A 57671-nucleotide genomic window follows, 5' to 3' on the forward strand; every position below is an offset into this window, starting at 1 on the left:
AGAATAGCCCCCGAGCCCCCCCTGTCTCCTCCTCCCTGTGCGCCCCCCCCCCCCCCCCCCCCCCCGGCCCGCCCCCCCCCCCCCCCCCCCCCCCCCGGCTCGGCCGCGTCCCGGCCCGCCCGCGCTCACACCCGGCGCAGCGACAGCCACCGCAACGACGCCCGCCCCAGCGCCGTCATCATCGCTTCCAGCCGCGGATCCGTGCCCGCGTCCGCCGGGTCCATCGAGCACGCCGCCGCCAGCAGGAACCCCGCCTGCGCCGAGATGACCACGTCCACCGCCTCCGGATCGACACCGCGCAGCAGCGGATGACGCTCGGCGTACGGCTCCGGGTCGACCCCGCCGAGCGCCACGCTCCCGAGCAGCATCACCAGATCCGCGTACGCGGGCCCGGTCCACGCGTGCGGCCAGTCCACGACCACCACGCGCTCCTCGGTGAGCAGGACGTTGAACGGATACAGGTCCCCGTGCGTCAGCGTGTCCCCGGCGATGACGTCGGGCAGCCGCGATTCGAGCGTCAGGTGATCGTCCAGCTCACGCGCGGCGTCCGGAGCGATCACCGCCAGCTTGGCGAGCGACCGGGAGCCCTCCGCCAGCCGCGACCAGCCGCCCAACCGGGGAGACACGTCGCCCGAGTTGAGCGCCGGCGCGGGCGTCAGCCCCTCCGCCAGACCGGTCAGGGCGTCGAGCACCCGCTCCAACTCGTCCTCGCGCCACGGCTGTACGGGCAGCTTCCCTTCCACGTCCTCGAAGACGAGCGCCACCCACCCCTGCTCGTCGTGCGACCCCAGAAGCCTCGGCACCGGAACCCCGGGCGGCAGCCCGCCGTTCACCGCGACCTCCCGCCGGTGGAACTCCGCCACCCCCGGCGCCGCCTCCGCGTCCACGGCCTTGGCGAACGCCTTCCGCCCGTCGGCCAGCCGGAGCCGCGCCGCGAGCCCGTCGGAGAACCCGCCCCGCTGACTCGTGGCCGCGGCCACCGTCCCCCCGAGCACGTCCTCGATGCCCGCCCGGACGGAACGGGGGAGTTCGTGCCATGGCCTGCGACGGCCACCGGTGGACGCGTCGTTGTCGGTCGTCATCCCTGTCTCCGGAGATAGCGAGGCGGGCCGGTGCGGGAGTTCTGTTCATCGGCCCCGGACGAGAGACGCGTCGGGCCCGATGACCGAGCGGCGACCGCCCCGGGCGGGCCCCCGGGTTCGCAGTCGTCACGGCGGCCGATTCGACCGCGTGGACTGGTACGGGAAGCCCGGCGGGCGCTAAAGCGCGGGTCACGGGCGGCTGCGCCGACGTGTAGCGGGCGGGGCACGGCGCACTTCGGCAGGGCCGGTGCGCACGTCGCGTCCGTCACACAATTCTACTCGAATGGCCGCGACGCCCATTCCCGGTGTCTCCGGGACCGGGACTCGTTCCGCGGATCGGACAGGGGCGCGGACACGGCCGAGGACGGCACGGCGGCGGCCGGTTCTCTCCGCGGCGGCCCACCCCGTCGACGCGCGCGACGAGGTGGGCGGTGGAGGTCCCCGGCGGCCGGGCCGTCGGCTCTCGCCGTGGCCGAACTGTCCGCGCGGCGCGGGTCAGTGGTGGTCGCCCTGCCGGCCGAGGGTGTCCTCGGGGGTCGCGCCGGGGCGCGTCCACTGCGGGACGGGGCGGCTCGTCGGGTCCCAGGTGGGGACGCCGTCCGCGTCCGCGCGCCAGTACCAGCAGGGTTCGTGGCCCGCCGGCCTGCCCTCCGGGTTGTCCTGCCACGCCTCGCCGCGGCCGTAGGGCGTCATGTCGAGCAGGGCGAAGGACCCGGCGGCCGGCTCGTTGCCCCGGCCGGTCGTGGAGTAGGTGAGGAACACGCGGTCGCCGTCGCGCAGATACGAGGTGAGATAACCCATGCCGCCGCCCGCCGGTCCGTCCACGCCGCGTACCGAGTACCAGGGCTCGGTGTAGCCCATGAACTCGACGTAGGGGGCCACCTCTTCCCACGGGCCGGTGGTCAGCACGGCGTAGGAGACGCCGCGGGCGTTGAGGTAGACGGCGTCCCTCATGTGCCACGCCGTGACGGTGCAGCCCTCGCACTGGCCCTGGTGAGGCGCGCCGTCGTGCCACATGTGCTTGTAGACCACCAACTCGTCCCGGCCCTGGAACAGGTCGATGAACGGGACGGGGCCGTCGGGCCCCACGACCTCGACCGTTCCGTCGAACTCGGCCATCGGCAGCCGGCGGCGGGCCGCGGCGATCGCGTCGCCCTCACGGGTGTGCGCCTTCTCGCGGATCAGCAGCTCGTCGCGGGCCGTCTGCCAGGTGGCCATGTCGACGACCGGTGGCTTCCCGGGGAGGTCGCTGGTCGCGTTGCCGGGTGCGGTGGTCATGGAGTCCTCCGTGGTCTCTCTGGTGCGGGTGGCGTCGTCGGACGACGTACGACGCTCACCAGTACCGACCGGCGGCCCGGCCGAAACTCATCGACGCCTTCACGGACGCGCGCCCGGGCATTACCGTGGACGTGGAAAGCAAGTACTTACTTGCTGTCTCGTCACCACCCCTGGAGCGCCTGTGCCGGACACCCGTTCACGGATACTGACCGAGGCCATGCGCCTCTTCGGAGAGCTGGGCTACACCGCCACCACCATCTCGAAGATCGAGGAGGCGGCCGGGCTCTCCCCCGGATCCGGGGCGCTGTACAAACACTTCCGCAGCAAGAAGGACATCCTCGGCATCGGTCTGCGCGAGCGCATCCGTAAGGAGGACGCGCTCACCACCGTCCTCGGTACGGAGGCCCCGCCGCCGCCCGCCCCGCCACCCGCGCCGGGCCCCCGCGCACTGCTGCGCGCCGTCGCGAAGTCGGGGCTGGAGCGGCTGGCTTGCGAGCGGGACGTCAACCGCATCCTGGTGCGGGACCTCGCCGCGTTCCCCGAACTGCTGGAGGAGTTCCGTGAGGCCGAGGTCGCACGCAACCACGCGGCGCTCACCCGGCTCCTCCGGGCCCACGCGAGCGCCCACACGCCCGGTGCCGCGAGCCCCGGCGGCCCGGACACGGACTGGTCGGCCGTCGCCGCGATCCTTCAGGACGCGCTCTCCCACTACTGGCTGATGGCCGACATCCACGGCGGCGTCCATCCCACCGGAGTCACCGAGGACGCCTATCTGGACACCCTCACCGACCTGGCACTCGCCCTGGTTCCCGCACCACCTCCCAAGGAGGAGTCATGAAGGTTCTCCTCGCCGGAGCCTCCGGCACACTCGGCCGTTCTCTCGTACCCCGGCTCATCGAGGCGGGCCACGACGTCATCGGCCTCACACGGCGCGCCGCCGACCGGCTCGAACAGGTCGGCGCGACCGCCGTCGTCGCCGACGTCCTCGACCGCGGCGCGCTGCTCGCGGCGGTGGACGGACTGGCCGCCGACGCCGTCATCCACGAACTCACCGCGCTGACCAAGGCACCCGCCCGGTACGCCGACATGGAGCCGACCAACCGGCTCCGCGTCGAGGGGACGCGCAACCTGCTGGACGCCGCAGGGCGGCTGGGAGCCACCCGCTTCCTCACGCAGTCGATGTTCCTCGGGTACGGCTTCCGCGATCTGGGACGCGCGCCGCTGACGGAACAGGCGCCGTTCGCCGTCCCCACGGGCGCCAGGACGGACCCCGTGCTCGCCGCGCTGAAGTCCACCGAGGACCAGGTCCTCGGCGGGCCGCCCGGCATCGACGGCATCGCCCTGCGCTACGGCCTCTTCTACGGAGGCGACACCGGCGTGTACGCAGCCCTGCTGCGCAAACGCCGGCTGCCGGTGCCGTCCGGGCCCGCCGGGACGCTGGCCCTGATCCACCACGAGGACGCGGCGTCCGCGACCGTCGCCGCGCTGGAGCGCGGAGTCGCGGGGCACGCCTACAACGTCGTGGACGACACCCCGGCCACCTGGCGAGAGTTGATCGAGGAGGTCGCGCGTACGACCCGTTCGCCCAAACCGATCGTCCTCCCCGCGGGACTCATCCGTCTCGCCGCGCCGTACATCGGCCAGGTGATGACCCGTGTCGGCGTGCACGTCTCCAACGGGCGGGCGCGAAAGGAACTGGGCTGGGCGCCACGCCATCCCGGCTACCGGGAGGGCCTGGCGGCGGCAGCGACCACCGCTGAACGCCAGGTGCCACCGGCGCCTGACCGGGCCCCCGGGCCGCCCAGTTCAGGCGCACGCCAGGAACATATCGGGCACACATCGGGGCCGGATCAGGGACGTATCAGGGGCGGACCGGAGACCGGTCAGATATGGAGAAGCGACTGTCACCCCACCGCATTAACGTGACTTCCCTGGAGGCCGCGGAGGCGGCCCCGTCCCACACATGGAGCCATGATGCGCAAGAGCACGAGGACGGACACGCGCGCGTCCGCGCCGGGCACGGCCGGCAGCCACGATCTGATCCGCGTGCACGGCGCGCGTGTGAACAACCTCAAGGACGTCAGCGTCGAGATCCCCAAACGCCAGCTCACGGTCTTCACCGGAGTCTCCGGCTCGGGCAAGAGCTCCCTGGTCTTCGGGACCGTCGCCGCCGAGTCCCAGCGGCTGATCAACGAAACGTACAGCGCCTTCGTCCAGGGCTTCATGCCGACGTCGGCCAGACCCGAGGTCGACGTACTCGAAGGACTGACGACAGCGATCATCGTCGACCAGCAGCGGCTGGGCGCCGACCCCCGCTCCACGGTCGGCACCGCCACCGACGCCAACGCGATGCTGCGCATCCTCTTCAGCAGGCTCGGGCAGCCGCACATCGGCTCGCCCGGCGCGTTCGCCTTCAACGTCGCCTCCGTGCGGGCGAGCGGTGCGATCACGGTCGAGCGCGGCGCCCGCAAGACCGTGAAGGCGACCTTCAACCGCACCGGCGGCATGTGCACCCGCTGCGAGGGGCGGGGCTCCGTCTCCGACATCGACCTCACCCAGCTCTACGACGACTCCAAGTCGCTCGCCGAGGGCGCGTTCACCATCCCGGGCTGGAAGTCCGACAGCTTCTTCACCGTGCGCGTCTACGCCGAGTCGGGCCTCCTCGACCCGCACAAGCCGATCGCCGAATTCACGAAGAAGGAGATGCGGGACTTCCTCCACCACGAGCCGACCAAGGTCAAGGTCGAGGGAGTGAACCTCACCTTCGAGGGGCTCATCCCCAAGATCCAGAAATCGTTCCTCTCCAAGGACAGGGAGGCGATGCAGCCGCACATCCGCGAGTTCGTCGACCGGGCGGTCACCTTCACCACCTGCCCCGAGTGCGACGGCACCCGGCTCGGCGAGGAGGCCAGATCCTCGAAGATCAAGGGGATCTCCATCGCCGACGCCTGCGCGATGCAGATCAGCGACCTCGCGGAATGGGTGCGCGAGCTGGACGAACCGTCGGTCGGGCCGCTGCTCGACTCGCTGGGCGGGACCCTCGACTCGTTCGTGGAGATCGGGCTCGGCTACCTCGGCCTCGACCGCGCCTCGGGGACCCTGTCGGGCGGTGAGGCGCAGCGCGTCAAGATGATCCGGCACCTCGGCTCCTCGCTCACCGATGTCACGTACGTCTTCGACGAACCCACCGTCGGCCTCCACCCGCACGACATCCAGCGGATGAACAACCTGCTGCTGAGGCTTCGGGACAAGGGCAACACTGTGCTCGTCGTGGAGCACAAGCCGGAGACGATCGCGATCGCCGACCATGTCGTGGACCTCGGCCCCGGCGCCGGTTCCGAGGGCGGCACCGTCTGCTTCGAGGGCACCGTCGACGGCCTGCGGTCCGGCGACACCCTCACCGGCCGGCACTTCGGCGACCGGGCCGTCCTCAAGGAGTCGGTGCGGAAGCCCACCGGGGCGCTGAAGATCCGCGGCGCGACCACGCACAACCTGCGCGACGTCGACGTCGACATCCCGCTCGGGGTGCTCACCGTCGTCACCGGTGTCGCAGGCTCCGGCAAGAGCTCGCTCGTGCACGGATCGCTGGGCAAGGGCGACGCGGGCGTGGACGTGGTGGCGATCGGCCAGGGCGCGATCCGCGGCTCACGGCGCAGCAACCCGGCGACGTACACCGGACTCCTCGACCCGATCCGCAAGGCCTTCGCGAAGGCCAACGGTGTGAAGCCGGCGCTGTTCAGCCCCAACTCCGAAGGCGCCTGCCCCCATTGCAACGGCGCCGGCGTCATCTACACCGACCTGGCGATGATTGCCGGTGTCGCGACCGTCTGCGAGGAGTGCGAGGGCAAGCGGTTCCAGGCCTCGGTGCTGGACCACCGCCTCGGCGGACGCGACATCAGCGAGGTGCTCGCGATGTCGGTGGCGCGGGCCGAGGAGTTCTTCGGCGCGGGCGAGGCGGCCACACCCGCCGCCCACCGGATCCTCGGCCGGCTCGCCGACGTCGGACTCGGCTACCTCACCATCGGCCAGCCGCTCACCACGCTGTCCGGCGGCGAGCGGCAGCGGCTCAAGCTGGCCACGCACATGGGCGAGAAGAGCGGCGTGTACGTCCTCGACGAGCCCACCAGCGGCCTGCACCTCGCCGACATCGAGCAACTGCTCGGCCTGCTCGACCGGCTCGTCGACTCCGGCAAGTCCGTCATCGTCATCGAACACCACCAGGCCGTCATGGCACACGCCGACTGGATCATCGACCTCGGGCCCGGCGCCGGACACGACGGCGGTCGCGTCGTCTTCGAGGGCACCCCCGCGGACCTCGTCGCGGACGGCTCCACTCTCACCGGCGAGCACCTCGCGGCGTACGTCGCCACCTGACCGGAGCGGGCCGTGCGGCTCCCTCCGGAATGGTCCGGGTCCGCCCCGTGTCGCTGTTGGGCCGAACGGGTGAGGCACGGGAGGATGGCCGGATGCAGACACACAGCGCGCGAGTGAGGTGATCCGGTGAGCAGATACGGCGGTTACGACAGGTACGACGCCACCGACGAGCAGTGGGAGGGCCTGGCCCAGGTCGTCCCGCTGCGCGGCCGCAACGAATGGCCCTCACGCGTCGACCACCGGGCGATCCCCGACGAGTACGCGGAGGAGCAGCGGCGATTCGTCGTGCTGCGGGTGCGGGTCTTCGCCGACGCGCGTGATGTCGCGGAGCATCTGATCGCGCAGATCCCGGTGCTCCTCGACCTCACCGGCGCCGAGACCGACGTGGCCAAACGCATCCTGGACTTCAGCAGCGGGGTCGTCTTCGGGCTCGGCAGCGGTATGCACCGGGTCGAGCGGAACGTCTTCCTGCTCGCGCCGATCGGCACCGAGGTGGAGGGGATCGCGGCGGCGGCCGTCCAGCAGCCCTGAGGGCCCCGGCGGACCCGCCGCACCCGGTGGGCCCGGTGCGCGCGGTGGGTCCGGTGCGCCCGCTGCGACAGACGCGCCCCCTGCACCTGATACATCTGGATCCGTGACGGAACCGGATGTACAGGGATTGCAGCGCAGGCTGGTGGAGTTCGCGGCGGCACGGCAGTGGGAGCCGTACCACACACCGAAGAACCTGGCCGCGGCGCTGAGCGTCGAGGCGTCCGAACTGCTCGAGATCTTCCAGTGGTTGACGCCCGAGCAGTCGGCACGGGTGATGGAGGACCCGGGCACGGCGCACCGCGTGCGCGACGAGGTCGCGGACGTGCTCGCGTATCTGCTCCAGTTCTGCGACGTGTTGGGGGTCGACGCGCTCACCGCGCTCTCCGAGAAGATCGACCGGAACGAGCTGCGCTTCCCGCCCCAGCCCCCTCGGTCGACGTCCACATCCGACTGATTCGTCACTCTGCGGAGTGGCCGAGTTATTCACAACCGGCTTCCTGTCCACAGATTTCCGAATTCCTCTGGTCTTTCTGTTGCCAACACCTCACTCTGGGTAATGAAGTAAGTGGACAGGGTGTTCGACGGACGGGGACGGACGGACAGAGGCGGACATACGGAGACGGGGATGGCGAATGGACGCGGAGAGGCTCATCGGGGCCGGCCGGGTTGCCTTGGCCCGGAGCGGTGCGGCGCTGGACATCGTGGCGGAGGCATGGCAGGCACAGGCTCTCGCCCAGGCGATCGGGGATCAACTGGCCCTGCGCGGACCGCAGGAGCTGAGGACGGAGGCAAGGGACCTCGCTGAGACGGGCGCTCGGGGCGGCACCTCACCCGACCATCCCTCCCTGCGCGCCGGGGGGATACGGGCGGCGCGGCTCTCGGTGGTGACGGACGCGCGGAGCGCGCTGACCGAGCTGGGGGTGCTCCTCGGCGAGGTGGGGATCGCGCTGGTCTCGGTGGCGTGCGGGACGGACGAGGAGGGGCTGTACTGGCAGTGCATCGAGGCCATCGACGCGGCGGACGAGTCGAACGACCGGGTGCTCGGCATGCTGCGCAGGCTCAATGAACTGGAAGAGATGCGCGAGCGGGTGCGCGAGACGGAGAAGGAGAGGGGGTGATGACGCAGGTGACCGTGGTGTCGGCGCCAGACATGACGGAGGAATGCGGAGAGCCCGGCGAGGAGGCGCGGCCCACGGACGACGGAAGGTGCAGGATGGATGCATGGATCTTCGAATCTTCACCGAGCCCCAGCAAGGGGCCGACTACGAGACGCTGCTGACCGTCGCCAAGGCGACCGAAGACCTCGGCTTCGACGCCTTCTTCCGCTCCGACCACTATCTGCGGATGGGTTCCGCCGACGGTCTTCCCGGCCCCACCGACGCCTGGATCACGCTGGCCGGACTCGCCCGCGAGACCAAGCGGATCCGGCTCGGGACCCTGATGACCGCGGGCACCTTCCGGCTGCCGGGCGTGCTCGCCATCCAGGTCGCGCAGGTCGACCGGATGTCCGGCGGCCGGGTCGAACTGGGCCTGGGCGCGGGCTGGTTCGAGGAGGAGCACAGGGCGTACGGAATCCCCTTCCCCAAGGAGAAGTTCGCCCGCCTGGAGGAACAGCTGGCCATCGTCACGGGGCTGTGGGGCACCCCCACGGGCGAGACGTTCTCGTACGAGGGGACGCACTACCAACTGACCGACTCACCCGCGCTGCCCAAGCCGGCCCAGTCCCGGGTCCCGGTGCTGATCGGCGGACACGGCGCGACACGTACTCCGCGTCTCGCCGCGCAGTACGCGGACGAGTTCAACATCCCGTTCGCCTCCGTCGAGGACAGCGAGAAGCAGTTCGGCCGTGTGCGGGAGGCGGCGGTCAAGGCCGGACGGAAGGCCGACGACCTGGTGTATTCGACCGCGCTGGTCGCCTGCGTGGGCAAGAGCGACGCGGAAGTGGCCCGCCGGGCCGCGTCCATCGGACGGGAGGTCGAGGAGCTGAAGGCGAACGGACTCGCGGGCTCGCCCGCCGAGGTCGTCGACAAGATCGGACAGTACGGAGCCGCCGGGGCGTCCCGCATCTACTGCCAGATGCTGGACCTGGACGACCTCGACCATCTGGAACTGCTCTCCTCCCAGGTCCAGTCGCAGCTGAGCACCGACTGAGGGCAGGACGACAGTCGTGAAGCCCGCCCGTACGCTCGCCGCCGCGCTCGGCGAGGGGAGCCTTGTCCTCGACGGCGGGCTCTCCGACCAACTGCGGGCGCAGGGCTGCGATCTCTCCGACGACCTGTGGTCGGCGCGGCTCCTCGCCGACGGACCGGGGCAGATCGAGGCGGCCCACGCGGCCTATGTACGGGCGGGAGCGCAGGTCCTGATCACCGCCAGTTACCAGGCGACGTACGAGGGCTTCGCCCGCCGGGGCATCGGGCGCGGCCGGGCGGCCGGACTGCTCGCCGACAGCGTGGCCCTGGCCCGGCGGGCCGGGGCGGGGGTGGCACGGGAGATCTGGGTGGCCGCCTCGGTCGGGCCGTACGGGGCGATGCTCGCCGACGGGAGCGAGTACCGGGGGCGGTACGGGCTGTCGGTGCGTGAGCTGGAGCGCTTCCACCGCCCGAGGATCGAGACGCTGGCCGCCGCCGGGCCGGACGTCCTCGCGCTGGAGACGGTGCCGGACACGGACGAGGCCGAGGCGCTGCTCCGGGTGGCCCGGGGATGCGGGGTGCCGGTGTGGCTCTCGTACACGGTCGCGGGAGACCGCACCCGCGCCGGCCAGCCGCTGACCGAGGCGTTCGCGCTGGCGGCGGGCGAGGACGACGTGATCGCGGTGGGCGTCAACTGCTGCGATCCGTCCGACGCGGACGGGGCGGTCGCGTCGGCGGCGACGATCACCGGCAAACCGGTGGTGGTCTACCCGAACAGCGGCGAGGAGTGGGACGCCGAAGCCAGACGCTGGGCGGGGGAGGGAGAGGGGGCGGGGGAGGGGAGGGGGGAGGGGCCCCACCCCCCGGCCGCGCTCCCCTCGCCCTTCCCGCCCGACCGCCTCCACACCTGGCGGTCCGCCGGCGCCCGTCTCCTCGGCGGATGCTGCCGCGTCGGCCCCGCCCGCATCACGGAGGTCGCGGCGGCGCTGGACACGGAGCGGGGGACCCGTTGACCGGCGGCCGCGCCGAAACTCCCTCGTAGCGGCTGATCGAACCGGCCATAATCGGTCAGGTGTTCCTTACGATCAGTACCACCGGCACCCCTGAACGCCCCGCGACCGACCTCGGGTTTCTGCTGCACAAGCATCCCGACAAGGCGCAGACGTTCTCCACCTCCCACGGCACCGCGCACGTCCTCTATCCCGAGGCGTCCGCCGAGCGCTGCACGGCGGCGCTCCTGCTGGAGGTCGACCCGGTTGCCCTGGTGCGGCGGGGCAAGGGCAAGGGGCGCGGCGGCGCGCCCGATGCCGCGCTCGCGCAGTACGTCAACGACCGCCCGTACGCGGCGTCCTCGCTGCTCGCCGTCGCCCTGAGCACCGTCTTCAAGAGCGCGCTGCGCGGTGTGTGCAAGGCGCTGCCCGAGCGTGCGGCCGAGCCCCTGCCCCTGCGGATCGAGGTGCCGGCCGTGCCCGCGCGCGGTGGCGCCGATCTGGTCGGGGACCTCTTCGGGCCGCTGGGCTGGACGACGGTGGACGTGCGGCCGGTGGCGCTGGACGAGGCTTTCCCCGCGTGGGGCGAGTCGCACTACGTGCAGCTCGTACTGGAGGGGGAGCTGCGACTCGCCGACGCGCTGCGGCAGTTGTATGTGCTCCTGCCGGTTCTCGACGACGCCAAGCACTACTGGGTCGCGCCCGACGAGGTGGAGAAACTGCTGCGGGCCGGTGAGGGCTGGCTGGCCGACCACCCCGAGCGGCGGCTCATCACCAGCCGTTACCTGTCCCGTCGTTGGGGCCTGACCAGGGAGGCGACGAACCGGCTCGAACTGGTCCGGCTCGCCGAGGCCGACGACATCGACGTCGAGGCGATCGACAACGCCGTCGAGGACCCGGCTCCCGAAGCCGACGACGCCCCGGAAGGGACGGCGGAGACCCGCGTCACCGCCGAGACCGCCGAGAGGGCTGAGACGACCGAGACGCGCGGGACAGCAGAGACCACCGAGACCACCGAGACCGCCGTGCCGGTCGCGGCGGTGGAGAAGCCCGTCCCGCTCGCCGAGCAGCGTCGTGACGCGATCCTCACCGCCCTGCGCGACGCGGGCGCGGCCAGTGTGCTCGACCTCGGCTGCGGTCAGGGCCAGCTCGTACAGGCCCTGCTGAAGGACCCGCGCTTCACCAGGGTCGTCGGCGTCGACGTGTCCGTACGCGCGCTCACCGTCGCCGCCCGCCGTCTCAGGGTGGAGCGGATGAGCGAGCGGCAGGCCGAGCGCGTCACGCTGATGCAGAGCTCGCTGACGTACACGGACAAGCGGCTCAAGGGCCACGACGCCGCCGTGCTCAGCGAGGTGATCGAGCACCTGGACCTGCCGAGGCTGCCCGCACTGGAGTACGCGGTGTTCGGTGCGGCCCACCCGGCGACCGTCGTGGTGACGACGCCGAACGTCGAGTACAACGTCCGCTGGGAGACGCTGCCCGCCGGGCACGTACGCCACCGGGACCACCGTTTCGAGTGGACCCGGGCCGAGTTCCGCGCCTGGGCGGACAAGGTGGCGCCGCGCCACGGTTACGCCGTGCGGTACGTACCCGTGGGGCCGGACGACCCCGAAGTGGGGCCGCCCACCCAGATGGCCGTCTTCACCGTCACCGAGGCGCCGAGGAGCACAAGGACCGCGACCACCGCCACTGCCACCGCCGCCACCACCCCGCACGCGAAGGAGGAGAAGGCCGCATGAACAGCAGCAACGAGACCGACGGGAGTTCCCCGGCCACCGCCACCGCCACCCCCGCCGCCGGGGCCCGTGTCCTCCCCGTCACCGACCTCTCCCTCGTCGTCCTCATCGGCGCCACCGGCTCCGGCAAGTCGACCTTCGCACGGGCCCACTTCAAGCCCACCGAGGTCGTCTCCTCCGACTTCTGCCGCGCGCTCGTCGCCGACGACGAGAACGACCAGAGTGCCAGCGGCGACGCCTTCGACGTGCTCCACTACATCGCGGGCAAGCGTCTCGCCGCCGGCCGGCGCACGGTCGTCGACGCCACCAACGTCCAGCCCGAGAGCCGCAAGCAGCTCGTGCGGCTCGCCAGGGAGCACGACGTGCTGCCCATCGCGATCGTCCTCGACCTGCCCGAGGCGGTCTGTGCCGAGCGCAACGCCGCCCGCCCCGACCGGGCCGGCCTGCCGCGCCATGTCATCAAGCGCCACCAGCGCGAACTGCGCCGTTCGCTGCGCGGACTCGAACGCGAGGGCTTCCGCAAGGTCCACATTCTGCGCGGTGCCGGAGAGGTCGAGCGTGCCGAGGTCGTCACCGAACGCCGCTACAACGACCTCACCCACCTCACCGGCCCCTTCGACATCATCGGTGACGTCCACGGCTGCCGATCCGAGCTGGACACGCTGCTGGCCAGGCTCGGTTACGCGGACGGCGACGGCGCCCACCCCGAGGGCCGTACGGCGGTCTTCGTCGGCGACCTCGTCGACCGGGGCCCCGACAGCCCCGGCGTGCTGCGCCGCGTGATGCGCATGGTCGGCGCGGGCAACGCGCTGTGCGTACCGGGCAACCACGAGAACAAGCTCGGCCGCTGGCTCAAGGGCCGGAACGTCCGGCTGACGCACGGACTCGCCGAGACCGTCGAGCAGCTCGCGAAGGAGGACGACGCCTTCCGCGAGCAGGTGGGGACCTTCATCGACGGCCTCGTCAGCCACTACGTCCTGGACGGCGGCAAGCTGGTCGTCTGCCACGCCGGTCTGCCGGAGAAGTACCACGGCCGCACCTCGGGCCGGGTCCGTTCGCACGCGCTGTACGGGGACACGACCGGCGAGACCGACGAGTTCGGCCTGCCCGTCCGCTACCCGTGGGCGGAGGACTACCGGGGCCGGGCGGCGGTCGTGTACGGCCACACCCCCGTACCGAACACCTCCTGGATCAACAACACCATCTGCCTCGACACCGGCGCCGTCTTCGGCGGGAGGATGACGGCCCTGCGCTGGCCCGAGCGCGAGCTGGTCGACGTACCGGCTGAGCGCGTCTGGTACGAGCCGGTCAAGCCGCTCGGCACGGGGGCGCCCGGCAGCCGCGAGGGCCGCCCGCTCGACCTCGCCGACGTGCACGGCAGGCGTGTCGTGGAGACCCGTCACATGGGCCGGCTCGCGGTGCGCGAGGAGAACGCGGCGGCGGCTCTGGAGGTCATGAGCCGCTTCGCCGTCGACCCGCGGCTCCTCGCCTATCTGCCGCCGACCATGGCACCCACCGCTACATCGCGCGAGGAGGGCTTTCTGGAGCACCCGGCCGAGGCGTTCGCGCAGTACCGCGAGGACGGGGTGGCGCAGGTCGTGTGCGAGGAGAAGCACATGGGCTCGCGCGCCGTGGCGCTGGTCTGCCGCGACGCGGAGGTGGCGCGCGAGCGCTTCGGTGTCGACTGCGCCGGCGGCGCCACGGACCCCGGCGCCACGGGACCGACCGGCGCGCTGCACACCCGCACCGGCCGCCCCTTCTTCGACGACCCGGCGGTCACCGAGGAGATCCTCGGCCGCCTCCGTACGGCCATCGGCGCCGCCGGGCTCTGGGACGAGCTGGACACGGACTGGCTGCTGCTCGACGCCGAGCTGATGCCCTGGTCGCTGAAGGCCACCGGTCTGCTGCGCACCCAGTACGCGGCGGTCGGCGCGGCGGCGGGCGCCGCCTTCCCGGCCGTGACGGACGCGCTCGAATCGGCCGTCGCCCGGGGTGTCGACGTGGGCGCGCTGCTGGCCGCCCAGCGCGAACGGGCCGCCGACGCGACGGCGTTCACGGAGGCGTACCGCCGCTACTGCTGGGAGACGGACGGCCTGGCGGGCGTACGGCTCGCGCCGTTCCAGATCCTGGCCGCCCGCGGCCGGAGCCTCGCCGCCGTACCGCACGACCGGCAGCTGGCCTGGCTCGACCGGCTGACCGAGCACGACCCGACGGGGCTGCTCCAGGTCACCCGGCGCCTCGTCGTCGAGACGGGCGACGAGGAGTCGGTGCGTGCCGGAATCGACTGGTGGCTGGAGATGACCGGGCGCGGCGGTGAGGGCATGGTCGTCAAACCGCTCACGGCACTCGTACGGGACGGCAAGGGGCGGCTGGTCCAGCCGGGCATCAAGGTGCGCGGGCGTGAGTACCTGCGGATCATCTACGGCCCCGAGTACACCCGGCCGGAGAATCTGGAGCGGCTGCGCGGCAGGTTCCTCGGCCACAAGCGGTCGCTGGCGCTGCGGGAGTACGCGCTCGGGCTGGAGGCGCTGGACCGGCTGGGGGACGACGAGCCGCTGTGGCGGGTCCACGAGGCGGTGTTCGCGGTGCTCGCGCTGGAGTCGGAGCCGGTGGACCCCCGGCTCTGACCCCGGGCCCGGTTTGGATTCCGGTGCCGGCGGCGGAACCGAGTCCGGCGTCGGCGCCGGTTCCGACCCCGGCCTCCGGCCCGAGTAACGGTGCCGGGCTTCGTCCCCCGCCCGGCCGCCCGCCCGGCCCCGGCCCGACCCCGAGCCCCGCCGCCCGGTCTCTGAGCCATTCGCCGTGTGAACCGCGCCCGATCCGCGAGGATGGGGTCATGGGATTCCATGTCGACTCCGAGACCGGGCGGCTGCGCCGCGTCATACTGCACCGCCCCGACCTGGAGCTGAAGCGGCTCACCCCGACCAACAAGGACGCGCTGCTCTTCGACGACGTGCTGTGGGTGCGCCGCGCGCGCGAGGAGCACGACGGGTTCGCGGACGTCCTGCGCGAGCGCGGGGTCGGGGTCCATCTCTTCGGCGATCTGCTGCGGGAGTCCCTCGACATCCCGACGGCCCGCGCGCTGGTCCTGGACCGGGTCTTCGACGAGAAGGAGTACGGCCCCCTCGCCACCGACCACCTCAGATCGGTCTTCGACGAGCTGCCGACGGCCGATCTCGTGGAGGCGCTGGTCGGCGGGATGACCAAGCGCGAGTTCCTGGACCGTCACGCCGAGCCGTCCTCCGTCCGTTTCCATGTGATGGACCTGGACGACTTCCTGCTGGACCCGCTGCCGAACCACCTCTTCACCCGCGACACCTCGGCCTGGGTCTACGACGGTGTGACCATCAACGCGATGCGCTGGCCGGCCAGGCGGCGCGAGACCGTCCACTTCGAGGCGATCTACAAGCACCACCCACTCTTCACCGGACCGGAGGCGGGCCCCTTCCACCACTGGTCGGAGGGGCAGGACGACTACCCCTCCACGATCGAGGGCGGCGACGTCCTGGTCCTCGGTCAGGGTGCCGTCCTGATCGGGATGAGCGAGCGCACCGCCCCGCAGGCCGTCGAGATGCTGGCACGGGGGATGTTCGACGCCGGTTCGGCCAGGACGATCGTCGCGCTCGACATGCCGAAGCGGCGTGCCTTCATGCATCTCGACACGGTGATGACGATGGTCGACCGTGACACGTTCACCCAGTACGCGGGCCTCGGCATGCTCCGCTCGTACACCATCGAGCCGGGCACGGGCGGGAACGAACTGAAGGTGACCGACCATCCGCCGGAGCACATGCACCGGGCGATCGCCGCGGCCCTCGGGCTGGACAGGATCCGGGTGCTGACACCGACGCAGGACGTGCACGCGGCGGAGCGGGAGCAGTGGGACGACGGCTGCAACGTGCTCGCGGTGGAGCCGGGCGTGGTGGTGGCGTACGAGCGCAACGTGACCACCAACACCCATCTGCGCAAGCAGGGGATCGAGGTGATCGAGATCCGGGGCAGTGAGCTGGGCCGGGGGCGGGGCGGGCCGCGCTGCATGAGCTGCCCGATCGAGCGGGACGCCGTCTGACCGCTGCCGCATCCGTGCCGGATGGCCCTGTATATCAATACGGAAGGTCGTATATAGTTCCAAGGGTCCCTGTATCGGTCCCCGTGCAGGTCTCCGTATTCGCGACGCAGGAGCAGCCACCATGGCGATACAACTCGCAGGCCGCCACTTCCTCAAGGAGCTGGACTTCACCGCCGAGGAGTTCCGCGGTCTGGTCGAGCTGGCCGCCGGGCTCAAGGCCGCGAAGAAGTCGGGGAACGAGGTCCAGCTCCTGCGGGGCAAGAACATCGCCCTGATCTTCGAGAAGGCGTCGACGCGTACGCGCTGCGCCTTCGAGGTGGCCGCCGCCGACCAGGGCGCCGCCACGACGTACATCGACCCGGCCGGCTCGCACATCGGGAAGAAGGAGTCGGCCAAGGACACCGCGCGGGTGCTCGGCCGGATGTTCGACGGCATCGAGTTCCGCGGTGACGCCCAGTCGACCGTCGAGGAGCTGGCCGCCCATGCCGGGGTGCCCGTCTTCAACGGGCTCACCGCCGACTGGCACCCCACCCAGATGCTGGCCGACGTGCTCACGATGACCGAGCACACCGACAAGCAGCTGGAGCGGATCACGTTCGCCTACCTCGGCGACGCCCGCTACAACATGGGCAACTCCTACCTCGTCACCGGCGCGCTGCTCGGCATGGACGTACGGATCGTCGCGCCGCGCGCCTACTGGCCGGCGGACGACGTGGTCGCCCTGGCCCGTAAGTCCGCCGAGGTCAGCGGTGCCCGGATCACGCTCACCGAGTCCATCGCGGAGGGTGTGAGCGGCGCCGACTTCGTCGCCACCGACGTATGGGTGTCGATGGGGGAGCCGCAGGAGGTCTGGGACGAGCGCATCGCCGCCCTCGGTCCGTACAGCGTCACGATGGACGTGCTGAGCGCCACGGGGAATCCGGACGTGAAGTTCCTGCACTGCCTGCCGGCCTTCCACGACCTGGGGACCGTCGTCGGATGGGAGATCCACGAGCGGCACGGGCTCACGGAGCTCGAAGTGACCGACGAGGTCTTCGAGTCCGCGCACTCGGTGGTCTTCGATGAGGCGGAGAACCGGCTGCACACCATCAAGGCCGTGCTCGTCGCGACGCTGGCCCCCGACCAGGCCGCCCCGCGGGGTTCGGCGCGCTGACCCGGGCCGGGGGGTTCAGCGCGCCGACAGCGTGAACCAGACCGCCTTGCCCTGCTCGGTCGCACGGTGGCCGCAGTCGGCGCTCAGCGTGCGGATCAGCAGCAGACCCCGGCCGTGTTCCTGCCAGGGGTCGGGCAGCTGGCCGGAAGCGGGGGCCGACAGATCCCCCGGAGGGTCCGGGTCGCCGTCGTGCACCTCGATCTGACAGCCGGTGGGCAGCAGTGTGACGACCAGCTCTATGGGCACGTCCGGGCTCGTGTGTTCGACGGCGTTGGCGACCAGCTCGGCCGTCAGCAGTTCCGCCGTGTCGCTGTCCGCCGTGGGCCCGATGTCGGCCAGCGCCGTACGGATCAGGGCACGCGCCATCGGCACCGCCGCCGCGCTGTGCGGCAGGGTGATGCGCCAGAAGGCGGTGTCCGATGCTTCGAGCAAGGCGGGGAGTCCGTTCGGGGGCTGTGTCGGGTGCCGTGCGGCCCCGGGTGAGGGGCACGGGATTCGACAGGGCCGGGGCACCGCCCAGCCTTACGGAGCGTAAGTGGCTTAACAAGGGGCAGCGGACTGCCGGATTTGGGACCTCCGCCACATATTGACCGGGACTTTCGGCGCGGGGCGGGCGCTGCGGGACGGTACGGCGGGGCCCGCGCACGGTACCGCGCACCGTATCGCGCACTCGTGACGGCGGTCACGGACCGGTGATACCTTGAATTCGCAGGGTCCGCCCCGCGCTCCGGGCGACCGGCACACGGCAGACGTCCAGCTGAAGGAGGCCGCCCGATGAGCCCGTTCTCCGGCTCCGCCCCCCGCACCGAGGAGTGGCGGCATCTGCGGCTGACCCGCGAGGACGGCGTCGCGACCGTCACCCTCGCCCGCCCCGACAAGCTCAACGCCCTCACCTTCGGCGCCTACGCCGATCTGCGCGACCTGCTCGCCGAGCTGTCCAGGGAGCGCTCCGTCCGCGCACTCGTCCTGGCGGGCGAGGGGCGCGGCTTCTGCTCGGGCGGTGACGTGGACGAGATCATCGGTGCCACGCTCTCCATGGACACCGCCGAACTCCTCGACTTCAACCGGATGACCGGCCAGGTCGTCAGGGCCGTACGCGAATGCCCGTTCCCGGTGGTCGCCGCCGTGCACGGAGTCGCCGCGGGCGCCGGCGCCGTCCTCGCGCTGGCCGCCGACTTCCGCGTCGCCGACCCCACCGCCCGCTTCGCGTTCCTCTTCACCCGGGTCGGCCTCTCCGGCGGCGACATGGGCGCGGCGTATCTGCTGCCGCGCGTCGTCGGGCTCGGCCACGCCACCCGGCTGCTGATGCTCGGCGAGCCCGTCCGCGCCCCCGAGGCCGAACGGATCGGTCTGATCAGCGAACTGACCGACGAGGGCGCCGCCGACAGCCGGGCCGCCGGACTCGCCCGGCGGCTCGCCGACGGACCGGCGCTCGCGCACGCGCAGACCAAGGCGCTGCTCACCGCCGAGCTGGACATGCCGCTCGCCGCGTCCGTCGAACTGGACGCCGCCACCCAGGCGCTGCTCATGAACGGCGAGGACTACGCGGAGTTCCACGCCGCCTTCTCCGAGAAGCGACCCCCCAAGTGGCAGGGCCGCTGACCGTGACGGCCGACGGGGCAGCCACCCGGCCGTCCGATCGGGACCGGCGGCCCGCACTGAAGGTCGCAGTCGTCGGCGGCGGCCCCGGCGGGCTGTACGCCGCCGTCCTGCTCAAACGGCTCGACCCCCGGCGTGAGATCACCGTCTGGGAACGCAACGCCCCCGACGACACCTTCGGCTTCGGCGTCGTCCTCTCCGACGAGACCCTGGGCGGCATCGAGCACGCCGACCCCACCGTCCACCGCGCGCTCCAGGACGAGTTCGTGCGCTGGGACGACATCGACATCGTCCACCGGGGCCGCACCCTGACCTCCGGAGGCCACGGCTTCGCCGCCCTGGGCCGCCGCCGGCTCCTGGAGATCCTGCACGGGCGCTGCGCGTCCCTGCGCGTACGGCTCCGCTTCCGCACCGAGGCGCCGCCCGCCGCCGAACTCGCCGCCACCCACGACCTGGTGATCGCCGCCGACGGTGTGAACAGCCGCACGCGCGAGACCCACGCCGATGTCTTCCGGCCCACCGTCGGCACCGAACGGTGCCGCTACATCTGGCTCGCCGCCGATTTCGCCTTCGACGCGTTCAGGTTCGAGATCGCCGAGACCGAGCACGGCGTGATGCAGCTCCACGGCTACCCGTTCTCGCCCGGCGACAGCACCGTCATCGTCGAGATGCGCGAAGAGGTCTGGCGCGCGGCCGGGTTCGACACGTTCGACGAGCGCGGGTCCACCGAGGAGTGCGCCAGGATATTCGCCGACGCGCTCGGCGGCCGTGCGCTGCGTGCCAACAAGTCGTCCTGGACCGCGTTCCGCACCGTCGTCAACGAGCGCTGGAGCCACGGCAACACGGTCCTCATCGGCGACGCCGCCCACACCGCTCACTTCTCCATCGGCTCCGGCACGAAACTCGCCGTCGAGGACGCCCTGGCGCTCGCCGCGTGCGTCGAGGAGCAGCCGGATCTGCCGGCCGCGCTGGCCGCGTACGAGACCGAGCGGCGCCCCGTCGTGGAGTCCACGCAGCGTGCGGCGGCGGCGAGCCTGCGCTGGTTCGAGGAGCTGGCCACCTACACGGACCAGCCCGCCCGGCAGTTCGCGTTCGGCCTGCTCACCCGCAGCCGCCGTGTCACGCACGACAACCTGCGGCTGCGCGACGCGGTGTTCACCGGCGCGGTGGAGGAGGACTTCGGCTGCGAGCCCGGCACGCCGCCCATGTTCACCCCTTTCCGGCTGCGCGGACTGACGCTGCGCAACCGGGTCGTCGTCTCGGCGATGGACATGTACGCCGCCGAGGACGGCATGCCCGGCGACTTCCATCTGGTCCACCTCGGCGGGCGCGCGCTCGGCGGTGCGGGGCTCGTCATGACGGAGATGGTGTGCGTCGGCCCCGAGGGCCGGATCACTCCCGGCTGCACCGGGCTCTGGACGGACGAACAGGGCGCCGCCTGGCGGCGGGTGACTCAGTTCGTGCACAACGGCGCCCCCGCCGAGGCCGGTTCACCCGGAGCCGCGATCGGGATCCAGCTCGGCCACTCGGGGCGCAAGGGCTCCACCCGCCTCATGTGGGAGGGCATGGACCGGCCGCTGCCGGACGGCAACTGGCCGCTGGCCGCCGCGTCGGCGCTGCCGTACCTGCCGGACGTCGGTCAGACGCCCCGCGCGCTCGACCGGGCCGGACTCACCGAGATCCGCGAGCAGTTCGCCTCGGCGGCCCGCCGGGCCGCCGAAGCGGACTTCGACCTTCTCGAACTCCACTGCGCCCACGGCTATCTGCTCTCCGGTTTCCTCTCACCGCTGACCAACACCCGGACCGACGCCTACGGCGGCGACCTCGCCGGGCGGCTGCGCTATCCGCTCGAAGTGTTCGACGCCGTACGGGAGTCGTGGCCCGACGACCGTCCGATGACGGTCCGGATATCGGCCACCGACTGGGCGCCGGGCGGCAACACCGCCGACGAGGCGGTCGGGATCGCCCGCGCGTTCGCCGCCCGCGGGGCCGACGCGATCGACGTGTCGACCGGGCAGGTCGTCCCCGAGGAGCGCCCCGAGTTCGGCCGTTCCTACCAGACGCCGTTCGCCGACCGGATCCGCAACACCCTCTCGGTGCCGGTCGTCGCCGTCGGCGCCATCTCGTCCTGGGACGACGTCAACTCCCTGCTGCTGGCGGGCCGCGCGGACCTCTGCGCGCTGGCCCGCCCCCACCTGTACGACCCGCACTGGACCCTGCACGCGGCGGCGGACCAGGGCTACAGCGGTCCGGGCGCACCGTGGCCGCTGCCGTACCGCGCGGGCAGCCGCCCGCCGCCGACGGGCCGCACGGACGGCCCGAAGCCGAGGCTCACCCTCTCCTGAACCGGCGCCGGACGCCCGGCCGGCCGGAGACGCCCGGCCCGCTACGCCGGACCCGGGACCCGGCCCGCGACGCCGGACCCGGGACCCCGGTCGTGGCTCACGACCCCGCTCCGGTCAGGCACTCGTGGCACAGGCATCCGTCCGGGTGCGGGACGCCCGCGTGGCTCTCCCGGCGGTACAGCGCCGCGAGCCGTTCCAGACCGGCCGCCCGCTCCCGCGCGCACTCCTCCGTGTGCGCCGGGGCACCCGCCTTCAGGGCCCGGCGCAGCACGGCGGGTGAGTGCACGAGCCTGGCCCGGCAGGTGTGCAGATGCCGGGAGGGCATGTCGATGGTGATCCAGTGGCCGGTGTTGCGCGCCTGGCCGACCGTGGTCACGTCCTCGTGTCCCATCCCCGGGTAGGTGTCGATGACGAACACCCGCGCGCCGCCCCGGTACGCCTTCGTGCCGGGGCGCAGTTCCCGCCCGCCGTCGCCGTACCGGCGCCACCGCACGACGTTGGCGACGATCATCCAGCGTGGTTCGGCTGTCCCGTCCATGAAGCCGATGATGTCCGGGCCCGCCCCGCGGGTCATCCGGATTTCAAGCCGGGCGTACGAAATCCGCCCCGAGGTCGCGCAGTTGGGTGTGCAGCGCCGTGAAGACCTCCGCCGAACGTCCGCCCGGCCAGTCCGCCGGCAGCAGCTCCACCGGCAACCCCGGATCGGTGTAGGGAAGTTGGCGCCAGGAGTCGAGCGCCAGCAGATAGTCCCGGTAGGCGTCCTCGGCCGGGGCGGCGGCGGGACCCCGCGTCTCCCACCGGCGCAGCACCGCCTCGTGGGCCCGGAGGAACTCCCCGTGCAGCGCGGCGATCTGACCGAGGTCCCACCACCGGCCCACCGCCTCCGCCGTCGCCGTGAAGCCCAGGTGCTCGCCGCGGAACAGATCGACGTACGGGTCGAGGCGCAGTCGCTCCAGCGCGTGCCGTGTCTCCTCGTACAGATGGCCGGGGGCGATCCAGACCCCCGGCGCGGCGGTGCCGAACCCCAGCCGGGCCAGCCTCGACCGCAGCAGATGGCGCTTGTGCCGCTCGGCCTCGGGGACGGAGAACACCGCAAGCACCCAGCCGTCCGACAGCCGGGGCGCGGGGCGGTGGTAGATCCGCCGGTCGCCGTCGTCGAGCAGTTGGCGGGCGTCGGCGGAGAGCGCGTAGCCGGCCGCGCCCTCCGGTGTGCGCTCGGGGACCAGCAGCCCCCTGCGCTTGAGCCGCGACACCGAGGACCGTACGGACGGCGCGTCGACCCCGAGCGCGCCGAGCAGCCGGACCAGCTCGGCCACGGCGCGCGGCGCGCCGTCCGGCGTCCGGCCGTACGCGCCGTAGAGGGTGACGATCAGGGATCGCGGGGTGTGCTGCTCGGCCACGCGATCACTCTAGAGCGTGTCTCCCCAGCCGGGCCGCCCGCGGGCTCAGGCGCCCGGCCGGAGGCGGAAGCGCTGGAGCTTGCCCGTCGGGGTGCGGGGAAGCGCGGAGGGGAACTCGAAGACGCGCGGGCACTTGTACGGCACCAGCCGTGCCGTGACGAACGCGCGCAGCGCCTCCTTCGTCTCCTCGTCCGGCCGTGCGCCCTCGCGCAGCACCACGTACGCCGCCACGATCTGGCCCCGCAGCTCGTCCGGGTGCCCGACGACCGCCGCCTCCGTCACATCGGGGTGGGCCAGCAGGACCTCCTCGACCTGGGGGCCCGCGATGTTGTACCCCGCCGAGATGATCATGTCGTCCGCGCGGGCGACATAGCGGAAGTAGCCGTCCGGCTCGCGCACATAGGTGTCGCCGGTGAGGTTCCAGCCGTCGCGCACGTACACCGACTGGCGCGGATCGGAGAGATACCGGCAGCCGACCGGGCCGCGTACGGCCAGCAGCCCCGGCTCCCCGTCGGGCACCGGATCGCCCGCCTCGTCCACCACCCGCGCCTGCCAGCCGGGCACCGGCACACCGGTCGTACCGGGGCGGACCGCCTCGTCGGCCGCCGAGATGAAGATGTGCAGCAGCTCCGTCGCGCCGATGCCGTTGATGACGCGCATCCCGGTCCGCTCGTACCAGTCCTGCCAGGTGACGGCGGGCAGATTCTCCCCGGCGGAGACGCAGCGGCGCAGACCGGAGATGTCGTACGCGCTCCCGCCGGGCCCGGCCAGTTCGCCCAGCATCACGCGGTACGCGGTCGGCGCGGTGAACAGCACCGACACCCGGTGTTCGGCCACGGCCGCCAACAGCTGCCTGGGACCGGCCTGTTCGAGCAGCAGCGTCGACGCGCCCGCCCGCATCGGGAAGACCACCAGACCGCCGAGCCCGAAGGTGAAGCCGAGCGGTGGGCTGCCGGCGAACACGTCGCCGGGCTCGGGGCGCAGCACATGGCGCGAGAACGTGTCGGCGATGGAGAGCACGTCGCGGTGGAAGTGCATGCACCCCTTGGGCCGTCCCGTGGTCCCCGAGGTGAACGCGATGAGCGCGACGTCGTCGGCCGCCGTCTCCACCGCCTCGTACCGCTCGGGCATCCGCTCCGCCCGCCGCAGCAGATCGTCCGGCGCGCCCCCTCCGTAGGTCACGGTGCGCAGCCCCGGCACCTCCGCCTCGACCAGCTCGTCCACCGATCTGATGTCGCACAGCGCGTGGCTGACCCGCGCGATCTCGCACATCGTGGCCAGCTCCCGCGCCCGCTGCTGCGCGAGCACCGTCACCGCCACCGCGCCCGCCTTCAGCACGGCGAGCCAGCACGCGGCGAGCCAGGGTGTGGTCGGTCCGCGCAGCATGACCCGGTTTCCCGGCACGACGCCCAGCTCGGAGGTCAGGACGTGCGCGATCCGGTCAACCCGGGTGCGCAGCTGACCGTAGGACCAGGGGTCGCCCGAGGGGAGGTGGAAGACGGGGCGGTCGGCGCCGTGCGTGTCCACCGTGCGGTCGAGGAGTTCGACGGCGCAGTTGAGCCGGTCGGGTCCGCGGAGTCCGGGCGGGTCGAAGACGAGCTCCGGCCACTGTCCGGCCGGCGGCAGATGGTCGCGCGGAAAAGTGTCGCGGTGCGCCGAGGGTGTGAGAACCGCCGGTGTCAGCTCCATCGTTCGCCCCCTTGTGGGGTGGCTTGGTGCCCTTGTCCATCGAGCGTATCGTGTGGGTGACGACAGTCAACAGTCCGCGATAGACGCGATACAAGTGAGGGCCCGGATGCCCGTATTCTCGCTCGATCCGGCACAGAAGTCCTGGTGCGACGAGCTGCGCGCCGTCGCCGCCGACCGCCTGCGCCCACTCGCCGAGAAGGGCGAGCCGGGCCGGGTCAACCGCCCCCTCGTCGCCGCCCTCGGCGAGCTGGGGCTGCTCGACCGCATGCTGGGTGCCGGGGCGCTCGACCTCTGCCTGCTGCGTGAATCCCTGGCCCACGGCTGTACGGAGGCGGAGACCGCGCTCGCCCTCCAGGGGCTCGGCAGCCACCCGCTCGTCCAGGCCGGTACGGCGGAGCAGCGCGGGCGCTGGCTGCCCGAGGTGGCGGCCGGCCGCGCCGTGGCCGCGTTCGCGCTGAGCGAGCCGGGCGCCGGGTCCGACGCGGCGGCGCTCGCGCTCGACGCCGTCGCGGACGGGCCCGCCGGCTCCGGCGCGGACGGCCCCGGCTGGCTGCTCACCGGTGAGAAGTGCTGGATCTCCAACGCGCCCGAGGCCGACTTCTACACCGTCTTCGCCCGGACGACCCCGGGCGCCGGGGCGCGCGGCGTCACCGCGTTCCTCGTCCCCGCCGACCGGCCCGGACTGACCGGCTCGCCGATCGAGATGCTCTCACCGCACCCCATCGGAGCCCTGGCCTTCGACTCCGTGCGCGTGAGCGCCGCCGACGTGCTCGGCGAGGTGGACCGGGGCTTCCGCGTCGCCATGAACACCCTCAACCTCTTCCGCCCCAGCGTCGGCGCCTTCGCCGTCGGGATGGCGGGCGCCGCCCTCGACGCGACCCTCGCCCACACCGCCGAACGCACCGCGTTCGGCGGCCCGCTCAGGGAACTCCAGTCGGTGGCGCACCAGGTGGCCGAGATGGCGACGCGTACGGAGGCGGCCCGGCTGCTGGTGTACGCGGCGGCCGAGGCGTACGACACCGGCGCGCCGGACGTCCCGCGACGGTCGGCGATGGCGAAGCTGTTCGCGACGGAGACCGCGCAGTACGTGGTCGACGCCGCCGTCCAGTTGCACGGCGCCCGCGCCCTGCGCCGCGGCCATCTGCTGGAACACCTCTACCGAGAGGTCCGCGCGCCCCGGATCTACGAGGGCGCGACCGAGGTCCAGCGCACCATCATCGCCAAGGAGTTGTACGGATGAGCCTGGAGCGGACCAACCCCGCGGAACTCGCCCCGCCCAGCGGCTTCTCGCACGCGGTCGGCGTGACCGCGACCGACGGCCGGCTGGTCTTCCTGGCCGGCCAGACGGCGCTCGACGCGACCGGCGCGGTGGTGGGGGAGAGCCTGGTCGAGCAGTTCGAGAGGGCTCTGGGCAATCTGCTCACCGCACTGGCCGCGACGGGGGGCACCCCGGCCCATCTCGCCCGGGTGACCGTCTACACCACCGACGTGGCGGAGTACCGCGCGCACGCCGCCGAACTGGGCCGGGTCTGGAAGCGGCTCGCCGGCCGCGAGTACCCGGCGATGGCACTGATCGGCGTCGTCAGACTCTGGGACGAGAGCGCCCTGGTCGAGCTGGACGGCATCGCGATGGTGCCCCGGACGCCGACGAGTTGAGTAAAGGTTAAGTAATCCCGTGCCAACTGCCTTGTTTACAGCGGGAAAATAAGCTGGACCGGTCTATGGACTGAACCAGGCCGCCGCCCCTACGTTGAGCGGCACGCCGTCCGAGATCGGAGCATCCCGCATGAAGGACGTCACCCCCCTCACCGAGGGCTGGACGCTGCGCCACGTCCCGGCCGACCCCGTCTCCGCCCCGGCCGGGGCGCCCGCCGGCGACATCCCCGCGAGCGTTCCGGGCTGTGTCCACACCGATCTGCTCGCCGCCGGGCTGATCGAGGACCCGTTCCTCTCCCGGAACGAGACATCGGTCGCCTGGGTGGGCCGTACGGACTGGCGTTACGACACCGCGCTCGGCCCCCGCGACACCCCGCACGAGCGCACCGACCTCGTCTTCGAGGGACTCGACACCGTCGCCGCCGTCCGCGTGGGCGGTGCCCTCGTCGCAAGCACCCGCAACATGCACCGCGGTTACCGCTTCGACATCACCGGCCGGCTCGACCCGGCCGCCGGCACACCGCTGTCCGTGGAGTTCACCTCCGCCTACACCGAGGCCGAGGCCGTCCGCGCGAAGGCGGGCGACCGGCCGGGCCCCTATCCCGAGCCGTTCCAGTACATCCGCAAGATGGCCTGCTCCTTCGGCTGGGACTGGGGGCCGACGCTCGTCACCGCCGGCCTGTGGAAACCCGTCCGCCTGGAGCACTGGTCCACCGCCCGCCTCGCCACCGTCCGCCCGCTGGTCACCGTCGACGGCCCGACGGGCCGCGCGGAGCTGCGCGTCGACGTCGAGCGCACCGCCACGGGCGGCGGGGTCCTCACCGCCCGCGCCCGCGTCGGCGACCACACCGCTTCCGCCGACTTCGACGGCGACGGCACCACCCTCACGGTCGAAGTCCCCGACGCCGCCCTGTGGTGGCCCCGCGGCTACGGCGAACAACCCCTCCACCGGGCCGAGCTGGAGCTGCTCGACGCGAGCGGCACGGTCCTCGACCGGTGGGAGCGCCGAATCGGCTTCCGTACCGTCACCCTCGACACCGGCGCCGACGCGCACGGCACCGCCTTCACCCTCGCCGTCAACGCGGAGCCGGTCTTCGCCCGCGGCGTCAACTGGATCCCCGACGACGTCTTCCCCTCCCGTGTCGGCCCCGACCGCTACCGCGACCGCCTCACCCAGGCCGCCGACGCCGGCGTCAACCTCGTACGGGTCTGGGGCGGCGGCATCTACGAGAGCGACGACTTCTACGACATCTGCGACGAACTCGGCCTGCTGGTCTGGCAGGACTTCCTCTTCGCCTGCGCCGCCTACCCCGAGGAGCAGCCGCTGCGCTCCGAGATCGAGGCCGAGGCCCGCGACAACGTCACCCGCCTCATGCCGCACGCCTCCCTGGTCCTGTGGAACGGCAACAACGAGAACCTGTGGGGGTTCCGCGACTGGGACTGGGAGCCCGCGCTCCACGGCGACTCCTGGGGCGAGGGCTACTACCTGGGCCTGCTGCCCCGCGTCGTCGCCGAGACGGACCCCACCCGGCCCTACTGGGCGGGCAGCCCCTGGTCCGGCGGCTGGGACCACCACCCCAACGACCCCGCGCACGGCACCGCCCACTCCTGGGACGTGTGGAACCGCACCGACTACACGGACTACCTCGACACCGTCCCCCGTTTCGTCGCCGAATTCGGCTGGCAGGCCCCGCCCGCCCACGCCACCCTGCGCCGCGCGCTGCCCGGCGAGGAACTTCACCCCACCTCACCGGGCATGCTCCACCACCAGAAGGCGCACGACGGCAACGGCAAACTGGAGCGCGGCCTCGCCCACCACTTCGCGCCGCCCCCGGCCGGTCCCACGCACTTCGACCGCTGGCACTACCTCACCCAGCTCAACCAGGCACGGGCCGTCGCCACCGGCATCGAACACTGGCGCTCCCACTGGCCGGTGTGCGCGGGCACCGTGCTCTGGCAGCTCAACGACTGCTGGCCGGTGACCTCCTGGGCCGCCGTCGACGGCGACGCACGCCCCAAACCGCTCTGGTTCACCCTGCGCCGGCTGTACGCGGACCGGCTGCTCACCGTGCAGACCCGCGACGGCCGGCCCACCGTCGTCGCCGACAACCAGTCCCCCACCCCGTGGGAGGCCGCCGTACGGCTGCGCCGCATGACCGCCGACGGCCGGACCCTGGCCGAGACGACCGTGACGGCGCGCGCCGGAGCACGCGCGGTCGCGTTCGCCACCGTGCCCGGCGACCTGCTGCCGGACGCCGCGTCCGGCAAGGAGTTCCTGGTCGCCGACGCGGGGGAGCTGCGGGCGCTGCACTTCCCCGTACGCGACCACTCCTTCGCCCTCCCCGCCCCGCGCTACGACGTGGCGACCGTCCGCCAGAGCGGCGAACCCGACACCGTGGACGTCGTCGTCACCGCCCGTACGCTCCTGCGCGACCTGCTGCTCCAGGCCGACCGGCTCGCGCCCACCGCCGTCGCCGACCAGGGACCGCTGACGCTGCTGCCGGGCGAGAGCGTCACCATCCGCGTACGCGGCTGGGACGGCGACGGCGCGCCCGCCTCCGTACGCGCGGCGCTGTTCATGGTGGAGCCGGTGTGAGCGCCGCCGGAGAGCGGCTGACCATCAGGGACGTCGCCGCCCGCGCCGGTGTCTCGCGGGCCGCCGTCTCGCTCGCCTTCAACAACAAGCCGGGCGTCTCCGAGACCACCCGGGCGCACATCCTGCGGACCGCCGAGGTGATGGGCTGGGAGCCCAACCGCTCGGCACGCGCGCGAGGTGCGCGCGGCGCCGGCGCCGGCACGGGCACCGTGGGGCTCGCGATCCGCCGCCCGGCCCGCCAACTCGGCCTGGAACCCTTCTACATGGACTTCATCTCCGGTATCGGCAGCGTGCTCACCGAGCGCGACGGCGCCCTGCTGCTGCGCCTGGTACGGGACGTGGACGAGGAGATCCGGCTCCAGCGGCACTGGTGGAGATCCGGCCGGATCGCCGGGTCCGTCCTGGTCGACCTCCAGCGCGACGACCCGCGCGTCCGCGCCGTCGCCGAGCTCGGCGTGCCCGTGATCGCCGTCGGCCACCCCTCGCTCACCGGGCCGTTCACCGCCCTGTGGACGGACGACGGTACGGCCGTCACGGAGGCCGTCCGCTATCTCGCGGCCCTCGGCCACCGCTCCATCGCCCATGTCGGAGGACCGGCCGAGCTGGGCCACAGCGCCCTGCGCACCGAGGCGTTCAGGGCCGCCACGACCGAACTGGGCCTCAACGACGAGCGTCGGCGCGTCACCGACTACTCCGGCGACGACGGCGCCCGCGCCACCCGCTCGCTGCTCGCCTCCGCCGCCCGCCCCACGGCGATCGTGTACGACAACGACCTGATGGCCGTCGCCGGGCTCGCCGTCGCCGCCGAGATGGGGCTCCGGGTCCCCGCCGACGTGTCCCTGCTGGCCTGGGACGACTCCCAGCTGTGCCGGCTCACGCACCCCCCGCTCTCCGCGATGAGCCACGACATCCACGCGTTCGGCGCGGAGGTGGCGAGGGCGATGTACGACGTCCTGGGCGGCGAGCGCGTGACCGGCCGTCAGGTCCCCACCCCGTCCCTGATCCCACGCGGCTCGACCGGCCCACCACCGCCCCCGTAACACCCACCTCCACCGAACAGCGCGCCCCCGCAACCCCCCACCGAAGAGGAAGGCTCGCTTCGCCATGCGCGGAAACCGCCCCCGTACACGTCCCCGTACCCCTTCCCGCTCCCGTACGCGTTCCCGTTCCCGGCTGGTCGCCCTCGCCACGGCGGCGCTGACCACGGCCGTCGTGTCCCTCACCGCGTCGCCCGCCCCCGCCGGGGCGTTCCCCGCCACCCCCAAGCAGGAGGTGCTCGACTACCTGACGTCCATCACCGGTACACGTGTCGTCTCCGGCCAGCACAACAAGGAACCGGCCGCCGCTCCCGGCCGCTACACCCAGCTCGTGAAGGACATCACCGGCCAGTACCCCGGACTCTGGGGCGGCGATCTGATGTTCCGCGCCGAGGACGTCGCCAACCGGCAGCGCGTCATCGACCAGGCGAAGACCGAATGGGCCAACGGCTCGCTCACCACGCTCACCTGGCACGTCTGCCCGCCCACGGTCGGCGGCTCGTGCGAGTTCGAGGGCGGCGTCAAGTCCACCATCTCCAGGGAGGAGTTCGAGGCGACGGTCACCGAAGGCACCGCGCTCAACACCGCGTGGAAGCGCCGCCTCGACGAGGTCGTCCCCTACCTCCAACAGCTCAAGGACGCGGGCGTCCCCGTACTGTTCCGCCCGCTCCACGAGATGAACGAGTCCTGGAACTGGTGGGGGAACCGGCCCGGCTCCGACGGCGGCGCCCGGCTCTACCGCGTCACCCGCGACCATCTCGCCGGCAAGGGGCTCGACAACCTGATCTGGGTGTGGAACGTGCAGGACAACCCGGCCGGGAACTGGAGTGCGTACTACCCCGGTGACGCCTACGTCGACGTCGTCTCCCTGGACGTCTGGTACAAGAACCACCCCAGCCAGTCCGACTACCAGCAGCTGAGCGCCATCGCGGGCGACAAACCGATGGCCCTCGCCGAACTGGGCAAGATGCCCGACGCGGCGCTGCTCGACAGCCAGACGCGCTGGTCGTACTTCATGCTCTGGTCGGAGCAGTTGCAGGGAAACAACTCCAACGCGGAGATCCAGGCCGGATACTTCCACCCGCGCGTCCTCAACCAGGGCGAGGTGGTGCTCCCTTGAGGTCTGTCCGCCAGGTCCCGGGGAAAGGAAGCACGCCGATCGGGCTGCGCAAGGAGCGGGGGCGCTGGGTGGTGGCGCACGAGCACCACTCGTTCCCGGACACCGGAGGCGAGGCCCCGGTCTGACGGCCCGGGTCTGACGGCCCCCGGCCTGACGGACCCGGCCCGTCCGTCCGGGCCGGGTCCGTCAGCCGTCCAGATCGACGCGCACCGTCAGCAGGTTCGTGCCCATCAGCCGGACCACCGCGCTGTTCCCGGCCGGCAGCTTCCTGAGCCGTGCGCGGGGATCGTCCTCCGGCACCGGACGGGCGGTCCCGGTGTGCCAGGTGCCCTTGATACGGACACGGACCCTCGGGTCGGCCAGGATGTTGCGTACGTACTGCGACTTGTCGCCGTACTCCGACACCAGCCAGAACTGCTCGCCGACCCTGCTCCCGCCGACCGGGGTCCGCCGGGGCAGTCCGGACGTGCGCCCCGTGGTCTCCAGAAGGGTCTGCCACGGCATCCGTGAGGAGAGCGGATTGGCGACCCGGCGCTGGAAGGTGGTGACGACCCGGTGCTTGATCTCGTGGTAGCGCGACATCCGTGACTCTCCCTCTCGCGGTCCTGGCGGTGCTCGTGGTCCTGGCGTGCTCGTGGTCCCGGCGCTGCTCGCGGTGCCGGTGGTGCTCGCGGTGCCTGCGTTCCTGGCGGGTGCTGCCTGACTGAGCTGCCTGCCCGCGCCGCTGTCCCGCACGCGCCCATGGCTTCTCATCCTTCTCTTACGCCGCTCATATGCTCCCATCACGCGCCCTGCATAGCTTCACGCCATGTTCTTCACCTACCTCCGGCGCGAACTGCGCCGCCGCCGGAAGGCCGCGCTCGTCGTGGCCTCCGGGCTCGCCCTCGGTATCGCGCTGGTCATCGTCGTCACCTCCGTCTCATCGGGCATGCGGGACGCCCAGGGAAAGGTCCTGGAGTCGCTGTACGGACTCGGCACGGACATGACCGTCACCAAGGCCGCGCCGCCCGCCTCGGAGGGCGGCCGGACGGGGCCCCGCTTCAAGTTCGACGCGCAGGAAGGCGACGAGGAGCAGAGCAACGACATCGTCATGCCGCAGGGCTTCGAGACCCTCGCGTCCAGCACCGTCGGCAAGGTCGCCGGCCAGTCCGGCGTGGCCAACGCGGTGGGCGGCCTCAGCCTCTCGGTCGTCAAGGTCGACGGGGAGTTCAGGCGTGGCGAGTTCAAGCCGGGCGAGGGCGGCGCGAACGGCGGCGGAGGAAGCGGCGGAGGCGGTGGCATCGGCGGTCCGCAGGGTGAGGTGCGCGGCGGAGGAGCCGACTTCGCCGTCAACTCCTACACGGTATACGGCACCGACACCGCCCATCAGGACCTCGGCCCGCTGACCTCGTCCGAGATCACCGACGGCCGCACGTTCAGGACGGACGAGAACGACGCCGAGGTGGCCGTCGCCGACGCCGCCTACGCGAAGGAGAAGAAGTACCGGGTCGGCAGCGAAGTCACCATCAAGGGAACGAAGTTCGAGATCGTCGGCATGGCGACCGCCGACAGCGGCGACGCCGCGGCCAATCTGTACATCCCCCTGAAGCGGGCGCAGACCCTGTCCGGCTCCGAGGACAAGGTCACCACGGTCTACGTGCAGGCCGACGACTCCCAGCAGATCGGCGCCGTCAAGTCGGACATCCAGAAGAACGTCCCGGGCACCACCGTCACCACCTCCGCCGATCTCGCGGACACCGTCTCGGGCTCCCTCTCCACGGCGTCCGACCTCGCGACCAGTGTCGGCAAGTGGCTGTCCGTCGCCGTGCTCGTCGCCGCGTTCGCCGTCGCCGGGCTGCTCACCATGTCGGCCGTCGGCCGCCGCGTACAGGAGTTCGGCACCCTCAAGGCCCTCGGCTGGAGGAGCGGGCGCGTCACCCGGCAGGTCGTCGGCGAGGCGATGGTCAACGGCCTGGTCGGCGGCGCGCTCGGTATCGCCGTCGGTGTGGCCGGTGCCTACGCGCTGACCGCCCTCAGCCCCTCCCTGACCGCCCAGCTCGGTGCCGCGGCCGGCGGCCCCGGCGGCGGCCCGGCCGGCGGTCTCGTCCGGGCGGGCGGGCCCGGCGGGCAGGGCGCCGACAGGGCCATCGAGATCGCACTGACCGCGCCCGTCTCCGTCTCGACGATCGCCCTGGCGGTCGGTCTCGCGGTGGCGGGCGGACTGATCGCCGGCGCCTTCGGCGGCTGGCGCGCCTCCCGCCTCCGGCCGGCCGACGCGCTGCGCCGCGTCGAGTAGCCGCCGGACGGTCCCGTACACCCTCAACCCACCGCAGCAGCGCAGGAGTCGCACCATGTACGAACTCAGCGGCGTCACCAAGCAGTACCGCAGGGGCAAGGACACCGTCCACGCGCTCGCCGGGGTCGATCTGACCATCGGCGAGGGCGACCGGCTCGTCATCAAGGGCCCCACCGGCGGCGGCAAGTCCACGCTCCTCCAGATGCTCGGCGGCCTCGACCGGCCCACCGCGGGCAGCGTGAAGCTCGACGGCACCGACCTCGGCCGGCTCGGCGAGGCCAAACTCACCGCCGTGCGCGGCCGGTCCATCGGCTTCGTCTTCCAGAGCTTCAACCTCGTCCCCACCCTGTCCGCCCAGGAAAACGTCGAGACGGCGCTCGTACCGCTCGGCACCAAGGCCGGGGAACGCCGCGAACGCGCGGCGCGGGCGCTGCGCTCCGTCGGACTGGGGGAGCGGCTCAACCACGTGCCCTCCGAGATGTCCGGCGGCCAGCAGCAGCGCGTCGCCATCGCGCGGGCGCTGGTCAAGCGGCCGAAGGTGCTGCTGGCGGACGAACCGACCGGCAATCTCGACGAGTCCATGCGCGACGAGATCATGGACCTGCTCGAAGGGCTCTGGAAGGAGCACGGGCTCACCTTCGTGATGGTCACCCACGACAGCGCGATCGCCCGCCGGGCGACCCGCCTGGCCACCATCAGGAACGGGAAGATCACCATCACGGAGCGCTCCGGGTAGCGGGGACGGCGGCGAGGGGGAAGCGGCGCGGGCGGACGGGGTGAGTGACGGCCCGGCCGGCCGCGGACACGGCCGGGCCGGGGAGCGCGGGGACGGGGCGGGCGTGTCAGGGCTGGGCGGGGGGCCCGCGACCGTACGCTGAGCCGGTTCGCCGGCCGTGCCCGCCGGGCTTCCCCCCCGGCCCCTTGTTCTCCCTGGTCCGAGCCCTGCCGGCGGCCGTTCCCGTTGCTCCCCCCACGCCGGCCACGGAGGCGTTCTTGCGCTTCAGCCCACCTTCGACCCGACTGTTCGGCCGGCTTCCGCTGGCCGGCAACTACCCGGCGGCCGTCGCCCTCGCGCTGCTCGCGCTGAGCCCCTATCTGATCCTCACCACCGCCACCTCCCTGGCGCAGCCGCAGATCATGGGAGACATCGGTGCCACGGAGTACGAGCTCCAGCTCAGCAGCGGCATGTCGAACGCGGCGTACGCCTTCGGTGCCGTCGCCGCCGCCGACCTCGTCCAGCGGTTCGCGCGGCGGCGGATCTACCTCATCTGCGAGTGCGGTTTCGTGCTGAGCTCGGTGCTGGCGCTCAGCGCGCAGAACATCGGGATGTTCGCCGCCGGGCTGGTGCTCCAGGGGCTGTTCACCGGCATGCTGCTGGTCGCCGCGCTGCCGCCGCTGATCGTGGGCCATCCCATTGCCAGACTCCGGACGACCGCCGCCGTGGTCAGTCTCGGGCTGTTCGGGATGGTGGCCTTCGGCCCCCTCGTCGGCGGGCTCGTCGGCTCGCTCGGGGGCTGGCGGCCGCTGTTCGCGGGCGTCGGCACCCTCGCGCTGGTGGGCCTGTTCATCGGCTCCCTCACCTTCGAGGGCAATGATCCACCGGACCGCAGGGCCAGGTTCGACTGGACCGCGATCCCGCTCGCCCTCGCCACCACGGCACTGCCGTTCTTCGGTGTCTCGTGGCTGACGCGCGGCGGCTTCGGCGACCCCGAGTTCCACGTGCCGGTCCTCGTGGGGCTGGTCTGCGGGGTCCTTCTGGTGGGCGGTCAGTACCGCAAGGCCAAGCCGCTGATGCCGGTGCGGCCCATCAGCAACACCCTGCCGGTCGTCGGCACGCTCAACGCGATGCTCGTCGGGGCGTGCTTCACCACCCTTCTGGAGCTGATCGAGGTCTATCTGACCAGGACGGCCGGCTTCTCCCCGCTGCGGATCGGGGCACTCGTCACCCCCCAGATCCTCGGTGTGCTCATCGCGGCGCTGCTGTTCCGCCGGCTGATGTCGACCCGCTGGACGCCGTATCTGGCCCTGTGCGGTACCGTCAGCGTGGCCGTCGGCGCGTCCGTCCTGCTGGCCACCTCCACGTCGAGCGCTTCGGTGACCGTCCCCGTCGCCTCGTTCTTCCTCGGCTTCGGCGCCGGCGCGGGTGTCACGCCGGGGCTCTTCCTTGCGGGCTTCTCCGTCCCCGCCGCGCAGATCGGCCCCACCTTCGCCCTGGTGGAACTGCTCCGTTCGGAGGCGGCCTTCCTGATCGGTCCGGTCCTGCTGCACTTCGCGCTCGTCCAGGGGCTCGCCGACGGTTTCCACCAGGCGGTGGGGATCACACTGGGGATCACCGTGATCGGCGCCCTGGGTCTGGTCACTCTGTACGCCCTGGGCGGCGCCCGCCCGGAGGCACCTGACCTGGTGTCCTGGCACGCGGGTACGTCGACGGGCTACCACTCACCGGCCCTGCTGGCGGCGGTCCGCCGCCGCTGACCGCGCGCCCCGCACCCGCCGACGTGCGGCCATCCGGTGGCCACCGGATAGTGGAGGGGCGGGGCGGGCCCTTCGAGCGGAGGCGCAGCGATGAGCAGGCGAGGCCGGAACCCCGGGACGGCCGTGCGGCGGCAGGCCCCGTACCTGTCCCCCCGCGAGCGCGCGGAGCAGGGCCGGGCCGCGCGCAAGAGCGCGCCGAGGAAGAGCCACGCGCGCTTCGAGCCCGGCCCCGACCGGCCCGATCCGGTGTCGGTCGTCGAGGCGCAGTCGCGGGCGCGGGTGCCGGAGCTGGTGCCCATCCGGTACGGCCGGATGACGGAGTCGCCCTTCCGCTTCTACCGGGGCGCAGCCGCGATCATGGCGGGTGACCTGGCGGGCACCCCCGACACGGGCCTCACCGCACAGCTCTGCGGGGACGCGCATCTGATGAACTTCCGGCTGCTCGGTTCGCCCGAACGGCGGCTGGTGTTCGACATCAACGACTTCGACGAGACGCTGCCGGGACCGTGGGAGTGGGACGTCAAACGGCTGGCCACGAGCCTGGTGATCGCCGGGCGGGAGAACGGGTTCTCCGCCGCGGACAGGGCGATGATCGTGGGCACTGCCGTGCGGTCGTACCGCGAGCGCATGCGCTCCTTCGCCGGGATGGGCAACCTCGACGTCTGGTACACCCGCGCCGACATGGCGGAACTCCAGCCGCTGGCCGACCGGCAGCTCCGGGCGAAGGGCCGCAAGAGGCTCTCGGCGACGATGGCCAAGGCGCGCCGCCGCGACAGCCTCCAGGCGTTCGAGAAACTGACGCGCGTACGGGACGGGGAGCGCCGGTTCGCCCCCGATCCGCCGCTGGTCGTGCCGGTCGACGACCTGCTGCGCGGCGTGCGGCGCGACACGTTCGTCACCGAACTCCACGAGCTGGTCGAGCGGTACGGCAGGAGCCTGTCCACCGAGCGCAGACATCTGCTCCGGCAGTACCGGGTGGTCGACATCGCCCGCAAGGTGGTCGGCGTGGGCAGTGTGGGGACGCGCTGCTGGATCCTGCTCCTGCTCGGCAAGGACGACACCGATCCGCTGATCCTCCAGGCGAAGGAGGCGGACCGCTCCGTACTCGCCGCGCACGCGGGCCGGAGCGAGTACCGCAACCAGGGGCAGCGCGTCGTCGCCGGGCAGCGGCTCATGCAGGCGGTGGGCGACGTGTTCCTGGGCTGGGACCGGGTGCGGGGGCAGGACGGACGTCAACGGGACTTCTATGTGCGCCAGTTGCACGACTGGAAGGGCATCCTGTCGCCACAGGAGATGGTGCCCGACGGGATGCGGTTGTTCGGCGAGATGTGCGGTGCGACCCTCGCCCGCGCGCACGCCCGCTCCGGGGACCGGATCGCCATCGCCGCGTATCTGGGCGGCGGTCCCGCGTTCGACAACGCGCTGACCGAGTTCGCGGAGGCGTACGCCGACCGGAACGAGCGCGACCACGCCGCGCTCGTGGCCGCGGTGAAGTCGGGGCGGGTGCAGGCGACGTCGGAGTGACCGGGCCGCCGACCGCGATCCGTGGAGGTCGGGAGACGGCGCGGCCTCGCCCGTCTGCCCTGCTCCGGCCGAAGCCGTCGACACCTTGACCCACACCCCGGACGGGCCCCGGACGGGCCCCGGACGTGTCGCGGTGACGGGCTTCGCGGGCGGTGGCGGGCAGGTGCGTGGGGGGACGCCGGCGGGTGCCTCTCTATCTCCGGACAGAGACCACGATCGCCCGGTGGGCTGATGTCCGCGCCGCACGCGGGACCGTAGCGTGGGGCACATCATGCAACGAACTGACGACCGGTTTCTCCCGGTCCTGCTGCTCGGTGTCCAGGCCGCGGTGTGGCCGGGACACGCGCTGGCGCGTGGCGTCGCCCCGGATGCCGCGGACCTCCTCGCCGTCGCGCTGGCGGGTGGCCTGGTGGCCGTCGCGCTCGCCGCCCGGCGCACCCGTCCCGTGCCCGTCCTCGGCCTCGTCGTCGTGGTCTGCGCCATCGGCGCGGGACCCCTGCCCTCGGGCGCCGTGGCGGTGCTCGGCACGGTGGGAGTCGCGCTGGCGCTGTTCACGGTGGCCACCGAACGGGACACCACCACCGCACTGCTGTGCGTGGCCACGCTCACGGTCTGGCAACTCACCTACGGCATCAGCCTGCACGGGCTGTACGGCGGCCAGGGCCTCGACCTCGTCCTCACCGCGCTGCTCTACGGGACGGCCACCGGAACGGGACTGCTCGCGCGGCGCCGGCGGGCCGAGCGGAGCGCCGCCGAGCGGCGGCTCGACCGGGCGCGCAGTGAGCGGCACCGTCTCCCGGCGGCCGAACAGCGCCGGATGGAGCGGGAGTTGCACGACGTCAGCGCCCATCACCTCACGGCGGTGGTCGTGACGGTCGAGGCGGCGCTGGGGCTTCGGGAGCGACGGCCCGAACTGGCGGAGAAGGCGGTGGAGTTCGCCGCCGAGACCGGCCGCGAGGTGACCCGGGCGCTGAGCGCCGTACGGGCCCCGGCACCCTCGCCGGGCGACCTGCCCGCCCAGGAGCGGCTGCGTGAACTCGTCGCCGGCTTCCAGGCCCTCGGGCTGCCCGTGACCTGTGAGACCGGGGCACTGCCGGACGGTGCCGTCGGCGACGCCGTGTACGGCATCGTCCGCGAGGCACTGACCAATGCGGTCCGCCACGCCTCCGGCGCGCCCACCACGGTGCGGTGCGTCCACGACGACACGCACACGGACGTCGTGGTGCGCAACGCGCCACCGCCGGCGCCGGGCACGGGCGCCGCCGGCGGATCCGCCGGACCGCGAACCGACGTCCCCGTCAGGGGACTTGGTGGTGGGCGCGGCCAGAACTCACTGCGCGGCCGGGCTCGCGAGGCGGGCGGCACCCTCACCAGCGGGCCGACGCCGGACGGCGGGTGGGAGGTGCGGGCGGTCCTGCCGGGGCGGAACCGGGCGGCGCGCGCCGCGGCCGTGCCGCGCGAGTTCCGGATCGCCCAGTTCGTCGCCGCGGCGGGGCTGTGCTTCCAGCCGTTCCTGCCGTTCTTCCTGGTCCGGGTCGGGGAGACCCCCAGCGGGCCCGGCGTCTCGGCCGGCGCGCTCTTCGCGCTGCTCGCCACCGCGCAGGTGCTCACGCTGCTGTGGCAGCGGCAGGCGCCACGGACCGCGCTGGGCGTGCTGCTGGTCCTGGCCGGACTCTGGCCGGCGGCGATGGAGGTGGGCGAGTACGCGGGGCCGGCGCTGCTGCCGCCCGCGCTGAGCGCGATCGCCACGTGCGTGGCGATCGCCCTGTCGGCGGGCGGCGTCAACGGGTCGGTGGCGGCGCGGAGTTGGTTCCCGCCGGTGGCCGCCGCCGTCGTGCACACGGCCGCGGCGACCGCCGCCGTACTCTCCCGCGACGCCGCGACACCCGCCTGGGTGTTCCCCCTCGTCGCGCTCGCCATGACCGTGCCGGTGCTCGCCGCCCGGTCGTGGGGCACCCGTTACGGCAGGCGCCGCCGGACCGCCCGCGCGCTGCACCGCGACCGGCTCGCGACCCTGGTGGAGGAGGCCGTACGGGACGCGTGGGCCGAACGCCGCCGTATCACCGACGGGCTGGAGACCACGGTGCTGGCCCGCACGGCCGAAGTGGTCCGGGAGGCGGAAGCGGGACGGCTCGCGGAGACGTCGGAACGCGCCCGCGAGGCCCTGACCGCCATGCGCGCCCTGCTCGAAAGCGTCCACACCTCCGAACCCACCACCGAACTCCGGCCGCAGCCCACGCTCCAGGCCCTCGACCTGCTCGTCAGCCAGTGCCGGGCCACCGGCCGCGAGGTGGACGTACGGTTCACCGAACGGGTGCCGGACCGGCTGCCGCCGGAGGTGGACATCGCCGCCTACCGCGCCGCCGAGACCATCCTCCGGGCCGGTGGCGACGAGCCCGCCCTGCTCGTGCTCGACGCCACGGACCGCGATCTGACCCTGACCGCCACCGGGGTGTCCGGCGCCACCGGCCGGACGGCGCGCGAGCGGCTGGTGACCCGGGCCGGCGCGCTCGGCGGCACGCTCACCACGGAACAGCCGGGCACCGTCCTGCTGCGTCTGCCCTGGAACGCCGTCCCCGGCGACGGCGACGACGGCAGCGGCGGCGACGGTGCCACGACCCGCGAGGAGTCCCGATGAGCCTGACCGTGCTGGTCGTCGACGACCAGGTGGTCGTCCGGGCGGGCTTCGCCGCCGTCATCGACGCCGAGGACGACATGACCGTCGTCGGTGAGGCCGGCGACGGCGCCACGGCGGTGAGCCTCGCCGAGCGGCTCGCGCCGGACGTGATCGTGATGGACGTACGGATGCCGGGCCTCGACGGCATCGCCGCCACCCGCATCCTGACCGGGCGGGAGAGCCCGCCCCGTGTCCTCGTACTGACCACCTTCGACCTCGACGCCTATGTCTTCGAGGCGCTGCGCGCGGGCGCGTCCGGCTTCCTGCTCAAGGACGTGCGGGCGTCCGAACTGCTGCACGGCATCAGGGTGGTGGCCGCGGGGGAGAGCGTCCTCGCCCCGTCCGCGGCCCGCCGGCTCATCGGCCACTACGCGGCGGGCGTGCCGGCCGGACCGGCGGCCGTACGGGGGAGCCTGGACCGGCTGACCGAACGGGAGCGCTTCGTCCTCACCCTCGTCGCGTCGGGACTGAACAACGCGGAGATCGCCGCCGAGCTCGCCATCACCGTCGGCACCGTCAAGTCCCATGTGAACGCGCTGCTCCGCAAGCTGGAGGTACGCGACCGGCTCCAGGCGACGATCCTCGCGTACGACCTGGGCCTGGTCCGCGCGTCCCCGCCGGGCGGCCACGGCTGAGCCTCCGCGCCACCGACCGCCCAGGGGCCGCGCCGACCGCGCCGCCCCGCGCCGACCACCCCGAACGACCGAAAGGGCCACCGACCCCATGACCACCGATCCCACGACCACCGCATCACACCGGGAGACCACCGACATGACCACCGACAGCACCACCACCGGACCCTCCCACCGCGCCGTACGTACCCTGCGCCACGCGCTCAGCAGCGTCTTCGCCCGTGTCTACCTCGCGGCGATCGCGCTGATCACCGGCTGGGCCGTCGTGGTCAGCCTGGGCGACAACCCGGACGCGTCCTTCGCCGGAGTGGTGCCGGTGGTCGCCACCCTGCCGGTCAGCCTGGTCCTGGTCGTGCTGCCCGACCACTGGTCCATGATCATCCTGCCGATCGCCCTGGGCGCCCTGGTCAACGCCGTCGTCATCGGCTGGTGCGCCCGCGCCCTGGGCCGGCCCCGCCCCGGTTCTGGGCCGTCGGCCTGACGGCCGCCCGCCACCACCGGCCGGCCCGGGGCCCGGCAGCGCCGGGCCCCGCCCTCCCGTACGGCGGGGAGGGCGGGGCCGGGGCCGGAGGCCGGGTCCCTTACTTCGGCATCAGGACCGTGTCGATGAGGTTCACCGTGGCGTTGGACGTCGTGATGCCGCCGCACACGATGTTCGCCGTGTCGTTGACCTTGAACGTCGAGCCCGAGCCCGACGTCGACAGCGTGCTGCCCTCCAGCGTGTTGAACGTGCCGTTCGAGAGCTGCGACTTGCTGATCTTCTCGCCGACCACGTGGTACGTCAGGACCTTCTTCAGCTGCGCCTTGTCGGCGAGCAGCGCGTCCAGGTCCGCCTTCGGGATCTTCTCGAACGCGGCGTTGGTCGGTGCGAACACCGTCACGTTCTTCGCGTTGTTGAGCGTGTCCACCAGTCCGGCCTGTCGCAACGCCGCTGTCAGCGCGGACAGTTCGGGGTTCTGGGACGCGGCGGTCGCCACCGGCTCCGAGGCCATGGCCGCGGCGCTGCCCGCCCCGCTCTGGGGTAGCGACGAACACTCGGGGCCGAACGGATCCGTCGCCGTGGTGCTCGCGAAAGCCTGCGGTGCCAGCACGCCCATGGACACGGGCAGCACCGCGGCGGCACAGGCCGCCACCGCCACGCGGCGCGCGCGGGAGCCGCGCGAGGGACGAGGACTGGGGGAGTTGCGGGAGACGTTCATGGGGGCTCCTCCTGCGGGGGAGAGCGGGAACACCGGGCCCGGCGGGGTCACCGTCCGGCCCTGTCCAGCTTCTGCCGTCCGGTCGAACGACATCCCTCACGTTCGCACGGTCCGGCGAAACGGGCATTTCGTGACGGCGGTGCCCGCGCGGGCACCGTACCGTCCGGTCTGCGGCTCTCCCCCTTCGCGGCACTGGGCCGCGGGCGTCTTTCCGGGCGTCACCGGGGCGGGTCGCGGACCGTCCGTTTCCGGGTGCCGCGTCGCTTCTGCGTCGGCTGGAAACGCCAGACGACGCACAAGCGATGCATTTTGTCCCGGACGCGTCGTTTTCACCAAGGTTGCTCGTGCGGCCGTCGCTCCTCCGCAGGCAGGGCCGCTTCCGCTCGTACAGTGATCAAGTGAGCGAGTCGATGCACGAGGTCGAATTAGGGAACCAGAACATGTCCGCCTCGCCCGAGGCGCCGGTCACCGTCGGTCTCTCCACCGGCGCCGTGGCCCGCAGACTCGGCGTCTCGCCGACCACGCTGCGCTCCTGGGACCGGCGCTACGGTCTCGGGCCCGCCGCACGCCAGGACGGACGGCACCGCCGCTGGACCCCCGGTGACGTGGCGATGCTGGAGGAGATGTGCCGGCTGACCGCCGCCGGGGTGCCGCCCGCGGAGGCCGCCCGCGCGGTCCGTGACCGGCCCGCGCCGCCGCCCCTGGTACCGCCCCCGCCCCTGACCTGGAACCCGGGCCCCGCCCCTCGGCGGCGGGGACGTGAGGAGGCCGCCGCGCTGACGCTCGGCGACGTCCGGCAGGAGTGCCGCGGCCTGTCCCGCGCCGCCGTCCGCCTGGACGCCCCCGTCATGGAGGAACTGCTCGCCGCGTTCATCGGCGAGTACGGCCTGGTAGGCGCCTGGGAGCACGTGATCATGCCGACCCTGCACGCGGTGGGCCGCAGATGGGCGTCCGCCGGTGACAAGTACGTCGAGGTCGAACATCTGCTGTCCTGGCACATCTCATCCGCCCTGCGCCGCGTACCGGCCGCCCCGCTCCTGCGGACCGACGCCGGGCCGGTGATGCTCGCCTGCGTCCCGGCCGAGCAGCACACACTCCCCATCGAGGCGCTGACCGCCGCGCTGGCCGGACTCGGCCTGCCCACACGGATGTTCGGCGCCGCCGTACCGGTGCCCGCGCTCGACTCGGCCGCCCGGCGCATCGGCCCCCGCGCTGTGGTGCTCTGGTCCCAGTCCCGCTCGACCGCGAGCCGCCCGCTGGCACAGCACATCGCCGCCGGCAGCTGGGGTGTGAAGGGGGCGCGCCACAGCCCCGAGGTCGTGCTCGCCGGGCCGGGATGGGCCGGACCCCCGCTGCCGGGCCTGCGGCGCGTCCACGGACTGCGCGAGGCGGTCGTCACGCTGGCCGCGCTCTACGGCATCGAGCGGACCGCGCTCATGCTCACCGGCCCGGAAGCCGATGACACGTGACACGTGCGACACCGCCCGGCACACCGGCCGCGCGGCCCCGACGCGAAGGACGGTCCTCCCATGCCCGCATCCCCCGGCGCCCCCGAGATCCTGGTGATCGGAGCCGGCCTCTCCGGTCTGGCCTGCGCACACGATCTGCGCGCGGCCGGTCTGGACGTCGGCGTACTGGAGGCGTCCGACGGCGTCGGCGGGCGCATGCGCTCCGACCGGGTCGACGGCCATGTCATCGACCGGGGCTTCCAGGTCTTCAACACCTCCTACCCGCAGGTGAAACGCCGTCTGGCCCTGCGCGACCTGCGGCTGCGCCCCTTCACCCCGGGCGTTCTCGTCCACACCGACCGCGGCCGGTTCCCGCTCGCCGACCCCACGCGAGCGCCCCGCACCGTCCCCGCCCTGCTCGGCGCCGGCCCGGCCCGGCCGCGTGACCTGCTCGCGCTCGCCGTACTGTCCGGCCGCGACATGCTCGGGCCCGTGGGCCCACTGAAGCGCGCCGAGGACCACACCACGCGCACCGTCCTCGCGGCGGCCGGGATCTCCGAGGAGTTCACCGAACTGTTCTTCCGGCCGTTCCTGTCGGGCGTGTTCCTCGAAGACGACCTGGAGACCTCCGGCCGCGTCTTCCATCTGGTCTGGCGCAGCATGCTGCGCGGCACGCTCTGTCTGCCGTCGGACGGAATCGGCGAGGTCCCGAGGCAGCTGGCCGACGCGCTGCCCGCCGACACCGTACGGTTCGGCTCCCCGGTCGACCGGCTCACCGACGACGGCGTGCTGCTGGCCGACGGCACCGAGAAGGCGGCGGACGTCGTGGTCGTCGCGACCGGGCCGGGGCCCGCGTCGAAGCTGCTCCCGGATCTCGACATGCCGCCCTACCGGGTCGTCACCACCTACTTCCACACCGCGCCGAAATCCCCGCTGACCGAACCGACACTGCTCACCGACAGCCGTCTGCGCTTCCTCAACAGCTGCGTCCTGAGCGAGGTGGTGCCCGGCTACGCGCCGGCCGGCTCCTCGCTCGTCGCCACCTCCGTCCTCGGCGAGGACACGGAGGGCGGGGAGCGGACCCTGCGGGACGCGCTCTCGGAGGCGTACGGGACGGACACCGGGGGCTGGGGCCTGCTGACGGTACGCACCGTCCACGAGGCGCTGCCCGCGATGCCCCCTCCCCAGCCACTCACCCGGACCTCCCGCGCCGGTGCGGGCCGCTACGTGTGCGGTGACCACCGGACGACCGGTTCGGTCCAGGGCGCTCTGGCCTCCGGGGCCCGCGCTGCCCGCGAGATCCTGCACGACCTGGGCCGGTAGGGGGCGGGTCGGACGTCGCGGCGACGGGCGTACCAGCGGTGCGGTGGTCGGCCGAGGACATCTTCGTAGCCGGTCACCCGGCAAGGTTCTCGCAAGGGTCCTTCAAGTCTTCAGTCCCCCCTGCCGGGCATCCCGTCGGCAGAAGGAAGTTCACGGCACTCGGAAGAGAAGTCAACAGGGGGACGCCATGCCGGCGTTGAGCACGACCGAAGCCAGCACGCTTGATATGAGCACCACCGGGACGGGCACCGCGGAAACGGGGGCCGTCGAGGCATCCACCGTCGAGGCCGGAACCGTCGCGGCGAACACGGGCGAGTCACGGCAGTGGCTGACCCTCGTCGGGCGCAAGAAGGTACTCGCGGTGATCCACACCGTGACTTACGGGAAACGGCTGCTCGACGTCCTGTCGCTGCTCGAAGCCGACTTCCGGCTCCAAGTGGTCTTCACAGCCCCGCCGCACGCCTTCGGCGGGGACGTGCCCGCCTTTCTCACCCGGCTGGGCAGTGTCGTGCTCCCGTGGGAGCAGGCGACGCGCATGACCTTCGATCTCGCGCTCGCCGCGGGGCCGCGCGGTGTGCAGTACATCGACGCCCCGCTCATCACGCTGCCGCACGGGGCCAACTATCTGAAGCGCGTGACCGGGGGAGCGAACGCGGGCGTCGCCGGGCTGCGCAGGCAGGATCTCCTGCCCGGTGGCCGGGCGCCGGCGGCCGTCGTCCTGCCGCACCACGCCGAGCTGAGCGAACTGGCCCGTGAATGCGCGGAGTTGCTCCCATTGGCCCATGTGACCGGCGACCCCGTGCACGACCGGATCACCGCCAGTCTCCCGCTGCGTGCCGCGTACCGCGCGGCCCTCGGGCTCGCCGAGGGACAGAAACTGGTGGTCGCGGTCTCCACCTGGGGCGCGCAGTCGTCCTTCGGCCGGTTCGACGCGCTTCTGCCGCGACTGATCAGCGAACTCCCGGCGGCGCGCTACCGTACGGCCCTGCTCGTCCACCCCAACGTGTGGGCGGGCCACGGCGCCTATCAGGTCAGGTCGTGGCTGGCCCGGTGCGGACAACTGGGCATCGGGATCGTGCCACCGGAGGCGGACTGGCGCAGTGTCCTGATCGCCGCGGACCGGATCATCGGTGATCACGGCTCGGTCACTCTGTACGGGACCCTCACCGGGGCTCCGCTGCTGCTGGCCGCCTCGCCCGAGCAGGAGATCAATCCGTCGTCGCCCGCCGCGGCCCTCGCCGCCCACGCGCCGACGCTGTCCCCCACTCACCCGCTGGTGGACCAACTCGACTACGCCGCACGGGAGTACCGGGCCGAGGAGTACGCGGCGATCGCGTCGCGCATCACGTCCGAGCCCGGCCGGTTCAACCGGAACATGCGCAGGCTGATGTATCAACTGCTGAGGCTGGGCCAGCCGGCGCACGAACCGGTGACCGTCCCGCTGCCGGTACCGCCCCCGCTCCCGCTGACCGCCTGGGCGGCTTCCGGGCGCGGGGAGGTGTCGGCATGACGCGCTTCGTCGTGGTCGAGGCGGGCCCCTTTCCCGAAGGGCCGCGCGCACGCGTGCGCCCCGGCACCATGACCGGTGGCAGCGGCCGGCGTGCGTCAGCCGTCATCGACGAGCACTTCGTCGTGGACGTGGACGTCTGCCGCGACGGCCGCCTGCTGGACTGCGCGGACGTGCTCCAGGGCAGCCGGGCCCACCCGGTCGAGGACGCACTGCGCCGGTTGGCGGACCTCACCGCCACCCATCCGGCCTGCGGCATCGCGGCGGTGCCGCTGGTCGGGACGGGAGGCGGTGCGGGCGGCTGGGCGGTGGCCGGCCGTCCCGACCGGACCGTGATCCTCGTGCCGTACGGGCCGGATCCGGAGGACCCGAAGTATTCGCGCCGTGTGATGTGCCCTCAGTGCCCGGCCGCCGGGCACCGCGCGTTGCTGCCGTCGTACCTGCACGCCTGGCTGGCGGCGGGCCGCTCACTGCGCGAATGGCCGTACGCCCGCACGGCGTCGTCCGGCTGAGCACCACACGGCCTAGGGACAAGGGGGCCGAGCCGACGCTCACGGCCCGGCCCCCGGTGCCTCGGCGAGCCGCCGCGCGTCGGCGGGGCTGGTCGCCTCGAACAGGGCGAGGGCCCGGGTACGGAACTCCGTCGCGGCCTCCGCGTTCCCGTACTCCGCCGCGCTCTCGCTCAGCATCTCCAGGGTGCGCGCCTGCCAGAAGGCCGCCCCGGACCCGGTGAAGACCGCCAGCGCCTCGCTCATCCGGGCCACCCCCTCCTCGTACGCCCCCGCTCGCACCCCGGCGCGCCCCAGGAACGCGAGAGCACGCGCGGCGTCGTGCGGGTCGTTCACCGCCACCATCGCGGCATGGGCACGGGTGAAGCAGTCGACCGCCCTGTCCGGCGCGCCCGCCGCCAGCGCGATCTCCCCGAGAGTGGTACGGGCCAGCGCCGCGCCTCGTGGGTAACCGCACCCCTCCCACACGGCGATCGCGCGGTTCAGGTAGGTGGTGGCGTCGTCGGGCCGTCCGGCCTCGCGATGGCACGCGCCGAGGCCGAGCAGCGCCTGGCCCTCGTCCCGTACGTCGCCGGCCTCACGGGCCGCCCGGAGTGACGCCTCGTACCAGGCGGTGGCCTCCTCCGTACGGCGGGCGGCGCCCAGGCCGATGGCCCCCGAGTTGAGCATCTGGCGCTCGGCGGCCCTGTTCCCGGCCCGTCGGGCAGCCTCCAGGCCGATCTCGTGGGCCTCGATCCAGTCGGCGTAGTGGCGGAGTCGTAAGAAGAGCGGCCACATGGCGTCGACCGTCATCCAACTCGTGTCGTACCAGCCGTTGTCCGCCGCTGCCCTTACCGCGCCCAGCAGTTGGGTGCGATGGGAGTCGAGCCAGCCGAGCGCCTCGACGTCGTCGGCGAACGGCAGTGGCAGGGCGGGTGCGTGGAGATAGGTCCTGGGAAGGGTGAACTGCACGGGTGTGAGCCGTTCCTGAGCCGCCGTCGCCGTGTGCAGACACCAGTCGCAGAATCGTCGGAGTGCCTCCTCGCAGGACGCGGCCGTGTCGTCCGCGCGGGCACGGTCGTGCGCGTGGATCCGTACGAGATCGTGGAAGCGCCAGCTGTCCGTTCCGACGTCCTCCACGAGATTCGCCTCGACCAGTTCGTCCAGCCGTCGTTCCGCCCAGTCCGGAGACTCACCGCAGGACGCCGCGGCGATCATCACGCCGAAGCTGCGGACCGGGAGCAGGCCGAGTGTCCGGTACAGGCGGGCGGTCTCCCCGCTCAGGACTCCGTACGACTCGTCCAGGGCCGTGTGCACCGAGGTCTCCCCCTCGATCCTGAGCGCGGCCAGCCGGCCCACGCCCGCGTTCCGGGCGAGGGCATCGGCGAGCGCCCCCACCGACTGTCTCGGTCGTGTCGCGAGCCTGGCGGACGCCAGGCACACCGCCAGCGGAAGACCCGCGCAGAGGGCCACCAGACGTCTGACCGCCGGGAGTTCGCCGGCGACACGGTCCGCGCCGATCCCACGGCTCATCAGCTCGACGCCCGCGGCGGGCCCGAGTGCGTCGAGTTGGTGGAAGCCCGCTCCCTCCATGCGCAGGCCGGTCAGCCTGCTGCGGCTGGTGACGACCACGAGTCCGCCCGACCCGCCGAGCAGCAGCGGACGGATCTGGGCGGCCGTGAAGGAGTTGTCCAGCATGACCGCGATCCGCAGGTCGGCCGTGAAGGACCGCCACTGGGAGGCCAGTTCGGCCGTGTCCGTGGACGACGGTCCGGCGCCCAGCGCGCGGAGGAACTGCCCGAGGACCTCCGCCGGCCCGACCGGCCCCCCTGCCGAGTGCCCCCGCAGGTCCGCGTACAACTGACCGTCAGGGAATTCGGTGCTCAGCGAACGCAGCCATTTGGACACCAGTGTGGTCTTGCCGATTCCGGCGGGACCGGTGACGACGATCAGTGGCAGGCCGGTGTCACGAAGACCGTTCAGCGACGCGACATCGCTCTCCCGGTTGGTGAAGTGCGCCGGCACGGGGAGCAGTTGACGTGGTGGCGCCGGGCGCGCCGCCTTGGAAGGCGTGGCGGGTGCGGGGTGCAGATGAATGCCGCCGTGCACTTCACGGGCCTGCACGGTGGGGCCGTACATTTTCGCCTCGCCGGTGATCTCATTCCGGTGCGGCTCGTGCGAGCCCTGAGAGGCCGTACTCGAACCACTCATTCGTCTGCCCCCACAGATCGATTGCCAATTACATGCAGTGTTTCGGGTCCTACCCCGGCACGGCTCGGAACGACCGTCAGGAACAAGAACGGATCGCGCCAACCACGGCAACGGTCTATGGCGGCATTCGCCGCCTGATGTCATGCTCGTGGGCCATCCGACGGACCAGCGGGGGCGCTGGTGGAATTCCAGATTCTCGGACCTGTGGGGCTTCGGCTGAACGGGCGCTGGCTGAAGCTCGGATCGGACAAAGAGCGGATCCTGATGGCCTCGCTCGCACTTGACGTGGGACGCCCCGTCGCGATCAGCGAACTCATGCACCGGCTCTGGGACGGCGACCTTCCGGACCGGGCCCGCGAGAACGCGCACACCTATGTCTCGCGTATCCGCCGACGGCTGCGGGCGGCCGGTACGGGGCCGGGCGCCCCCAGTATCGAGGGGCGGGCGCACACGTACATCCTGCGGGCCGCGCGCGACTCGGTGGACCGGCAGCGCTTCCAGCACTTCGTCGACACGGCGTTCGCCACCGAGGGTGGTGATGCGCGTGTGGTGGAACTGCTCTCGCGCGCCGAGGAGTTGTGGCACGGCGAGGCCCTGGCCGGTCTGCCCGGTCTCTGGGCCGAGACCGTACGGACAGCGCTCGCGGAGACGCGTCTGAGCGCCGGCATGTCACGTATCGCCGCCGGACTGCGGCTCGGGCGCTTCGCGGAGTACATCGGCGAGTTGACCGCGCTGGCCGATCGCCACCCCGGGGACGAGACCCTGCTCGGCCAGTTGATGCTCGCGTACTACGGAAGCGGACGCTACGCGGACGCACTCCGGGTCCACCAGCGGGCCCGGCAGTCGCTCATGGCGGAGTACGGGGCTCTGCCCGGCGCCGAGTTGAACGCCATCCACCAGGGTGTGCTGGCCCGTGTACCGGCACGTGAGCTGGCCCGGGGGAGCGGTGCTGAGCGGGCGGACGGCTCGCCCGTACTGGTGACTCCTGCCGCGCCCGCCTCCGATGCCGGACCGCCCGACGCGCCGGTGCCCGATGTGGCCCCGCCCCGGAATCTCCCTCAGCAGCCGGACCTCGTGGGGCGCCGGTCCGAGTTGGAGGCTCTGAGCGCGATGATCGCGGACAAGGGCGCGCACGGCGGCTCGGTCGTCACCGTGGAGGCGGTCAGCGGCATGGCGGGTGTGGGGAAGACCGCCCTGGTCGTCGCCACCGCCCAACTGCTCGCCGATAGATACCCGGACGGACAGCTCTATCTCGATCTGCGGGGGCATTCACCCGCCCAGGAACCGCTCACCGCCAGGGCGGCGCTGGCGACTCTGCTGAGGCTGCTCGGTGCACCCGCCTTCTCCATTCCGGCGGAGCTCGAAGGGCGTACGGCCCTGTGGCGGACCATGCTGGCCGAGCGCCGGCTGGTGATCGTCCTGGACGACGCGATCGGAGCCGAACAACTCGGCCCGCTGCTGCCGAGCGGATCACCGTCCCTGACCATCATCGCCAGCCGGCGACATCTGACGGGCATTCCCCAGGCGTTGTCGGTCCCGCTCGATGTCCTGCCGGAGGAGGACGCCATCTCCCTCTTCCGCGGATTCGCGGGCGAGGAGCGCACCCACGACACCGCGCAGACCGAGCGGATCGTTCACCTGTGCGGGTACCTGCCCCTCGCGATCGAACTCGTGGCGCATCGATTCCGGGCGCGCACGTCCTGGACGCTGCGCGTCCTCGCCGAGCGTCTGGCACGGAGTCCGGGGCGGCTGTCGGAAATTCGCACGGCGGATCAAGAGCAGGAGATGACACGGGCATTCGCGCTCTCCTACCGGACCCTCACGGCGCGGCAACGCACCGCCTTCCGCCGCCTCGGACTGCATCCCGGACCGGATTTCACCGCCGACGCCGCGGCGGCCCTGCTGGGTCTGCCGATGGATACGACGGAGCGATTACTTGAGGGGCTGGTGGCCTTCCACCTGCTCAGAGAACCGGTACCGGACCGCTATCGCTACCACGACCTGCTTCGTGAATATGCCTATGGCCTGTCGCAGATCGAGGACAGCGAGACTGAACGGCACCAGGCCGTCGCCCGTCTCACGGAATTCTTCATCTCCACGGCCAACCACGCCGACCACATGGCATATCCCCGGCGTGTACGACTGGGCCCACCGACGATTCCTCAGCCGACCCCCGTGCCCTTCCTGCCGGACGCCGCTGCCGCGCGATCCTGGCTGGCGGCGGAGCGAGGAAACCTCCTGGCCGTCGAGGACCACGCCCGCCGGCACGGTGCTCCCGGTCGCGCGGCCCGACTCGCCTGTGTCCTCGCGGGTTTCCTCCAGTCGGAGTGCTACTGGCAGGACGCCAGGAAGCTCCTGCGGCACGCCGTCACCCAGTGGGACCTGGCAGCCGATGAGCCGGCGCTGTGCCATGCCCTGATCGGCCTCTGCGCGGCGGACGCGAGCATCGGGGGGTACGCGGACGCCGCCGAGGCGGGGGAGCGGGCGCTGGGCCTCGCGCGTGCGCTGCGGGACGAGCCCGCGGAGGCGGAGGCGCTGCGCGTGCTCGGCACGCTGAACTGGCACTTGGGGGAGAACCGCAAGGCCCTTGTACTGCTCCAGAAATCTCTCGCGATCAGATCGCTCTCGGGTGATGTCTGGGACAAGGCGCGCAGCCGGAACAATGTGGCGGTCACTCTGCTTTTCCTCGGGGAACGCGATCGGGCGCTGAGTCATTTCCGTGGTGCGCTGGACGGTTTCAGGGAAGCGGGGGACGAGACCGCGTCCGCGCAGACGCTCAACAACATCGGCGAATTGCAGATGCACGCCGGGGAACGGGAATCCGCCCGCCGTTCGTTCGAGGAATCCTTGTCATTCCTGGAAGCCGCAGGAAGCCGGTACGACCGCGCCACGGTACGCAGGAACCTGGCCGGAGTCCTCACGGAGTCCGGAGAGTCAGCCTCTGCTCTCGCCCTGTTCGCCGAAAGCCTTGCGGAGTTCCGTTCTCTCGGCGACAGGAAGAGCCAGGCCGAGGCTCTGGTCGGAATCGGCGAGGCCTACTGGAGACTGGGAGACCTGGCCGCATCCGTCCGCTCCCACCTGGAAGCCCTGGAGATAGCGCAGGACATTGGGGTGCCCCGACACGAGGCCCAGGCCCTGCGCTGCCTGGGGCGTGCGGACTTCGCCGGCGGCCGGCTGGGCGTCGCTAAGGACCGCCTCCGGGCGGCGGTGGCTGTCGCCACCCGCACCCATGACATTGACGAGGAGACCGCGGCGAGGACCCTTCTCGCGGAAGTGCTGCTCGCGGCCGGGGAGATCAGTGAAGCGCGCATGACATTGCGGCAGGCGTACGATCTGGTTCGACACCGCGACAGCGCGGATGCGCGTGAAATCGGTCGCCGCCTGAATGATGTCGAACGCATTGGCGATGACGAGGCGGGCGCCGGTTCGACGTCGCGCGACCGGTAGGTCTCGGCCGGCACGTCGGTTCACCCCGGGGTGTCACCTCACCACGGCGCCCGTCCTCCAGCGGGAGCTCCAAGGACGGCCTCTGTCAACCGCATCCGTGTCGGCCGACGCAGGTTTCTGACCACACCCCCTCTGACCAGCACTAACGGGGCAGCCCTGAGTTCGAGATTCACTCGATCTGATGTAATCTTCCCTCCGGAAACAAGATCGACGGAAGCTCCGGAAGGACACTTCGAAACGTGCGCAAAATCTTGGCGGCCACGCTCATATGGTCGGCCGTCCTGGTCGGAGGAGCTTCCACCGTCTCGGCCGCGGAGCCGACGGCACGTGTCGTCGCAGTGGCGTCCCCGGCGGACGCCCACCAGGACGGCTGCATCATGATTTGAGGTGGCCGGGAGGTTGAGAACGGGGCCGCCGGGCGGGTTCAGGGGACGAGGGGCGTCTTGGTCATCCCGTCCTGCTTGTCCTGGAACGTCCTGTACGCCTGCGGCCCGTCCTCCAGCGGCAGTCGGTGCGTCGCAAACGTGTCGACGCCCAGCGGGTCCTCGTCGGTGAGCAGCGGGAGGATGTCGTCGACCCAGCGTTTGACGTTGGCCTGCCCCATCGTCAGCTGGATCTGCTTGTCGAACATGGTCAGCATCGGCAGCGGGTCGGCCGCGCCGCCGTAGACGCCGGACAGGGAGATCGTGCCGCCCCTGCGGACGATGTCGACCGCCGCCTGGAAGGCGCCGAGCCGGTCGACACCCATGGTGCCCATGAGACGTTCACCGACGGCGTCGGGCATCAGACCGACCGCCCAGTGGGCCGCCTTGGCCAGAGGTGCGCCGTGGGCCTCCATGCCCACCGCGCCGATCACCGCGTCGGTGCCGCGCCCGTCGGTGAGGTCGCGGACGGCATCACCGAGGTCCTTGCCGTGCCGGCGCAGGTCGAGACATGTCACGCCGTGCGCGGCGGCCCGGCTCAGCCGTTCGGGCACGAGGTCGACACCCACGACCAGACCGGCGCCGCGGTGCCGGGCGATCCGTGCGGCCATGAGGCCGATCGGCCCGGCCCGAGAACGGTGACCGAACCGCCGGGAGGGACGGCGGCGTACTCCACGGCCTGCCAGGCGGTCGGCAGCACATCCGACAGGTAGACGAACCGGTCGTCGGGCGGGCCGTGCGGCACCTTGACCGGCAGCCTGTCGCCGAACGGCACACGCAGCAACTCCGCCTGACCGCCCGGCACTTGACCGTACGCTTGGTGTAACCGAAGAGTGCGGCACCCATACCGCGCTCACGCACCTGGGTGGTCTCGCACTGGGAGTGAAGTCCCCCGGTCGCACATGTAGCAGCGTCCGCACGAGACGTTGAACGGGATGACCACCCGGTCCCCGGGGGCCAGAGAGGTCACCTCGGGGCCGACCACCTCCACGATCCCCATCGGCTCATGGCCCAGAATGTCCCCCGGATCGAGGTAGGGCCCCAGCACCTCGTACAGATGGAGATCCGAACCGCAGATCCCGGTGGAGGTGATCCTCACGATGATGTCCGTCGGCTCCTCGATCCGTGGGTCGGCTCCTCGATCCGTGGATCGGGAACGGTCTCCAGCAGGCCCACCTCGACGACGCGCCGCCAGCTCGCGAGGTCGGTGCCGATGAACGGTCCGCCCTCGGCCACCCCCGCGTTCGCCACGACGGCCGACGTGGGCCCGAGACGCTCGCGCACCTCTGCCGCGACCGACTCGCCGGAGGCACCCGGCGCGCGGTGACGAGGGGTGGGCCCGGCGCGCAGGCGGGGCGGCTACCGGGAGAGGGCGCCCACCTGGGCGCGGGGGAGGCGGGCGAGGTCGGCGGAGTTGATCTCGAGGGTGCGGTCGGCCGATCCGGCACCGCAGTAGACGGGCCGGCCCGGGCTGGCGACCGCGGCATCGATCAGGCACGGCACCCCGGGCCGGTGGCTGACCGGAGGCACGCCACCGGGCACCAGGCCCTCCGCGGCGAGCAGGGCGGCGTCCGCCGCGCGCAGCCGGGAACGACTCGTGCCCGACAGAGCCGCCAGACGGGCGAAGTCCACGCGGTCCGCCGCCCGCAGCACCACGAGCAACAGCGGGACGTCCGCAGTGGTGAAGGCGAGCGTCTTCACCGCCTGCGACCAGGGGAAAGGCAGGGCTTGGCGTTCGGCGACACTGTGCGCGGCGTCATGCCGGTGGACGGTGTACGGGCAGCCGCCGGAGTCCAGTACGGCCTGCCAGGGCGCTTCGGGCGTGCTCATGGAGCCACCTACGGCCTTTGCTCGGAGCGGAGGGGGAGTTCGACCGGGCGGCCGGACGGCGCGCGATCCGCTCCCGAGCCTGACCGTGACGCCCGGTCCCGATCAACTGATTGTGAAATCCTGCAATCGTGATCACCCTGCGCTTCGCCGAGACGGCCGAGGAGGACATCGACTTCTCCGTCTCCCCCCTGCTCGAAGCCGTCCACTCCTGGCACGTCCTCACCGACCCCGGCCACCACGCCCTGCACGTCCCCTGGGTCCGGCGGTGCCGCCGCCTGCCCGCCGCCCTGCGCCGGCGCATGCGCGGGCACGACTTCGCCGTGGCCGACTACATCCCCGCCCTCTTCGAAAGCCGCACCGGTGATCACGACGCCGGCTTCGCGGACCAGCTCGCGGCCGTACGGGGCCTGCCGCCCGCCCTGCTGGCCGCCGAACTCGCCCGAACGCTCGTCGACACCACCCGCCACACCGGCGACGACCTCGTCGACGACCCCGCCACCCGCGACGCGGTACTCACCGAGTTCCGCAACAGCGACCCAGCCCGGGCGGCCCGCCTGGAGGGCATCCTCACCGACCCCCTCCCCGTCCTCGACGACACGCTCACCGTGCTGGAGGACTACTGGGACGCCGCCTTCGCGCAGGAGTGGCAGCGCATCGAGCCCTCCTTGTACGAGTCGATCACCCGCTCAGGCACCCGGATCGCCCACCACGGCCTGTTCCCGATGCTCCGCACCCTCGCTCCCCGGATCCGCGTGGACCCCGGCCGCCGGACCCTGCGCCTGGACCGCCCGCACGACCACGACATCTCCGTCACACGCGACCACCCCGTCACGTTCACCGCCAGCCACTACGTCTGGCCCCACGTCCGCGTCACCTGCGACGCCCCCTGGCCCCTGCGGATCACCTACCCCGCTCTGCCCCTCGCGCCCGCCTCGACCCCCCGCCCCGCCAGCCAGGAAGACACCCTCACCGCGCTCCGGGCTCTGGCCGCCGCCCCACGCCTGCGGATCGTCACCCACCTGGCAGCCCAGAGCCGCACCACCCAGGAACTCGCCTCTCTCCTGGGCCTGTCCCCCTCCGTCACCTCCCGCCACCTCCATCAGCTCACCCAGGCAGGGCTCACCACCACCCGGCGCGAGGGCTACTACGTTCTCTACGCCCTCGCCCCCGCCCGCCTCGACCAGATCGCCACCGCCCTCACGACCCTCGCCCCCAGCCCCGAGGACTGAGCGGAGCGAGTGGTCGGCGCTCAGCCGTCGTCAGACGGGCTGCCCCGAAGCCGCACCCGCAGGCTCAAGCCGGCGACCTTCGTCCTGGCCTCTCGCCTGACCCGGTGAGTGGTGGAGGCGACAGGCTCCGGTGTCTCACCCAGGTCCTGGTAGTCGGTCCCTTCCCTGGCCGCCCCGACCCAGTAGGTGGCGGACTGGGCGGCCAGGAAGTAGCTGCGCACATGTCGGAACAGCTCCTCGGAACGGGGGAAGGCGGCCGGACGCTCCGTGGACGCCTCGAAGGACGACCCTCAGTACGAGGTCGAGAGTGAGAAGTCCGGCCGTGACGCGGTGCACAAGCCGCTATCCCTTCGAAAGAAGAAGAACGGCTCGTGACCGGCACGGACGGCGTGGAGCGCGACCTGTGGCCCGCCCACAGGCCCAGCGTCCCGGAGAAGCCCCAGAGATGCCGCCGCACCCCACCCTGGCCCGCTGAATAGCAGGTCAGACAGGGCGCGGCGGCATTCGCACATCAGATGTCCCGGAAGATCTCGATCTGCGCGCCCACCGAGTTCAGCCGCTCCGCCAGGTCCTCGTAACCGCGGTTGATCACATACACGTTGCGCAGTACCGACGTGCCCTCCGCCGCCATCATCGCCAGCAGTACCACCACCGCCGGGCGCAGCGCCGGCGGGCACATCATCTCCGCCGCGCGCCAGCGGGTCGGGCCCTCCACCAGGACCCGGTGCGGGTCCAGGAGCTGGAGACGGCCGCCGAGGCGGTTGAGGTCCGTCAGATAGATGGCGCGGTTGTCGTAGACCCAGTCGTGGATCAGGGTCGTGCCCTGGGCGACGGCGGCGATCGCCGCGAAGAACGGCACGTTGTCGATGTTCAGGCCCGGGAAGGGCATCGGGTGGATCTTGTCGATCGGCGACTCCAGCTTCGAGGGCCGTACGGTCAGGTCCACCAGCCGCGTACGGCCGTTGTCCGCCGGGTACTCGGCCGTGCGGTCGTGGTCCAGGCCCATCTCCTCCAGCACCGCGAGTTCGATCTCCAGGAACTCGATCGGCACCCGGCGGATCGTCAGCTCGGACTCGGTGACCACGGCGGCGGCGATCAGGCTCATCGCCTCGACCGGGTCCTCGGAGGGGGAGTAGTCCACGTCCCTGTCGATGCTCGGCACGCCGTGCACGGTGAGGGTGGTGGTGCCGACGCCGTCGACCCGGACGCCGAGCGCGTCCAGGAAGAAGCACAGGTCCTGGACCATGTAGTTGGACGACGCGTTGCGGATGACGGTGACACCGTCGTGCCGGGCGGCGGCCAGCAGCGCGTTCTCGGTGACCGTGTCGCCGCGTTCGGTCAGCACGATGGGCCGGTCGGGCGACGCCGAGCGGTCGACCACCGCGTGGTAGAGCCCCTCGGTCGCCGTGATGTCCAGGCCGAAGCGGCGCAGCGCGATCATGTGCGGCTCGATGGTGCGCGTACCGAGGTCGCAGCCGCCCGCGTACGGCAGGAGGAAGTTGTCCGTGCGGTGCAGCAGCGGACCGAGGAACATGATGATCGAACGGGTACGGCGGGCGGCGTCCGCGTCCATGGCCGCCATGTCCAGCTCGGCGGGCGGCACGATCTCCAGATCCATGCCGTCGTTGATCCAGCGGGTGCGTACGCCGATGGAGTTGAGGACTTCGAGGAGCCGGTAGACCTCCTCGATCCGCGCCACCCGCCGCAGGACGGTGCGCCCCTTGTTGAGCAGCGAGCCGCAGAGCAGAGCCACACAGGCGTTCTTGCTCGTCTTGACGTCGATGGAGCCGGAGAGCCGTCGTCCGCCGACCACCCGCAGATGCATCGGGCCGGCGTATCCGAGCGACACGATCTCACTGTCGAGCGCCTCACCGATACGGGCGATCATCTCAAGGCTGATGTTCTGATTGCCGCGCTCGATGCGGTTCACGGCGCTCTGGCTGGTGGCCAGCGCCTCGGCAAGCTGTGTCTGTGTCCAGCCTCTGTGCTGCCTGGCGTCACGGATGAGCTTGCCGATGCGTACGAGGTAGTCGTCTGCCATGGCGCCAGGTTATCTCATATGTGAGATGAGAGAGCTTGTGGGATGCGCCATTCGAGGGCCCCCGGCGTTCTCCATCCTGGCCCGGCCCGCCGTCTCCGGCGACCGGGGGCGGCCGGACGGGCTACCGCACCGGTTCAGCCGCTGCGGCGCTTGGTCGTGG

47 protein-coding genes and 3 pseudogenes (1 of these 50 only partly in view) are annotated in these 57671 nt (G+C 72.2%); 35 read left to right on the forward strand and 15 right to left on the reverse strand.

What is annotated here, in order from left to right; all coding sequences use genetic code 11:
* Window positions 1-125: 125 nt before the first annotated feature.
* On the reverse strand, window positions 126-1082 hold the full coding sequence (locus ACZ61E_RS01920; RefSeq protein ID WP_469696739.1) for an aminoglycoside phosphotransferase family protein: 957 nt from the start codon (window positions 1080-1082) through the stop codon (window positions 126-128).
* A 495-nt stretch (window positions 1083-1577) separates the two neighbouring features.
* Entirely contained in the window at window positions 1578-2360 is a 783-nt protein-coding gene (locus tag ACZ61E_RS01925; RefSeq protein WP_469696740.1) for a DUF899 family protein, read from the reverse strand.
* Window positions 2361-2541: 181 nt separating this feature from the next.
* On the opposite strand from ACZ61E_RS01925, the gene ACZ61E_RS01930 reads away from it, so the two are divergent.
* The 12 genes from ACZ61E_RS01930 to argF all read left to right on the forward strand — a co-directional run bounded on the left by ACZ61E_RS01930 (window position 2542) and on the right by argF (window position 17341).
* Entirely contained in the window at window positions 2542-3198 is a 657-nt protein-coding gene (locus tag ACZ61E_RS01930) for a TetR/AcrR family transcriptional regulator (RefSeq protein WP_469696741.1), read from the forward strand.
* Complete coding sequence (locus ACZ61E_RS01935; RefSeq protein ID WP_469696742.1) at window positions 3195-4286, forward strand: NAD-dependent epimerase/dehydratase family protein; 1092 nt, start codon at window positions 3195-3197, stop codon at window positions 4284-4286. The genes ACZ61E_RS01930 and ACZ61E_RS01935 overlap by 4 nt, the downstream gene beginning before the upstream one ends.
* 48 nt (window positions 4287-4334) lie before the next feature.
* The gene (locus ACZ61E_RS01940) at window positions 4335-6734 is read left to right on the forward strand and encodes an ATP-binding cassette domain-containing protein (protein ID WP_469696744.1); all 2400 of its coding nucleotides are present in this window, start codon (window positions 4335-4337) and stop codon (window positions 6732-6734) included.
* 126 nt (window positions 6735-6860) lie between these two features.
* A complete protein-coding gene (locus ACZ61E_RS01945) occupies window positions 6861-7265 on the forward strand; it encodes a cell division protein SepF (protein ID WP_469696746.1) in 405 nt (134 codons plus the stop codon).
* Window positions 7266-7368: 103 nt separating this feature from the next.
* Window positions 7369-7719, forward strand: a complete 351-nt coding sequence (locus ACZ61E_RS01950) for a nucleotide pyrophosphohydrolase (RefSeq protein WP_469696748.1) — start codon at window positions 7369-7371, stop codon at window positions 7717-7719.
* 178 nt (window positions 7720-7897) lie between these two features.
* Window positions 7898-8383 (forward strand): DUF6099 family protein, encoded by a 486-nt coding sequence (locus tag ACZ61E_RS01955; protein WP_469696750.1) that lies wholly within the window; start codon window positions 7898-7900, stop codon window positions 8381-8383.
* 103 nt (window positions 8384-8486) lie between these two features.
* Complete coding sequence (locus tag ACZ61E_RS01960; protein ID WP_469696752.1) at window positions 8487-9416, forward strand: LLM class F420-dependent oxidoreductase; 930 nt, start codon at window positions 8487-8489, stop codon at window positions 9414-9416.
* A gap of 16 nt (window positions 9417-9432) precedes the next feature.
* Window positions 9433-10407, forward strand: coding sequence for a homocysteine S-methyltransferase (gene mmuM, locus ACZ61E_RS01965; RefSeq protein WP_469696753.1), 975 nt, complete (start codon window positions 9433-9435; stop codon window positions 10405-10407).
* 59 nt (window positions 10408-10466) lie between these two features.
* On the forward strand, window positions 10467-12122 hold the full coding sequence (locus tag ACZ61E_RS01970; RefSeq protein ID WP_469696755.1) for a 3' terminal RNA ribose 2'-O-methyltransferase Hen1: 1656 nt from the start codon (window positions 10467-10469) through the stop codon (window positions 12120-12122).
* The gene (locus ACZ61E_RS01975; protein WP_469696756.1) at window positions 12119-14746 is read left to right on the forward strand and encodes a polynucleotide kinase-phosphatase; all 2628 of its coding nucleotides are present in this window, start codon (window positions 12119-12121) and stop codon (window positions 14744-14746) included. Before ACZ61E_RS01970 ends, ACZ61E_RS01975 begins: the two co-directional genes overlap by 4 nt.
* Window positions 14747-14955: 209 nt before the next feature.
* Entirely contained in the window at window positions 14956-16188 is a 1233-nt protein-coding gene (locus tag ACZ61E_RS01980; RefSeq protein WP_469696758.1) for an arginine deiminase, read from the forward strand.
* A 121-nt stretch (window positions 16189-16309) separates the two neighbouring features.
* Window positions 16310-17341, forward strand: coding sequence for an ornithine carbamoyltransferase (gene argF, locus ACZ61E_RS01985; RefSeq protein WP_469696761.1), 1032 nt, complete (start codon window positions 16310-16312; stop codon window positions 17339-17341).
* A gap of 15 nt (window positions 17342-17356) precedes the next feature.
* On the opposite strand, the gene ACZ61E_RS01990 is transcribed toward argF, so the two are convergent.
* Window positions 17357-17773 carry an ATP-binding protein gene (locus ACZ61E_RS01990; protein WP_469696763.1) on the reverse strand — a complete coding sequence of 139 codons (417 nt, stop codon included), beginning with the start codon at window positions 17771-17773 and terminating at the stop codon, window positions 17357-17359.
* A 342-nt stretch (window positions 17774-18115) separates the two neighbouring features.
* Here ACZ61E_RS01990 and ACZ61E_RS01995 point away from each other — a divergent pair, with 342 nt between their 5' ends.
* Entirely contained in the window at window positions 18116-18943 is an 828-nt protein-coding gene (locus ACZ61E_RS01995) for an enoyl-CoA hydratase family protein (RefSeq protein ID WP_469696765.1), read from the forward strand.
* A gap of 56 nt (window positions 18944-18999) precedes the next feature.
* Window positions 19000-21285: a bifunctional salicylyl-CoA 5-hydroxylase/oxidoreductase gene (locus ACZ61E_RS02000; RefSeq protein ID WP_469697119.1), complete on the forward strand. Its 2286-nt coding sequence runs from the start codon at window positions 19000-19002 to the stop codon at window positions 21283-21285.
* 97 nt (window positions 21286-21382) lie between these two features.
* On the opposite strand, the gene ACZ61E_RS02005 is transcribed toward ACZ61E_RS02000, so the two are convergent.
* The 3 genes from ACZ61E_RS02005 to ACZ61E_RS02015 are packed head-to-tail and all read right to left on the reverse strand — an operon-like array spanning window position 21383 to window position 24374.
* Window positions 21383-21823, reverse strand: coding sequence for a hypothetical protein (locus ACZ61E_RS02005; protein ID WP_469696767.1), 441 nt, complete (start codon window positions 21821-21823; stop codon window positions 21383-21385).
* Between the two features lie 43 nt (window positions 21824-21866).
* Window positions 21867-22685 carry a PaaX family transcriptional regulator gene (locus tag ACZ61E_RS02010; protein ID WP_469696769.1) on the reverse strand — a complete coding sequence of 273 codons (819 nt, stop codon included), beginning with the start codon at window positions 22683-22685 and terminating at the stop codon, window positions 21867-21869.
* Window positions 22686-22730: 45 nt separating this feature from the next.
* Entirely contained in the window at window positions 22731-24374 is a 1644-nt protein-coding gene (locus ACZ61E_RS02015; protein WP_469696770.1) for an AMP-binding protein, read from the reverse strand.
* 106 nt (window positions 24375-24480) lie between these two features.
* Here ACZ61E_RS02015 and ACZ61E_RS02020 point away from each other — a divergent pair, with 106 nt between their 5' ends.
* The 6 genes from ACZ61E_RS02020 (at window position 24481) to ACZ61E_RS02045 (ending at window position 30908) form a co-directional block, all read left to right on the forward strand.
* Window positions 24481-25614 (forward strand): acyl-CoA dehydrogenase family protein, encoded by a 1134-nt coding sequence (locus ACZ61E_RS02020; RefSeq protein WP_469696772.1) that lies wholly within the window; start codon window positions 24481-24483, stop codon window positions 25612-25614.
* Window positions 25611-26030: a RidA family protein gene (locus tag ACZ61E_RS02025; protein ID WP_469696773.1), complete on the forward strand. Its 420-nt coding sequence runs from the start codon at window positions 25611-25613 to the stop codon at window positions 26028-26030. Before ACZ61E_RS02020 ends, ACZ61E_RS02025 begins: the two co-directional genes overlap by 4 nt.
* 130 nt (window positions 26031-26160) lie before the next feature.
* The gene (locus tag ACZ61E_RS02030) at window positions 26161-28626 is read left to right on the forward strand and encodes a glycoside hydrolase family 2 protein (RefSeq protein ID WP_469696774.1); all 2466 of its coding nucleotides are present in this window, start codon (window positions 26161-26163) and stop codon (window positions 28624-28626) included.
* The gene (locus ACZ61E_RS02035) at window positions 28623-29666 is read left to right on the forward strand and encodes a LacI family DNA-binding transcriptional regulator (protein WP_469696776.1); all 1044 of its coding nucleotides are present in this window, start codon (window positions 28623-28625) and stop codon (window positions 29664-29666) included. The genes ACZ61E_RS02030 and ACZ61E_RS02035 overlap by 4 nt, the downstream gene beginning before the upstream one ends.
* A 64-nt stretch (window positions 29667-29730) precedes the next feature.
* Complete coding sequence (locus ACZ61E_RS02040; protein ID WP_469696778.1) at window positions 29731-30783, forward strand: glycosyl hydrolase; 1053 nt, start codon at window positions 29731-29733, stop codon at window positions 30781-30783.
* The gene (locus ACZ61E_RS02045) at window positions 30780-30908 is read left to right on the forward strand and encodes a hypothetical protein (RefSeq protein ID WP_469696780.1); all 129 of its coding nucleotides are present in this window, start codon (window positions 30780-30782) and stop codon (window positions 30906-30908) included. Before ACZ61E_RS02040 ends, ACZ61E_RS02045 begins: the two co-directional genes overlap by 4 nt.
* 61 nt (window positions 30909-30969) lie before the next feature.
* Here the strand turns inward: ACZ61E_RS02045 and ACZ61E_RS02050 are convergent, their stop codons facing one another.
* Window positions 30970-31365, reverse strand: a complete 396-nt coding sequence (locus ACZ61E_RS02050; RefSeq protein WP_469696782.1) for a nitroreductase/quinone reductase family protein — start codon at window positions 31363-31365, stop codon at window positions 30970-30972.
* Between the two features lie 226 nt (window positions 31366-31591).
* Here ACZ61E_RS02050 and ACZ61E_RS02055 point away from each other — a divergent pair, with 226 nt between their 5' ends.
* The 7 genes from ACZ61E_RS02055 (at window position 31592) to ACZ61E_RS02085 (ending at window position 40847) form a co-directional block, all read left to right on the forward strand.
* Complete coding sequence (locus tag ACZ61E_RS02055; RefSeq protein ID WP_469696784.1) at window positions 31592-33058, forward strand: ABC transporter permease; 1467 nt, start codon at window positions 31592-31594, stop codon at window positions 33056-33058.
* Between the two features lie 55 nt (window positions 33059-33113).
* On the forward strand, window positions 33114-33794 hold the full coding sequence (locus ACZ61E_RS02060) for an ABC transporter ATP-binding protein (RefSeq protein ID WP_469696786.1): 681 nt from the start codon (window positions 33114-33116) through the stop codon (window positions 33792-33794).
* A gap of 257 nt (window positions 33795-34051) precedes the next feature.
* The gene (locus ACZ61E_RS02065; protein ID WP_469696788.1) at window positions 34052-35533 is read left to right on the forward strand and encodes an MFS transporter; all 1482 of its coding nucleotides are present in this window, start codon (window positions 34052-34054) and stop codon (window positions 35531-35533) included.
* Window positions 35534-35623: 90 nt separating this feature from the next.
* A complete protein-coding gene (locus tag ACZ61E_RS02070) occupies window positions 35624-37057 on the forward strand; it encodes a DUF2252 domain-containing protein (RefSeq protein ID WP_469696789.1) in 1434 nt (477 codons plus the stop codon).
* A 271-nt stretch (window positions 37058-37328) separates the two neighbouring features.
* Window positions 37329-39695 carry a sensor histidine kinase gene (locus tag ACZ61E_RS02075; protein WP_469696791.1) on the forward strand — a complete coding sequence of 789 codons (2367 nt, stop codon included), beginning with the start codon at window positions 37329-37331 and terminating at the stop codon, window positions 39693-39695.
* Window positions 39692-40369: a response regulator gene (locus tag ACZ61E_RS02080; protein WP_469696792.1), complete on the forward strand. Its 678-nt coding sequence runs from the start codon at window positions 39692-39694 to the stop codon at window positions 40367-40369. Before ACZ61E_RS02075 ends, ACZ61E_RS02080 begins: the two co-directional genes overlap by 4 nt.
* 88 nt (window positions 40370-40457) lie before the next feature.
* Entirely contained in the window at window positions 40458-40847 is a 390-nt protein-coding gene (locus tag ACZ61E_RS02085) for an SCO4225 family membrane protein (RefSeq protein ID WP_469696793.1), read from the forward strand.
* Window positions 40848-40947: 100 nt separating this feature from the next.
* Here the strand turns inward: ACZ61E_RS02085 and ACZ61E_RS02090 are convergent, their stop codons facing one another.
* Window positions 40948-41565 (reverse strand): fasciclin domain-containing protein, encoded by a 618-nt coding sequence (locus ACZ61E_RS02090; protein WP_469696795.1) that lies wholly within the window; start codon window positions 41563-41565, stop codon window positions 40948-40950.
* A 440-nt stretch (window positions 41566-42005) separates the two neighbouring features.
* Here ACZ61E_RS02090 and ACZ61E_RS02095 point away from each other — a divergent pair, with 440 nt between their 5' ends.
* The 4 genes from ACZ61E_RS02095 to ACZ61E_RS02110 all read left to right on the forward strand — a co-directional run bounded on the left by ACZ61E_RS02095 (window position 42006) and on the right by ACZ61E_RS02110 (window position 46355).
* Window positions 42006-43034 carry a MerR family transcriptional regulator gene (locus ACZ61E_RS02095; protein ID WP_469697121.1) on the forward strand — a complete coding sequence of 343 codons (1029 nt, stop codon included), beginning with the start codon at window positions 42006-42008 and terminating at the stop codon, window positions 43032-43034.
* 60 nt (window positions 43035-43094) lie between these two features.
* Entirely contained in the window at window positions 43095-44336 is a 1242-nt protein-coding gene (locus ACZ61E_RS02100; protein ID WP_469696797.1) for an NAD(P)/FAD-dependent oxidoreductase, read from the forward strand.
* 226 nt (window positions 44337-44562) lie between these two features.
* Complete coding sequence (locus ACZ61E_RS02105) at window positions 44563-45846, forward strand: hypothetical protein (protein ID WP_469696799.1); 1284 nt, start codon at window positions 44563-44565, stop codon at window positions 45844-45846.
* Window positions 45843-46355 (forward strand): hypothetical protein, encoded by a 513-nt coding sequence (locus tag ACZ61E_RS02110; protein WP_469696800.1) that lies wholly within the window; start codon window positions 45843-45845, stop codon window positions 46353-46355. Before ACZ61E_RS02105 ends, ACZ61E_RS02110 begins: the two co-directional genes overlap by 4 nt.
* Window positions 46356-46394: 39 nt before the next feature.
* Here ACZ61E_RS02110 and ACZ61E_RS02115 read toward each other — a convergent pair whose 3' ends face one another.
* Complete coding sequence (locus ACZ61E_RS02115; RefSeq protein WP_469696801.1) at window positions 46395-48542, reverse strand: tetratricopeptide repeat protein; 2148 nt, start codon at window positions 48540-48542, stop codon at window positions 46395-46397.
* A gap of 204 nt (window positions 48543-48746) precedes the next feature.
* Here ACZ61E_RS02115 and ACZ61E_RS02120 point away from each other — a divergent pair, with 204 nt between their 5' ends.
* Both ACZ61E_RS02120 and ACZ61E_RS02125 read left to right on the forward strand, forming a co-directional pair.
* Window positions 48747-51989: an AfsR/SARP family transcriptional regulator gene (locus ACZ61E_RS02120; RefSeq protein WP_469696803.1), complete on the forward strand. Its 3243-nt coding sequence runs from the start codon at window positions 48747-48749 to the stop codon at window positions 51987-51989.
* Between the two features lie 239 nt (window positions 51990-52228).
* Window positions 52229-52375 (forward strand): hypothetical protein, encoded by a 147-nt coding sequence (locus ACZ61E_RS02125; RefSeq protein ID WP_469696804.1) that lies wholly within the window; start codon window positions 52229-52231, stop codon window positions 52373-52375.
* A gap of 38 nt (window positions 52376-52413) precedes the next feature.
* Here the strand turns inward: ACZ61E_RS02125 and ACZ61E_RS02130 are convergent.
* The 3 genes and pseudogenes from ACZ61E_RS02130 to ACZ61E_RS02140 form a co-directional block, all read right to left on the reverse strand.
* Window positions 52414-53534, reverse strand: a pseudogene (locus ACZ61E_RS02130) (alcohol dehydrogenase catalytic domain-containing protein).
* A 41-nt stretch (window positions 53535-53575) separates the two neighbouring features.
* A pseudogene (locus ACZ61E_RS02135) lies at window positions 53576-53707 on the reverse strand (short-chain dehydrogenase); the annotation flags it as partial.
* Between the two features lie 63 nt (window positions 53708-53770).
* Entirely contained in the window at window positions 53771-54241 is a 471-nt protein-coding gene (locus ACZ61E_RS02140) for an aminoacyl-tRNA deacylase (RefSeq protein ID WP_469696806.1), read from the reverse strand.
* A gap of 128 nt (window positions 54242-54369) precedes the next feature.
* Here ACZ61E_RS02140 and ACZ61E_RS02145 point away from each other — a divergent pair, with 128 nt between their 5' ends.
* The gene (locus ACZ61E_RS02145; protein ID WP_469696807.1) at window positions 54370-55470 is read left to right on the forward strand and encodes an ArsR/SmtB family transcription factor; all 1101 of its coding nucleotides are present in this window, start codon (window positions 54370-54372) and stop codon (window positions 55468-55470) included.
* Between the two features lie 20 nt (window positions 55471-55490).
* Here ACZ61E_RS02145 and ACZ61E_RS02150 read toward each other — a convergent pair whose 3' ends face one another.
* Window positions 55491-55691 carry a hypothetical protein gene (locus ACZ61E_RS02150; protein WP_469696809.1) on the reverse strand — a complete coding sequence of 67 codons (201 nt, stop codon included), beginning with the start codon at window positions 55689-55691 and terminating at the stop codon, window positions 55491-55493.
* Between the two features lie 19 nt (window positions 55692-55710).
* On the opposite strand from ACZ61E_RS02150, the pseudogene ACZ61E_RS02155 reads away from it, so the two are divergent.
* Window positions 55711-55845 (forward strand): annotated as a pseudogene (locus tag ACZ61E_RS02155) (hypervirulence associated TUDOR domain-containing protein); the annotation flags it as partial.
* A 136-nt stretch (window positions 55846-55981) separates the two neighbouring features.
* On the opposite strand, the gene ACZ61E_RS02160 reads toward ACZ61E_RS02155, so the two are convergent.
* Window positions 55982-57511, reverse strand: a complete 1530-nt coding sequence (locus ACZ61E_RS02160; protein WP_469696810.1) for a helix-turn-helix domain-containing protein — start codon at window positions 57509-57511, stop codon at window positions 55982-55984.
* Window positions 57512-57645: 134 nt separating this feature from the next.
* A protein-coding gene (locus ACZ61E_RS02165) for a DUF4236 domain-containing protein (protein ID WP_469696812.1) crosses the window boundary here: on the reverse strand, window positions 57646-57671 show its end. 175 nt of this gene lie beyond the right edge of the window; the window shows 26 of its 201 coding nt (coding positions 176-201); its start codon lies off the right edge, out of view; the stop codon is at window positions 57646-57648.

This window comes from Streptomyces sp. NPDC104581 (assembly GCF_055583685.1).

Excerpts from the sequence above, each read along its gene's own strand:
- ACZ61E_RS01920 (WP_469696739.1), bottom strand. The coding sequence starts at position 1,082 with ATGACGACCGACAACGACGCGTCCACCGGTGGCCGTCGCAGGCCATGG.
- ACZ61E_RS01925 (WP_469696740.1), bottom strand. The coding sequence starts at position 2,360 with ATGACCACCGCACCCGGCAACGCGACCAGCGACCTCCCCGGGAAGCCA.
- ACZ61E_RS01935 (WP_469696742.1), top strand. The coding sequence starts at position 3,195 with ATGAAGGTTCTCCTCGCCGGAGCCTCCGGCACACTCGGCCGTTCTCTC.
- ACZ61E_RS01940 (WP_469696744.1), top strand. The coding sequence starts at position 4,335 with ATGCGCAAGAGCACGAGGACGGACACGCGCGCGTCCGCGCCGGGCACG.
- ACZ61E_RS01955 (WP_469696750.1), top strand. The coding sequence starts at position 7,898 with ATGGACGCGGAGAGGCTCATCGGGGCCGGCCGGGTTGCCTTGGCCCGG.
- ACZ61E_RS01960 (WP_469696752.1), top strand. The coding sequence starts at position 8,487 with ATGGATCTTCGAATCTTCACCGAGCCCCAGCAAGGGGCCGACTACGAG.
- ACZ61E_RS01975 (WP_469696756.1), top strand. The coding sequence starts at position 12,119 with ATGAACAGCAGCAACGAGACCGACGGGAGTTCCCCGGCCACCGCCACC.
- ACZ61E_RS01980 (WP_469696758.1), top strand. The coding sequence starts at position 14,956 with ATGGGATTCCATGTCGACTCCGAGACCGGGCGGCTGCGCCGCGTCATA.
- argF (WP_469696761.1), top strand. The coding sequence starts at position 16,310 with ATGGCGATACAACTCGCAGGCCGCCACTTCCTCAAGGAGCTGGACTTC.
- ACZ61E_RS01995 (WP_469696765.1), top strand. The coding sequence starts at position 18,116 with ATGAGCCCGTTCTCCGGCTCCGCCCCCCGCACCGAGGAGTGGCGGCAT.
- ACZ61E_RS02005 (WP_469696767.1), bottom strand. The coding sequence starts at position 21,823 with ATGGACGGGACAGCCGAACCACGCTGGATGATCGTCGCCAACGTCGTG.
- ACZ61E_RS02015 (WP_469696770.1), bottom strand. The coding sequence starts at position 24,374 with ATGGAGCTGACACCGGCGGTTCTCACACCCTCGGCGCACCGCGACACT.
- ACZ61E_RS02020 (WP_469696772.1), top strand. The coding sequence starts at position 24,481 with ATGCCCGTATTCTCGCTCGATCCGGCACAGAAGTCCTGGTGCGACGAG.
- ACZ61E_RS02025 (WP_469696773.1), top strand. The coding sequence starts at position 25,611 with ATGAGCCTGGAGCGGACCAACCCCGCGGAACTCGCCCCGCCCAGCGGC.
- ACZ61E_RS02030 (WP_469696774.1), top strand. The coding sequence starts at position 26,161 with ATGAAGGACGTCACCCCCCTCACCGAGGGCTGGACGCTGCGCCACGTC.
- ACZ61E_RS02040 (WP_469696778.1), top strand. The coding sequence starts at position 29,731 with ATGCGCGGAAACCGCCCCCGTACACGTCCCCGTACCCCTTCCCGCTCC.
- ACZ61E_RS02050 (WP_469696782.1), bottom strand. The coding sequence starts at position 31,365 with ATGTCGCGCTACCACGAGATCAAGCACCGGGTCGTCACCACCTTCCAG.
- ACZ61E_RS02055 (WP_469696784.1), top strand. The coding sequence starts at position 31,592 with ATGTTCTTCACCTACCTCCGGCGCGAACTGCGCCGCCGCCGGAAGGCC.
- ACZ61E_RS02060 (WP_469696786.1), top strand. The coding sequence starts at position 33,114 with ATGTACGAACTCAGCGGCGTCACCAAGCAGTACCGCAGGGGCAAGGAC.
- ACZ61E_RS02070 (WP_469696789.1), top strand. The coding sequence starts at position 35,624 with ATGAGCAGGCGAGGCCGGAACCCCGGGACGGCCGTGCGGCGGCAGGCC.
- ACZ61E_RS02075 (WP_469696791.1), top strand. The coding sequence starts at position 37,329 with ATGCAACGAACTGACGACCGGTTTCTCCCGGTCCTGCTGCTCGGTGTC.
- ACZ61E_RS02080 (WP_469696792.1), top strand. The coding sequence starts at position 39,692 with ATGAGCCTGACCGTGCTGGTCGTCGACGACCAGGTGGTCGTCCGGGCG.
- ACZ61E_RS02085 (WP_469696793.1), top strand. The coding sequence starts at position 40,458 with ATGACCACCGATCCCACGACCACCGCATCACACCGGGAGACCACCGAC.
- ACZ61E_RS02090 (WP_469696795.1), bottom strand. The coding sequence starts at position 41,565 with ATGAACGTCTCCCGCAACTCCCCCAGTCCTCGTCCCTCGCGCGGCTCC.
- ACZ61E_RS02095 (WP_469697121.1), top strand. The coding sequence starts at position 42,006 with ATGTCCGCCTCGCCCGAGGCGCCGGTCACCGTCGGTCTCTCCACCGGC.
- ACZ61E_RS02100 (WP_469696797.1), top strand. The coding sequence starts at position 43,095 with ATGCCCGCATCCCCCGGCGCCCCCGAGATCCTGGTGATCGGAGCCGGC.
- ACZ61E_RS02105 (WP_469696799.1), top strand. The coding sequence starts at position 44,563 with ATGAGCACCACCGGGACGGGCACCGCGGAAACGGGGGCCGTCGAGGCA.
- ACZ61E_RS02110 (WP_469696800.1), top strand. The coding sequence starts at position 45,843 with ATGACGCGCTTCGTCGTGGTCGAGGCGGGCCCCTTTCCCGAAGGGCCG.
- ACZ61E_RS02115 (WP_469696801.1), bottom strand. The coding sequence starts at position 48,542 with ATGAGTGGTTCGAGTACGGCCTCTCAGGGCTCGCACGAGCCGCACCGG.
- ACZ61E_RS02140 (WP_469696806.1), bottom strand. The coding sequence starts at position 54,241 with ATGAGCACGCCCGAAGCGCCCTGGCAGGCCGTACTGGACTCCGGCGGC.
- ACZ61E_RS02160 (WP_469696810.1), bottom strand. The coding sequence starts at position 57,511 with ATGGCAGACGACTACCTCGTACGCATCGGCAAGCTCATCCGTGACGCC.